The organism is Shewanella sp. GutCb, from assembly GCF_002836135.1.
In the GTDB taxonomy this organism is placed as follows: Bacteria; Pseudomonadota; Gammaproteobacteria; order Enterobacterales; family Shewanellaceae; genus Shewanella.
The window spans coordinates 173,015-230,685 of sequence record NZ_PJBL01000105.1 but is presented as its reverse complement, the minus strand read 5'-3'; the positions used below and the strand labels follow the sequence as shown (position 1 = coordinate 230,685).

Sequence of the window (57,671 nt, the reverse complement as noted above, 5' to 3'; positions counted from 1 at the left end):
TCTGCGTCCGGGTACTGATATTCCATTCATCTACGGTATGCTTTGGCACATTTTTGAAAATGGCTGGGAAGATAAGACGTTCATTCAAGAGCGTGTTTTCGAGATGGAATCAATTCGCGCAGAAGCGAAAAAATTCCCACCAAAAGAAGTGGCGAACATCACTGGTTGTCGAGAAGAAGATGTTTACCAAGCAGCTAAACTGATGGCGGATAACCGTCCAGGTACCGTTGTTTGGTGTATGGGTGGTACTCAGCATCACGTGGGTAATGCTAACACTCGTGCTTACTGTATCCTTCAACTTGCCCTTGGTAACATGGGTGTTAAAGGCGGCGGAACAAACATCTTCCGTGGACATGATAACGTACAGGGCGCGACTGACTTAGGTCTATTGTTCGATACGCTACCAGGTTACTACGGTCTAAAGACGGGCTCTTGGAAACATTGGAGCCACGTTTGGGACCTAGATTTTGATTGGGTTAAGAGTCGTTTTGACCAAAACTCATATCTTGGTCGCATTCCAATGAATACTCCTGGTATTCCTTGTTCTCGCTGGCATGACGGTGTGTTAGAAACGCCTGAAAAACTCGCACAAAAAGATCGCATTCGTATGGCATTCTTCTGGGGACAATCAGTTAACACTGAAACTCGTCAGCGCGATGTCCGTGATGCACTTGATAAGATGGATACGGTTGTTGTTGTTGATCCATTCCCAACAATGGCAGGTGTCATGCACCGTCGTAAGAATGGTGTTTATCTTCTTCCTGCAGCCACTCAGTTTGAAACTGAAGGTTCTGTGTCTAACTCTGGCCGTAGCCAGCAGTGGCGTGAGAAGGTTATCGAGCCATTATTCGAATCTAAGACTGACCTTGAGATTATGTACCGTCTATCTCAAAAGCTCGGTTTTGCTGATGAGTACACTAAGCGTATCGCTAAAGACGCAAATGATGTTCTTGTTATTGAAGACATTACTCGCGAAATTAACCGCGGTATGTGGACGATCGGCATGTCAGGCCAAAGCCCTGAGCGTTTGAAGCTGCATACTCAAAACTGGGGCACATTTAGCAACACAACTCTTGAAGCTCTTGGCGGTCCTGCTAAAGGCGATACTTATGGTCTACCTTGGCCATGTTGGGGTACACCAGAGCAGAAGCACCCTGGTACACAGATCCTTTATAACACAAGCAGACATGTTCTTGAGGGCGGTGGTAACTTCCGTGCTCGTTTTGGTGTTGAGTATAAAGGTAAGAACTTATTGGCTGAAGGTAGCTTCTCTAAAGGCGCGGAAATTCAAGACGGTTACCCAGAATTCACCGCTGACATGCTTAAGCAGCTTGGCTGGTGGGATGACCTAACAGCAGAAGAGAAAGTAGAAGCTGAAGGTAGAAACTGGAAGACTGACGTTTCTGGTGGTATCCAACGTGTAGCAATGAAGCACGGTTGCATCCCATACGGTAACGCTAAAGCTCGCTGTATTGTTTGGACATTCCCTGACGAAATACCAATTCACCGTGAGCCGCTTTATACGCCACGTCGTGATCTTGTGTCTAAGTATCCAACATATGATGACATGCAAGTTCATCGTCTACCGACGCTGTACAAGTCAATTCAAGAGAAAGACTCAGCAGCTAAGTACCCGCTAGGTCTGACTTCTGGTCGTCTAGTAGAGTATGAAGGTGGTGGTGAAGAGTCTCGTTGTAACCCTTGGCTTGCGGAGCTTCAACAAGAGATGTTTGTTGAAATTAACCCTGCTGATGCTGCTGATCGCGCAATTCGCGACGGAGACACTGTATGGCTTGAAGGTGCTGAAGGTGGCCGAATCAAGATTAAGGCTATGGTCACTCCACGCGTTAAGGTTGGTGTTACTTGGATGCCTTACCACTTCGCGGGTCATATGCACGGTGAAAGCCTTGCAGCTAACTACCCAGAGGGCACTGTACCTTATGTTCTTGGTGAGTCTTGTAACACAGCATTGACTTATGGTTATGACCCTGTGACTCAGATGCAGGAAACCAAGGCATCGTTGTGCCAGATCGTTAAAGCGTAATTGCAGAATTAGCTAGGAGAATTGCCAGAATGGCTACAATGAAATTTTTATGTGATACCAAGCGCTGCATCGAGTGTAACGGTTGTGTCACAGCATGTAAGAATGAAAACGACTCTGCTCTTGAGTGGGGAATTCAACGTCGTCGCGTAGTGACAATCAATGATGGTGTGAAGGGCGAAGCGTCAATTTCTGTCGCTTGTATGCACTGTAGTGATGCACCTTGTATGGCTGTTTGCCCTGCAAACTGTTTCTACAAGACTGAAGATGGCATCGTACTGCACGACAAAGATACTTGTATCGGTTGTGGTTACTGCTTGTACGCTTGCCCATTTGGTGCTCCTCAGTTCCCTCAAGGCGGCGCTTTTGGTGCTCGCGGTAAGATGGACAAGTGTACTTTCTGTGCTGGTGGTCCTGAAGAGAACCATTCTGACGCAGAACGTCAGAAATATGGTTCTAACCGTATCGCTGAAGGTAAGCTACCTATGTGTGCCGAACTGTGTGCAACTAAATCGCTACTAGCGGGGGATGCTGGAGTTATTTCTTCTATCTTCCGTGAACGTGTTGCATACCGTGGTTCTAAAAACGCAATTTGGGGTTGATCAACTTAGGTTGAACATCTTCCAACATACTACTTGTTGGCCTGTTTAGTTGGGCCAGCAAGCAGTAACAGAGGACGTATTATGAACAAATGGTTTAAACACATAGGTATCGCTATTGCACTGTTATTCAGTGTGACAGCTTTTGCTCATGACAGTGCAGATCATGCTGATGATGCTAAAGTGGATAATGGCCAAATTTGGTCACAGCTTAAAGCGGGTGCAGAAGGTCGTACAACATCGTTAAGTGAATTCCATGCTCAGCCAATCAACACGTATGATTTACGTGTACTTGAGCTGCGTAGTGACCTATTAGCGCCGGCGTTAATGGCCGCGCTATTTGGTATGATCATTATCTTTATCCTGTTTATCAAAGTGAATGGCATCTCCAAGCTGCACGGTGGTTTCTCGGGTAAGTTGGTCTATCGCTGGTCTAAGTTTGACGTGTCTATTCACTGGTTAGGTGCTATTCCGTGTCTGCTATTGATTTTGACGGGTCTAACACTATTGGCCGGACGATTCTTCTTCCAGCCTTATATCGGTGAAGGTCTATGGTCAAACCTTGTCTATGCTGCAAAGCAAGTGCACGACTTCATGGCGATCCCGTTCATGATTGGTTGGGCATTAATGACAGGGCTTTGGGCTAAAAACCAGCTACCAAAGATGTATGACGTAAAATGGATGATGGTTGTTGGTGGTTACATCAACTTCGGTCCATTTAAAGGCAAGCATCCAGATGCTGGTTTCGCTAACGCCGGTGAGAAGTTGTGGTTCTGGGCCTTTGCTTTATTTGGTCTGGTGATCTCTGCTTCAGGTATGTTGCTACTATTCCCGAACTTGTTCGAGCCTAGCCGCACATTGAGCTTGATTGCATTGGTACTTCACTCTATCAGCGCTATCATCATTACTGCTTTCTCAATCGTCCATATCTTTATGGCTACGGTTATGTCTGAAGGTGGTATGGAATGTATGGTTTCAGGTTACTGTGATGAAACTTGGGCAAGCCAGCACCACAATCTTTGGTTCGATGAGATCAAAGAGAATGGAACGCTTAAATACAAAGAGTAAATTCTTTAGTATCTAAGGCTTGAACGGCAAACACCTCAGTTGATTTATTCACTGAGGTGTTTTTGTTTTAAACGGACAAATGACGAGTTGGTCGATTTATGCGCCTTTGCTAAAACATGACTTACTTAACAAAATGCTCTACATTTCCTTGATAGGAAACGCTAAGTTATAACCAAATCACGTTTTACTGTGATTTAAAGTGTTAATTTTGCTCTCCGCTAGTTCAATTCGGTACATCTCTCTTTATTTTTGAACAGCCATCTTTGATAGGAATTTTTATGTCTTCAATTATTTTGCCCGATAGCGCTCAACCTTATAAAGCTAATATCACCACGCCAGATTGGATGATTAGTAGCATGGAAAAGGTGATGCAGTTCTATGTCGATCGCAATTTAAGGCTCGATACGGTTTCTGCCGAGATGATGCCAAACCCAATTGAAGGTAAGAAATACATGCTTTATGCGCATGTGCCTTTCTGTCATACCTTGTGCTCATATTGTACTTTCCATCGTTTTCTGTTCAATGAAGATAAGGCTCGTAGCTACTTTATCTCTTTGCGAAAAGAGATGGATATGGTCAAAAACCTCGGTTATGACTTCGAGTCTATGTATATCGGCGGTGGTACCACCACTGTTTTAGAAGATGAACTTGCCCGAACCATCGAGCATGCGAAAAAACTGTTCCCAAGTATTAAAGAAGTGTCATGTGAGTCAGATCCACAACACTTAGACCGTCCAGGCTTTAAGCAGCTTGAGGGCTTAGTTGATCGTATGTCTATCGGGGTGCAGAGTTTTAACGATGACATTTTAACCATGACTGATCGGATCGATAAGTTTGGTACTGGTCAGCAGACATTCGATAAAATCATGGCAGCTAAAGAGCTGTTTCCGATCATTAACGTCGATCTTATTTTTGGCTTTCGTGGTCAAACAGATGAAGTGATCCAAAATGACTTAGATATGGCGGCAAAGTTAGACCCACGTCAAATCACCACTTACCCGCTGATGATCACGCATCAAACACGTAAGAGTGTTAAAGGTAAGTTGGCCGCGCCTCAAGGTGACATGGTGCGCCAATATCGTCAGATTTTGAATAGCCTGAATGGCCAATACAATCAGCTTTCAGCTTGGGCATTTGGCAAAACAGATAATGAAGGTTTTGATGAATACGTTATCGACTACGACGAGTATTTAGGCGTAGGTTCAGGCTCATTCAGTTTCTTAGATGACACGCTCTACGTGAACACCTTCTCGTTGAAGAAGTATCAACAGCGAATTGGAAGTGGCCATATGGGTGTTGAGCAGCAAAAAAACTACGGTCGTAAAGAGGTGATGCAGTATCGATTCCTGCTAGGGATGTTCTCAGGGCGTTTATCACGTAAGTACTTCCGTGAGACATTTGGTGTCAACCTAGATACCGCCTTATTTAAAGAGATGACCTCGATGAAGGCTATTGGTGCTATCAAAAATGACCCGATGGATCGTGATAATTTGATTGTTACTGATAACGGTAAAATGATGGGGTTGTTGATGATGAAAGAGTTTTACTCTGGGATGGACAATGTCCGAGCTCAACTGCGTAAACCACTAAAAGAGAGTGATATGTAATCAGTTAATATTGGCTAAGCTAATATTATAAATTGATTTAATTAGGTCCACTAAACTCCTCCACAGCAAATGCGGTAACTACTTGAGAGTATTTACCGCTTTGTTTGTTTACCCTGAAAAATTTCTTATGTCTGCAGCGAAATTAGGTGCTCTAAACGAACGATATCTTCCCTAATTTGTACGATATACGTATCGGTATATCGCATTTTATCAAACTCATAAAGACACGCTTTATAACGTTTGAGACGAGTCTCGAGCGACTCCTGGAACTCCGTGAGTTCATCCATACTAATAATTGAGTCCATTCAACTATCCTATTCCGTTGGGATGTGGCCATGATATACGCAGTCAAGCCGTGACTGTGTAAGTGTTTTAAGTATAGTCAAAATGGGCGGAATAACAGAAAAGATTTATAATTCATTATTACGAGGTTTTTCTGAAGCTTAATGCTGACGGCAAATGCATATTTAGTTAAAAATGTCGTCAAGTCTCACACCTGCTTGAGAGATGTCTTACATGAAACGACTATAAAACGCCCAACATCACTCCAGAGCATTCTTGGGAATGTGAAAATTGAACCGTTTCTCAAGATAAAAGCTAATGACTTACGCATTGGGCTTGGCGCACGAATACAAATCTCTTACTATCAATGTATCGCACTCTATTTATCAGGTTGTCATGGCCAGTATTTTACTTGTCGCAAACTTAAACTGTGATCGTATCTTTAACCTCAATAAACCGCTGAAAACAGGAGGTCGATTTCATTATCAAGATGGCGGCCAGAGGCTTGGTGGCGGTGGTGCTAATACGGGGATCGGCTTAGTTTGGGCTGGACATCAAGTGACGTTAGTGACTGAAGTCGGGCGTGATGACGTCGGTGACTGGTTGTTAGCAGAAGCGAGTACTCAGGGGATTAATTGCAGCTTAGTGCAGCGTCGAGCGGGTCCTACTAACGAAATGCTATTGATGATGACGCCTGATGGTGAGCGAACCATCATTCGTCCCGAGCGACCGACATTTGAGTTACCCATTCCGCCTCAATGGGGGACGATTGACGCTTTTTATATTAATTCATCATCTGAAGGTGCTGCTAGCTGGGCGAAAACGGCGATTAAGCATTGTTGGGTGATAGCCCAATTGGCTAAAGATGAGCGAGCTCGACCTTGCCATATTTTATTAACCTCCTTAAGTGATATGCATGGGCGTTGCGGACAGCAGCCATGGGAGTTTGCCAAGTCGATAGCGGGCGAAAGTTTGCAATATTTTATTGTGACTGATGGTGAAAATGGCGCCACGCTCTACAGTGGATCCGAACCCGTTGATGTGGCGGCAGTGCCGAGTGTGGTGGTTGATACCACAGGCGCGGGAGATGCTTATGCTGCAGGCCTTATTAACGGTCTGGTTAACAAATTAACCATGGTTGAGTCGATGCAAGAGGCTTCGACCTGGTCTAGCTACGCAGTGGCCTGTGAGAGTTCAATCCCAGGGAAAGGCTTAAAAGAGTATTTAAGTGCAGGAGCTCAATCTAAATCGTCATCTTAATGTCACTATTATCAAGTAGCTTTAGCTATGGATTGACGTTTTCCTTAGTTTATTAACCTCTTTTTAAACTGCTTTTTGCCCTGTTCTCCTACAGGGCCATTTTTCTACAATAACCCCCCTCTTATCAATACTAATAATCAATGCGAGCCAAGCGATTTTCAGTTAATATTAACACTTAGTTAACAAGTTAGGCTTGTTTGAGTGGGTTCAATTTAATCGCGTGAAGTGAGCATCGTATATGGGTCATAAAGTGTGGAACGATAAAAAACGGTTTATCTGGACCCTAACGGTTTTGTTACTAGCAGCTTTTGTGGTCACCAGCGGTATCAGTTATCAAGTGGCACATGATTCATTAAGTCAGCAAATCGAAGAAAATACTTTACCGTTAACCAGTGATAATATTTATTCAGAAATACAACAGGATCTACTCAAACCTATCTTTATTTCATCGCTAATGGCGCAAGATACCTTTGTACGTGATTGGACTCTAGATCAAGAGAAATCGCCAGATAAGGTCGTACGCTATCTTAAAGAGATCCAAGAGAAGTACGGTACTGTCACTAGCTTTTTTGTTTCTGAAGCTAGCCGTAATTACTACCATTCGAGCGGTGTTTTAAAACAGATCGATGATCTTGATCCAAATGATGCTTGGTATTTCAGGGTGCGCTCGCTGCCTAAGTCAGAACATTATGAAGTGAATATCGATCAAGATACGGCTAACCGTAATCGAACCGTTATTTACGTTAATTATAAGGTGTTCGACTTTGACGGCAATTTCATTGGAGTTACTGGTGTCGGCTTGGCAGTCGAAAGTGTAAAAAAAATGGTTGAGCTCTATCAAACTCGATATAACCGCAGTGTCTATTTTACCGATAGGCAAGGCAACATCACTTTGCATAGCGAAGGTTTCTCTGGCGGCGATACTTTACAAACTACCCCAGGGCTAGAGATGCTTGCCACCCGCATTTTAACCAGTCCTAGCGCTGCTTTATCATATGAACGAGATGGTAGAACCATTTTTCTAAACAGCCGTTTAGTCGCAGATTTTAAGTGGTACTTATTGGTGGAACAAGATGAAAGCTTAGGCAAACAGAAGCTGCTTACCACCTTCTGGGCTAACTTAGGGTTGAGTATCTTTGTGACGTTGGCCATTTTGATAATAGCCAACATGACCTTGGGTAAATATCAACGAAAACTAGAGTTGATGGCGTCGACTGATAAGCTGACAGGTGCAGCCAATCGTCAAGCTTTTGAAGAGTACTTTGCTAAATCTCTGGCTCGTTCGGTGCTGGATAGCACTCCAATGTCGGTGTTGATTTTTGATATCGACTATTTCAAACGCATTAATGATCTCTATGGCCACAACATGGGCGATTTGGTGATTCAGACCGTCAGTAACATGGTTAAATCTCAACTTCGGGATGAAGACTTGCTGTGCCGCTGGGGCGGGGAAGAGTTCTTAATTCTACTGCCGAATATCGATTTGAGTCGTAGCCACGATATTGCTGAGCGAATTAGAGCTTCTATAGAAGCTCGCGTTATTCGAGTTAATGGCAATGAAATACGGGTAACAGTGAGCGCTGGCGTTGCAGAACATCGCGCTTCAGAAAAGCCTGAAGAGTTGATTAACCGTGTTGATGTTGCGCTGTACCAAGCAAAAGGACAGGGCAGAAATAAAGTGGTATTGTCCTATTAACCCGCTAGTAGAGCTTCTTATTTTGTGTGAGTTGACCTTGTCTGATGCCGAGGACGGTTATCTAGTTAATCAAGATCTAGCAGTCCTAGAATATACTGGTAACAAGACTTTATTTTGAACTCGTCTGGATAATATTCATTATTGTTGATGCAGCTAGGGTATCGCTATCACAATAACGAGTGATAGGATAAAGCATGATAATTAAGAGCATTTTTTGATGACAGCGCAAATACTCATTAAGCAAATTTCAGGTTTATATCGCGGCAATGACCAGACAAAATTTGGCGCCGTGCAAAGTGGCATTGATCAAAAACACGATTGTAAGCAGCTACTTGTTGCTGAAGGAACGGTTGAAGGCGATAGCCAAGCAGATCCCAAGCATCACGGCGGGCTCGACAGAGTATTGCACCATTTCCCTCGAGAGCATTACGGTCAATATCGCCGCTGGGATATGATCACCGGCTTTAAAGATGCTCCTGCGATGGGCGAGAATATTAGTACTGTCGGGCTGGATGAAACCCAAGTCAATATTGGCGATATTGTCCAAATAGGCGAGGTGCTGTTACAAGTGACACAGCCTAGGTCGCCATGTTTTAAACTCAATCTGCAGTTCGGTCACAATGATTTTGCGCTAGCAATGCAACAGAGCGGCCGTTGTGGCTGGTTTTATCGAGTACTGAAGAGCGGCACAATTGATGAGGCTGACACTATTACGCTTATTGAAAGGTGTTCTGATATTAGCATCGCAGAAGCGATGCATATCTATTTCTTGCCCGATTTTGATGCCGTGCAATATCAACGTTTAGCGAATTGTCCTGGACTTGCGGCATCTTGGGTTGGAAGTTTACAGCGTCGAATGGCGAATAATGCCATTGAAGATTGGCAAATGCGTTTATATGGCGTACAACAAGCATAGTTTGTTGATTATATTAATATTTCAAGGAGTGGAATTGTGACTCAAGATGAGAAAAACATGGGGATAGTGGTACATTTGGCTAGTTTTTCAGGCTATTTGATCCCGTTTGGCAGTATTTTAGGACCATTAATTGTCTGGTTGATGAAGCGAGATGAGCTGCCGTTTGTTGATAGTTGTGGGCGTAACTGTTTGAACTTTAAGATCAGCATGGCGATCTATGCCATGATCAGTGCCGTATTGATGTTGGTTGGTGTAGGGTTCATTCTACTCGGTATTATTGCGATCGTTGATATTGTTTTTACGATTATTGCAGCGATGAAAGCCAGTGAAGGCGAAAGTTATAAATACCCTATGTCGATCAAATTTATCAAACCACGTACATAAATTTAGCTGTTTGAGTTGCCTACCGAGTGACCTCGATAGGCAATGTTATTACTCAGGTTAAACCTTAAAGTTAGCCACTAATGAATCGAGTCGATGCGCAAGCTGGCTGAGTGATTGGCTGGCTTTAGCAGCATCTTCAGCAGTATCTGCAGTGCGCTGGGTAATGTCGTTAATATCACTCACGTTACGATTAATATCTTCAACGACTGTTGATTGCTCTTCAGTGGCGGCTGCAACTTGTATATTCATGTCACTGATTGAACCAATGCGCTCACTAATGCCGGTCAGTGATTGACTCGCTTCGTCCACAGCATTAACTCCCTCAATAGATCGAGAGCGGCTTTGTTCCATCGCTTCTACCGCGCGACTTGCTTCGGCTTGCAGTTTATCAATCATCACCTGTACTTCATTGGTTGAAGTGGCTGTACGTGATGCTAGATTACGCACTTCGTCGGCAACCACTGCAAACCCCCGACCCGCTTCACCTGCTCTGGCGGCTTCAATTGCAGCATTTAGCGCTAACAAGTTTGTTTGCTCAGACACCGCTCGAATCACATCGAGAATACTTTCGATAGATTGAGTGTGAGTTGCTAGTGACTCAATGACCTCACCGACTTGTTCGACATCATTGGACAGTTGGCTAATGGTTTCGCGTGCTCGAGTCACAACGACTTGACCGTTAGTTGAATCCGTATCTGCGGCTTTTGCTGTATCTGCAGCTTGCGCGGCATTACTGGCAATTTCATTAACCGTAGCGCCCATTTCATTAATCGCGGCAACGACCATAATGGTTTGGTCTTTTTGCAGCTGGCTATCTTCTAAAGTGCGCTGTGCCTGGTGAGATACATCGATGGCAGAGCAACCGAGTTGCTTACTGGTTTCTGCCACTTCAATCATCGAGGCTTGAATTTTGCTGATAAAGCTATTAAACCCCTTGGCTAGCTGGGCTAATTCGTCTTCTCCTTCAACCGGCAGTCGTTGACGCAGATCACCTTCACCTTCACCAATATCGCGCAGCATGTCAGCAACTCTGGCGATGGGGCGGCTAACAGAACTGGCGACTAAGCTTGATAACGCAATAAATAATGCTGCAATTACCGCGGTCCAGATAAGAATTTTATAGGCTGACTCTTCGAGCAGTGAAAAAATTTCGCTTTCAGGTACTTGCGCAATTAAGTACCAATCCATTGACGGAATATAGCTGCTAGCAATGAGCATGGCTTCGCCATCGATATCTGTTTTCAATAGGTTGAAATCAGTACGGCGCATTAGGCTTGAAGTGTCGGTGCCACTATATAGATTGTTTAAATCCGCGTTACCTATTTGTGCCGTGTCTGGGTGTAATTTTACTTGTCCCTTGCTGTCGACCAAATAGACAAATCCTGATTGTTCAATTTTAAATGAGCGTAATAACTGCACCATATCATCGAGAGATTTTCCTAAACCGACTAAGCCTCGACCATTGGGTTGTTGGTAGTTAATAAATAGCTTCACATCGCCATTGTCTTCAGTGAATACATTGAGCATGGACTCTTGGCCGCTGTTCTTGTAATCGAAGAACCAAGCATCTTGAGCCGGGTTTAGCTCTCGCAGAAAACCATCTTGAGTATAGTAAGCCGCGCTTTCTTTATCCGCAAAAGAGGCTTGGGCTAAATCATATTGGCGGGAGATCTCGTTTAACTGGCTCACCAGCAAAGGTTCACCGGCTGCGGGGCGATCCTCTTCTAGCCATTGGAGTAACATTTTATTGTTGGCGAGTTGCTGAGCGGCATTCATTAATGTCGAAATGTTGAGTTCGAGCTTATTGCGGATCTGCGCCAACATATTGGGCATCTCCGAGGTCAACATTCTTTGTTCTACCACTTGTTTAGCGCTTTGTTGGCTAAGCATGCCGACAAGGGCTGTGGAGAGTAATACTGTTAGGGTCACAGTAAGCAGAATTTTCTGTTTAATGGTGAGCATATTCAATTTCATAAAAATTCGATTGCCTAATACAGCCAATATTGATGGCCGAAAGTAGTGGATTGATAACAGACTCGGCACAGTGGACGCAAAACCTATTTTTAGGCTGAGCTTTGTGAAGAGGGATCTGTTTTGTAACGTGTAGGAATAAAGGCAGGTATCTGAATTTCAGTCTGAAATCTGTACTCTTATATTAGCGCGGAGGATTATGTCTATTTTTTGTTATTGGTGCAACTAAAAATGCACACCTTGTGGTGTGCATTTAGTTTTAATATTGTAATCTGCACTGATATCAATTCATTAAGAAGTTGCATTTTATGAATTGAATTTCAATGGCGTTTACATGTTTGGATAGTTAGGACCGCCACCGCCTTCAGGCGTTACCCAAGTGATATTTTGGCTTGGATCTTTGATATCGCAAGTCTTACAGTGAATACAGTTTTGGCTGTTAATCACAAACTTATTTTCGCCTGCCTCTTCAACAACTTCATATACCCCTGCTGGGCAATATCGCTGTGCGGGTTCATCAAATTTAACCAAGTTGAAATCGATTGGGATCCGCACATCCTTTAAACGAAGATGACACAGCTGATCTTCCTCATGGAAAGTATTCGACAAATAAACCGACGACAGCTTATCAAAGCTAAGTTTTCCGTCTGGCTTAGGGTAATCGATTTTGCTGTAGGCACTTGATTCCGCCATCTGGGCGTAATCAGGTTTTTCATCTCTAAGGGTGACCGGAAACTTACCGCCAAACCAATTTTGGTCAACAAAGTTAAATGCACCGCCAAGGTATGTCCCAAACTTATGCATTGCAGGGCCAAAATTACGTGAACAATAAAGTTCCTCTTTTAGCCAGCTCTCATCAAATCGGTCTTGGAGGCAATTGAGATCTTTGCCTCCATCAACTCCGGCTAGCATCGCTTGTGCCAGTGTTTCTGCAGCTAACATTCCGCTCTTCATTGCGGTATGTGTACCTTTGATTTTGGCAAAATTTAAGGTACCCGCATCACAGCCAATGATCATTCCACCAGGGAAGGTCAGTTTTGGTAAAGAGTTCAAGCCACCTTTGGTAATAGCACGAGCACCATAAGAGACACGTTCGCCGCCAGTGAGCGTTTTAGCAATGACTGGGTGAGTCTTATAACGTTGGAATTCATCAAATGGACTTAAATGTGGATTTTTATAGTTGAGATCAACAATCAAACCAACGGCAATTTGGTTGTTTTCGAGATGATACATAAAGCCACCACCCGACGCGCCTTCAGTTAAAGGCCAACCACCAGTATGCACCACTTTGCCGAGCTCATGTTGTTCGCTGGGAACGGTCCAGATCTCTTTAAAGCCAAGGCCATAATGTTGTGGGGTTTTACCATTATCAAGTTGGTATTTTTCAATAAGCTGTTTGCCTAAATGGCCACGGCAACCTTCTCCAAATACGGTGTATTTAGCGTGAAGTTCCATGCCAGGCTCATAGCTACCTTTTGGCTGACCATCTTCGCCAACACCCATGTCACCTACCTGGATCCCTTTAACGCTGCCATCAGCATTAAAAAGCAGTTCGCTTGCAGGGAAACCTGGGAATACCTCAACACCAAGCTCTTCAGCACGCTCGGCTAACCAGCGGCATAGATTGCCAACACTGATGATGTAATTGCCTTCATTGTGCATGGTCTTTGGAACCAAAGCATTCGGCATAAGGCGGGCGTCGGTTGCTGAACTCAGCATGTGGATCTCGTCGTGAGTTACCGCAGTGTGCAGCGGTGCGCCAGACTCTTTCCAGTCATTAAAAAGCTCACCCAATACTTTGGGTTCAAAAACGGCTCCAGAGAGAATGTGGGCTCCGACTTCAGAACCTTTCTCTACTACACAGACCGTGAGTTCTTGACCACTGTCTTTGGATATCTGCATTAAACGACAAGCTGCTGCTAATCCTGAGGGCCCGGCACCCACGATTACAACATCGAACTCCATTGATTCGCGTTCCATCAGTTCATCTTCCTTTATTTCCCCCGATGATTACAGTGGCAAAAAGCTCACGCACTATAAACGGGTGTTTTAATCTTTAACTTCACTTTACCTCAAAATAGGGCTACGGCACAGAGTTTAAACTGTTCTAGTGCAGCTATTTTAAGCACTTTTTTGGGTGATGGCGGTCACACATATTCCACAGGTGCTGCTTTTTAATGCTAATAGTGACGATGAAGCTATGGTTTGTCGCCAAAAAACGCCTATAATCAAGTTTGACGGTTCTCCGAGCTTCTAATCCTACGTCGAGACAGATACGGGTTTTTAGCCGTGGCAATAACGCCACCGGGGTGAGAAAAGAAATGATCTCACCTCCCCTTACTTGGAAAGGTGATCATGTCCCAACTACAAGACAATTTTGGTCGACGGTTTCATTATCTGCGTATGTCAGTGACTGACGTATGTAACTTTAAATGCACTTATTGCCTCCCTGATGGTTATCGTCCCGACGGTAAACCCAAGTTTCTCGATCTCAATGAGATAGAACATTTAGTTTCTGCCTTCTCTGAAGTCGGCACGCAAAAAGTTCGGATCACCGGTGGTGAGCCCTCCTTGCGTAAAGATTTCACCGATATTATTCGGATTGTTAAAGATAACGAAAAAATCAAAACTATCGCCACCACAACCAATGGTTATCGCTTAGCTAAGCATGCCCAAGAGTGGTATGACGCTGGGCTCAGACGCATTAATATCTCTGTCGACAGTCTCGACCCGAAAATGTTTTATCAAATTACCGGTGAGAATAAGTTTGATGAAGTGATGCGCGGTGTCGATGCAGCGCTAGAAGCGGGCTTTGAGCGGGTAAAAATCAACGCTGTATTGCTTAAGGGTCTCAATGATAAGGACTTGCCACGCTTTCTGCATTGGATTAAAAGTACGCCCATTGATTTGCGCTTTATTGAGCTAATGGAAACAGGTTTAGGCCACGACTACTTTAAAGCGCATCATTTAGCCGGCGCCGATATCAAAACGCAGCTGCAACAAGAGGGCTGGCAGTTTGATACTCCCTCGGCGGATGATGGTCCAGCACAAAACTTTAGCCATCAAGACTACCAAGGTCGTATCGGGCTTATCATGCCTTATGCTAAAAACTTTTGTGCCAGCTGTAATCGCTTACGTGTTTCAGCCAAAGGTAAGTTACACCTGTGTTTGTTCACTGAAAATGGGGTCGACTTACGTGATTTGCTGCAAACACAAGATCAACAAGCTGAGCTTATTGAGCGTTTACATGGACAGCTCGCACAGAAAAAAGAGACGCATTTTCTGCACGACGGCATCACCGGCGTGACGCAGCATCTCGCTTCTATTGGTGGCTAAATTTAGATCTGACGCAAATTTATTGCGTCAGATCCCCGCTATAATCGCCGCATTGACTGCTATTTAGTTAAATTAAAGAGACCGTTATGGGACATTGTACTCAGAGCCAATTTTTGCCACTCAATATTGCTGTATTAACCTTGTCAGACAGCCGTAATATCGACAACGACACCTCTGGTCAGTTTTTAGAAAGTGCACTGCTTGAAGCTGGGCATAACTTGGCCGATCGCCAGATAATTAAAGATGATAAATATCAGATCCGTGCCGTAGTCTCGCAGTGGATTGCCTCAGATAACGTCCAAGTGATTATCACCACTGGCGGCACCGGTTTTACTGAAAGAGACAACACACCTGATGCCGTCAAGCCACTTTTTGATCGCGATATCGAAGGTTTTGGTGAGCTATTTCGTCATATCACCTATACCGAGCTCGGCACTTCAACCGTGCAGTCTCGCGCACTCGGTGGCATTGCTAATAAAACCGTTATATTTTGTCTTCCTGGTTCAACCGGAGCATGTAAAACCGGTTGGAATAAAGTGCTGAAAGAGCAGTTGGACGCTACGCATCGCCCTTGTAATTTTGTGATGCACGTTAAGAAAATAACAAACTAACTTGTAGATAACGCCCTGTGTTAACGCAATATATTGCATTAACAGGCTATCTATAAGGTGTTTTGATAAATATGTTGATTAAGAAGGTTTAACCCTAATGACAAATGCTTTTACCCATATCAATGCAGACGGTAACGCACACATGGTTGATGTTACTGATAAGTCAGTCACTGAACGTGAAGCTAGAGCAGAAGCTTATATCGAGATGGCGAGCGAAACGCTCGACATGATCATGAAAGGCAGCCATCACAAAGGTGATGTATTTGCCACGGCGCGTATTGCTGGTATTCAAGCGGCAAAGAAAACATCTGATTTGATCCCACTGTGTCATCCTTTGATGCTGACGAAAGTTGAGGTTGAGCTTGAAGCGCAACCTGAGCATAACCGTGTTTGGATCCGCAGCTTGTGTAAGCTTTCGGGTAAAACGGGTGTTGAAATGGAAGCGTTAACCGCGGCATCAACTGCAGCACTGACGATTTACGATATGTGTAAAGCGGTACAAAAAGATATGGTGATTTCTCAAGTACGTTTACTTGAGAAGCGTGGCGGTAAATCTGGTCACTTTAAGGTATAGAAAGAGATGATAAACGTACTGTTTTTTGCGCAAGTAAGAGAGCTACTTGGCACCGCAAGCATCAAAGTTGAAGCGGCCGAAAATACCCAAACAGCTGAAGGCTTGCGAGCAACATTAGCCGCCACAGATGATAAATGGGCCAAGATTATGGCGTCAGACAAGCTATTGGTGGCGGTTAATCAAACCATTAGCCAGTGGGATAGCGCTATTGAAGATGGCGATGAAGTTGCCTTTTTCCCACCAGTGACTGGAGGCTAAGATGATCCGCGTACAAACTGCAGATTTTAGTGTTCCAGAAGAGTATCAGTTAATTAGCCAAGAAAATGGTGATGGCGCTGTGGTCACTTTTGTGGGTAAAGTACGTGACTTCAATGATGGCAGTGCCGTTACTGATCTTACACTTGAGCATTACCCCGGCATGACCGAAGCGGTATTGAATCAAATAGAAGCTGAGGCGCGTGAGCGTTGGGCACTCAACCACGTTACGATTATTCATCGTGTTGGTCGAATGGCTTTAGGTGAGCAGATTGTCTTTATTGGTGTTACCAGCGCACATCGAAAAGCAGCCTTTGCCGCGTGTGAGTTTTTAATCGATTTTTTAAAGACCAAAGCCCCATTTTGGAAACTTGAAGCGGGTGAAGAAGGCGCAAGCTGGGTTGAAGCGCGTGATTCCGATGAGCAAGCGGCGAATGTGTGGAATAAAAAGTAATCGTATTTTAAATTAGGTGTATTAGGGAGTTACTTGATGAAGCTTAGCGTGGTCTTGCTGTCGGTGCTAATGCCATTGTTGCTACTAAGCAAAGCGGCGGTTGCGACTGAGGATGTGCCGGCAATAGCGGCAGCATCGAGTATCAAGTTTGCCTTAGATGATGTGGCGAAGCAGTTTAATCAAGATACGGGTGGAAAAGTACGGATCACCTATGGTTCGTCGGGTAATTTTGTTGCCCAGATAAAGCATGGAGCACCGTTTGAAATTTTTCTTTCGGCTGACGAGCGCTACACCAATCAACTTGCGAGTGCCGGCCAAACTCAAGGCAAAGGGATCGTTTATGCGGTAGGCAAGCTTGCGCTTGCAGCCCCTAAAACCTCACCGTTGGTCTTAGATGAAAATCTCGATGGACTTAAGCAGCTCATGGACACTCAAGCACTTAAGCGTTTTGCTATTGCCAATCCCGACCATGCACCTTATGGCGAACGAGCCAAAGAAGCGTTGCAAAACTTAGGTTTATGGCAAAAGATTCAACCACAACTTATTTTTGGTGAGAACGTATCGCAAGCGGCACAGTTTGCGTTAAGTGGCTCAACTCAAGGTGGCTTAATCGCATTATCGCTGGCGTCAGCAGAGCGCTTTAAGAGCCGAGCAAATTATGTGGTTATCCCTCAATCTTTATATAGCCCACTGAAACAACGCATGGTATTGACCCTAAAAGCGGGCCAAACAGCGAACGAATTCTATCACTATATTCAAACCGACAAAGCGCAGCATATCTTTGCTGAGTATGGTTTTGGCAAAGCGGTTAACTAATGGATTGGGAAGCACTTTGGCTATCAATTAAACTCAGTACTGTCACCGTCGTAATATTGGTGCCAATGGCTATTTTAGCCGGACGTTTCTTGGCTTATCGTCAATTTCGCGGTAAGTCTTGGGTCGAGGCTTTGGTTATGGTGCCGTTAGTGTTACCACCGACAGTGATTGGTTATTATCTATTGGTCGGTTTGGGCAGTGAGTCCTGGCTAGGACAGATGCTAGAGCAGCTGCTCGGACATCAATTAGTGTTTCATTTTTCAGGGCTGGTAGTCGCTTCTATTTTTATCAATATCCCGTTTGCTATTCAGCCTATTCAACGTGCTTTTGAAGCCGTACCCGAAGATGTGCGTGATGCCGCTGCTTGCTGTGGTATGAGCCGCACTAAAGCGCTATTTAAAATTGAGTTACCTATGGTGTGGCCGGGCGTATTAACGGCAATGGTGCTGTGTTTTTCCCATGTATTAGGGGAATTCGGTGTCGTGTTAATGATGGGCGGTAATATTGCGGGTGAAACTAAAACCATTGCCATCTCTATTTATGACAGCGTACAGGCGTTTGATTTTGCCAGTGCGGGGAATATGTCATTGGTGCTATTACTATTTGCGATTACGGTATTGGCACTGACCACCAGTTTGTCACGACGAGTCGGAGGTAAGCATGTCTCAAGTCGTCGCTGATCTATTTTGTCGAATTAAACAAACCGAACATATCACTATTGATGCGGAATTTACCTGTAAAGCGGGTGAAGTGCTGGCGGTGGTTGGACCGTCGGGTGGCGGTAAGTCAACGCTGTTGCGGATGATAGCTGGCTTAAATAAACCGCAGTCTGGCGAGATCCGTTATGGACAAACCAGCTGGTATTGCGATAAAAAGTCGATACAGCTGAGTCCACAACAACGGCATTTAGGCTATGTGCCGCAGCACTTTGGTTTGTTTCCCAATTTAACCGCGTTAGAAAATGTGATCGCGGCATTAGACCATATTCCCAAATCTGAACGTGCGACGCGGGCTAAAGATTGGTTAGAGCGGGTTAATCTACATGGGTTACCCGACAGACTGCCAGCGCACCTTTCTGGCGGTCAGCGACAACGGGTGGCATTGGCGCGTGCATTAGCACGTGAGCCCTCAGTCTTGCTGCTTGATGAACCCTTTTCTGCTGTGGATAGAGAAACTCGTGAGCGCTTGTATTTAGAGCTTGCTCGCTTGAAAGAGCAGTTAGCGATCCCAGTGATTATGGTCACTCATGATCTTAATGAGGCATTGCTATTGGCTGATAACATGATTTTGATCAGCCAAGGAAAAATGTTACAGCAAGGCCATCCACGAGAAGTGCTGACTCGGCCGCGCGACGAAGCCGTAGCAAAGCAGATGGGATTGCGTAATATCTTTGACGCCTATGTTATTGCACAGGAGGAAGAGCGGCAGATCACTTGGCTTAAGTTTGGTGATCATCTTATCGCCAGCACTTACTTTGAGAGCCTAAATGTTGGCGCAAAAGTGCGCTGGGTGATCCCCAATCAAGGCGTTAGATTTAATTCGATTAAAAAAGGCCGTTTGTGCCGTAGCTTTAATAAGCTCGATATTACCATTGATTCGATGCTAGTGATGGGCGAAACGGTACGAATTCTGGCGAGTGTTGTGGGCGTAAAGCATAAAATTAACGCCGAAGTGCCATTACACTTAGCCCAAAAGCTGGAACTTGTAGAGGGCGGCGAAACGACGGTGGCGCTAAAATCTGAATTGATCCATATTTTGGAACCTAATACCGAATAAACGGTTTAGCAATAAACTCCAACGTATGATCAAAGTTTAATCTTTACGTCACCTTGGTGTTATGTGTTTTGTCATAGTATGACTCCTAATCTAAACGAGGTGTTTATCCGATGACAAAATTGTTAACCGGTTCAATTATTCTTTCTGCTGTATTAACCTTGCCTGCAGTGGCTGCTTATAATGGTCCTGGAGTGGCAAGTCATGCTACAACGGCTGCTGATGCAGCTAAAGCAAAAGACGATACACCCATTGAGTTGACGGGTTATCTAGTCAAAAGTTTAGGTGATGAAAAATACCTGTTTCGCGATCAAAGCGGCGAGGTAGAGGTCGAGATAGACAATGCATTGTGGCGTGAAATAGAAGTCACTAGCGACACCAAGGTCACATTGATTGGTGAAGTTGATGATGAATGGAACGGCATTGAAATAGAGATCGACAGTATGCGTCTGGTTTCTCAATAATTGTTTATTAGTATGATTTAGCGTTTTATTTTTTGGAGGAGCCATGGCTCGTTGGCTGGTGGGATTGTTATTAGTATCAGGTAGTGCATTGGCAGGCCAAGGTCTGTATCCGCTCATGTCGACGGGAGATTACCCATCGCCGATAGAAATGATACAAAAGCTAGAGCTACTGCACCCTGGGGTGATCTCTGAATTTGAAGCAGAGCTTGATAATGGAGAACTCATTTACGAGTTTAAGATGATCGATCCGCAAGCAAAAACAATTACTGAATATGAATACCGTGCAATTGATGGCAGCCTTAAAGTGCGTGATATTGGGCGTTTAAAAAATGATGATAAGGACGAACTTGCTGGCATAATGATGCTGCAGCAAAGTGGGTTAACATTTTCTGAAATGTTAACCCTTGTTTGTAAAGACAGCACGGGGCATTTGGTCAAGGCAGAGGTCGATAATGACCTTGGAATAAGCTATATAGAGTTAGAAATGTTAGATGCCGAAGGTAAACGAAAGTTAGCCTTCGATATGGAAAATAAGCAATTACTACCACTGCTCAAATGGGATTAAAGCATGAAAATACTCATGGTTGAAGACGATGCGACTACCATCGAATACGTTGTAAAAGGATTTATTGAGCAGGGGCACAATATTGAAACGGCCACCGACGGTCACCAAGGATTACTGCTAGCGACCAGCATGAAGTATGACTTGATCATTTTAGACCGCATGCTACCCCAACTTGACGGGCTTAAGCTATTAGCAGCATTGCGTGCGACGGGCAGCCAAACACCAGTACTTATTTTATCGGCATTGAGTCATGTGGATGAACGCGTTAAAGGTTTACGCGCTGGTGGCGATGATTATATGACTAAGCCATTTGCGTTTTCTGAGCTATTGGTGCGTGCCGAAAAGTTGATGCAACGCGGTGAGTCACAACCCATGGTGACCAGCTTAAATGTTGGCCCATTGGCGATTGAGCTGCTGACCCGAAAAGTCACATTGGACGGGCAAGAGATCTTGCTACAGCCTAAAGAGTTTCAGTTACTAAAATACCTTATGGAACATGAGAATCAAGTCATAAGTCGTACACTGTTATTTGAAGCAGTATGGGATTATCACTTTGATCCACGTACCAATGTTATCGATGTACATATTGCTAAGCTTAGACGTAAGTTTGAAGAGTTAGGCCATGGTGAGTTGATTGAAACCGTCCGAGGGGCTGGTTATCGCCTACGCCAAGGGCATTAAGCCATACCAAAGTAGTGCGTGGCGCATTACGATTATTTTCTCTGCATTGGTGACGGTGATTATTGGCACCTTGCTATTGGGGATGTATCGTCAGTTGATTAATGAACAAGAGTTTCAACTCGATCAACACCTCAATGCCGAGAAAACCCGCTATCAACAGATGGCACTCACGCTTGATAGGCACAGTTTTGCTACGCAAGTCCGCAGTGCCGACCCTAAAGTCGCCTTAATCGTATGGCGCAACTCCTTCGATCTTATTGGCTCATTAAGCATGATCCCCAAAGACATGCCTATGCTGCCCGAAAAACGTGAGTTTCCCGTTTTTAAGGGCGGAGCCGATAAATTGCACATTCTTACTGGTGGCATGGTGATGACACGTTATGGCCCGGTATTGGTTGCGACTCGAGTGGATCAGTTAGGGACGTTAATCGACAAATTCACCAATGCGGCGATTACCGCGTTAATGTTAACAGTTGTATTAACGTTAGCGCTTGGCTATCTGTTTTCCAAGGCTATTTTGCGGAGATTAGTGCAATATAATCGACTGAGTGAACAGGTGGAACAAGGGCAATATTCGACGCGATTACCTGTTAGTTGGCGGCAAGATGAGTTTGATATGCTGGCACAACAATTTAACCGAGTGTTAGATACTTTAGAAAAAAATCTCGCGGCGGTGCGCGGCGTGACGGACAATATTGCGCATGATCTGCGTACACCGCTATCTCATTTGCGTATCGGCTTAGAGCAGTTGCCAGAAAAGCCTGAAGAGGAATTAGCTGAGGGTTGCGCTATCATCACTGAAGAACTTGATCACTGTTTGGCGACATTCGACGCCATGCTGTCGCTCACTCGAATAGAAGAGGGCCAGCAAACATTAGAACTACAGTCACTGAGTTTGCAACATATCTGCCGAGATCTATTTGAGATGGCAGAGGTGATGGCCGAATATAATGGCCAGTCGCTTAAATTAATGGCCGGTGAAGAGTTTAGCGTTAGCGGTGATAAGTATTTACTTTTCCAGGCATTATTTAATTTGGTCGACAACGCGATTAAATACTCAGGTGAAGGTGCAACGATCATTATTTCGCAAAACCGCAATGTTATTTCAATTCAAGATAATGGCCCAGGGATCCCCGCAGGCTCACGCGATAAAGTCTTCGAGCGCTTAGTCCGCTTAGATCCAAGCAGACATCATAAAGGTACCGGTTTAGGTTTATCTATGGTTAAGGCGATTCTGTCGCGCCATAATGCTAAAATCGCCTTAATGGATAACCAACCGGGGCTTAAAGTGCAAATTACTTTTTGATACCCATACCTGTTGGTTGTTAAAACATTTTGTCTGTTTGGTAGGGTTTTCTCTTTATGTATCAAGTTATTGCTGACGAAGCCGATTTTATTATTATCAATAAATCGGCCAACGTCCATTTCCACAGTCAAGATGGTTCCGCTGGGGTTGTTGCTCAAGCTGAGCTAGATCTGGGTATAAAACTGTATTCGGTACATCGATTAGACACATTGACGTCGGGCTTGCTCATTTTAGCCAAGTCATCAGCTGCAGCAGCTGAATTTACCCGTCAATTCAGTGAACACAAAATTCAAAAGTACTATTTGGCACTGGCACAAGGCAAGCCCAAAAAGAAACAAGGTTGGGTCATTGGCGATATGGCCAAGTCACGCCGCAGCATGCACAAATTACTGCGCACCACGGTTAACCCTGCAATCACTCAATTCTTTTCACAATCGGTAGCTGACGGTTTACGCCTTTATTTACTTAAACCGTTAAGCGGTAAAACTCACCAGCTTAGAGTGGCATTAGCCAGTATTGGGGTGCCAATTTTAGGTGACGAACTCTATGGTGGTGCGGCATCAGATAGAGGCTATCTGCATGCCTACAGTTTGTACTTTAACTATAAAAATAAAGCCTACCAGTTCAGTATGCCTCCTCAATCCGGTGTTGCTTTTAATAGTGAAGCATTTTCTAAGCAGTTAGCACTGTGGTCGCAGCCCGAAAGTTTGAACTGGCCTAAAGCGAAGTAAATTTACTTGTCTTTCAACGCTAAGTTTGAAATATGCAGGACTTAAGGAATATCTAAGCTTACACATTCACAATCTAGTGGATTACGAGTAGGATAGTGCCCTGAAAAGTTAAGCCTTAATCGGCGTATAATTAACACTAAACATGAGTAGATAATTGTGCATAAACGAGCCATATACCCAGGAACATTTGATCCCGTGACTAATGGTCATGCTGATCTTATTGAGCGTGCTGCCAAATTATTTAAACATGTTGTTATTGGCATTGCTGCTAACCCCTCTAAAAAGCCGCGCTTTACGCTGAGTGAGCGAGTGGAACTATTAAAAATAGTGACAGCACATTTAGATAATGTGGAAGTGGTTGGTTTTTCAGGGCTGCTGGTGGATTTTGCCAAAGAGCAACGAGCTAGTGTGTTAGTTCGAGGCTTGCGAGCTGTTTCAGATTTTGAGTATGAATTCCAATTGGCGAATATGAATCGCCGTCTTAGCCCCGATCTAGAAAGTGTGTTTTTAACCCCAGCAGAGGAGAACTCGTTTATCTCTTCGACTCTGGTTAAAGAGGTTGCTCATCACGGTGGTGATGTGAGCCAGTTTGTCCATGCTGAAGTTGCTAATGCACTAATGAATAAAGAAAAAGGTTAAGACTCCGACCATGATAAAGCGTGTTTTATTGATCAATATTAGGCTGTTGGCACTATTTGCCGTTTGTTATTCTGCCATCATTAGCGCAGCCCCTTGGGTGGATACATCCGATATCTATTTACGAGCCGATATTCAAGCATTGGCCGATGCAGGTGTGATTACGGTCCCCGTCAATACCTATCCGTTAATGTGGTCGGGTATCGGTGATGATTTGGCTAACATTGAGCCATCAACACTTTCGCCTGCCTTAGTGGACGCATTCTCTCGGGTGAACTTCAACTACCGTAATGCCGTCGGCAATCGTGGCAATACCCGTATCAAGTTTGCTGCTGCCAGTGATGCCGCGAGATTCCAACATTTTGGCTCTGATTATAGAGAACAAGGTGAGGCGACTGCATCATACGAGTACTTGGGCGATAGATTTGCTTATAAAGTTTCCACGTCAGCTAACTACGATCCTGCCGATGATAAATCGCTACGTTTCGATGATTCCTATCTTGCGATGGTCATGGGTAACTGGATGGTGACACTTGGCGCGGTTGAGCAATGGTGGGGACCTGGATTTGACTCTTCACTGCACAAGTCCAATAACGCCAGACCAATGCCTTCACTGATGTTGAGTCGCAATAATGCTCAAGCATTTGAAACACCTTGGTTATCTTGGATTGGGCCGTGGAACTTTACTGCGGGTGTTAGCAGGATGGAAGAGGAGCGTGCAGTCCCCAACACGCTGATGTGGAACTTGCGTGGCTCAGTGCGTCCGTTTCGTCAGCTAGAGCTTGGTGTGTCTTGGACAACCCAGTTCTGTGGTGATGGGGAAGAGTGTTCTTTTGAAAGTGCCTTTAAATCCATTACCGGTCAAAAAGATTGCCGTAATGAGGGAGCCGGCGGCTGTACCAATTATGGTAACCAAATAGCAGGCTACGATATACGTTTTAGTGATACTTGGTATAACGTCCCGTTTGGCCTTTACTACGAAAGAACTTGCGAAGATTCAAAGGGCTCCATGCCTTGGGATATCGTCGATTGTGGCTCTATGTTTGGCGCAGACACGCGTTTCAACTTTGATGGTCAACAGTACAAGTTGTTTTTTGAATATACCGACACCATGGTTTTTTGTGGTGAAGATGAAAATGCATTTAACTGTTTTTACGAGCATTCAACTTACAAAAGTGGTTCACGTTATTATGGCCGTGCACTGGGTAGCACTTATGACAGTGACGCCAACGTGTATGTATTAGGTCTAATTGGCCAATTCGCCAATAGCAAAGGCTTTACCTCTTTACTGCGTTACGCCCAACTTAATAAAGATGGTGCTAATGCGAATATCGATTGGGCTCCTCAGCCTCCCAAAGAGGATTTGTTGATGCTAGAGCTTAGCTATCGCATGCCGATGTGGCAGGGCATGATGAGCGTAGGTGGAACGGTATCTCAATCGGAATTTGAGACGCAAGACAAAGAAACAGACGCGACGTTATTTGGTGCTTATGAATACCGTTTCTAGCGGTTTGACTGACGTCTGTTGTATTGCGATACCCCGTGAATATTAAACTGGCCGTGAGGTTGCTTGGACTGTTATTTATCGCCATTTTAATCGGCGTTGCAGTGCAACAAGGTTTTTTTCAGCGTTTAAGTGATAGTCAGTGGGTTACTGATTACGTCGAACAGCATGGTTCGACGGCCGTCTCTGAGCTGGTATTAATGGGAGCGCTGTTCTCCTGTATTGGCGGGCCTAGGCAAGTACTAGCATTTGCTTTTGGTTATGCGCTCGGTGGTATAAATGGTGCAATCTTTGCCACTATCTCGGCCTTAATGGGCTGCATTATTTTATTCTATTTTTCCCGCTTTGTTTTTCGTGAGCAGATTAAACGTCGCTTCGAGCAAAAATTAGCACGGCTTGAAGCGTTGATCATCCACAAAACTTGGCTTAAAGCGTTGATGTTCCGCTTGTTGCCACTCGGCAGTAATTACATTACCAACCTCTTAGCAGGCACCACTTGTGTTAGTCCATGGCAGTTTTTTGTCGGCAGTGGTATTGGCTTTCTGCCACAAATGTTCATTTTTAGTTTTGCAGGGGCTGGGGTTAGCCTTAGCGATGAACATCACTTGCAATTGAGCGTGGGTTTATTTGCCGTGGCGCTATTGATTGGCTTATACCTTTATCGCACCCGACTCGGTAAAGAGCTTAAACAGGCGGTTAAAGAGCAAGATTGAGTGCCGTGATTAGCGCTGCTGGCAAATACTGCAAAACACGGTCGCGCGTTGACCCAGCTTCACTTCACTGAGCAAGTGACCACAATGAGTACAGGTTTTGCCCCCTCGCCCATAGACATGTAGCTTTTGCGCAAAATATCCTGGTTTGCCATCGGCATTAGTAAAGTCTTTTAACGTGGTGCCACCTTGCTCAATGGCGCGGGCGAGAATTTGTTTTACTTCAGCGACCAGAATCGTTATCCGTTCGGCATCCACTTTACCCGCCTCGGCTTGTGGATGGATCCCCGCCGCAAATAACGCTTCATTGGCATAAATGTTACCCACACCCACTACAATATGATTGTCCATCAAACACAGCTTAATCGCTTTTTTCTTATTCTGTAACGCCGCGATTAAATAATTAGCATGAAAACCTGACTCAAGCGGCTCAGGCCCTAATTTCGATAACAACGGATGGGCCTCTTCTGGTAGTTCGCTCCATAACCAGCAACCAAAACGCCTTGGGTCGTTATAGCGCAGTACTTTACCGCTTGCGAGCACCAAATCGATATGGTCATGCTTTTCGACCGGACTGTTAGCGGACAGTATGCGTAAACTACCAGACATACCTAAGTGGACTATGGTGGTGCCAGCGTCGGTGTCGATCAGTAAGTACTTTGCCCGACGGCGAACATTACGGACAGTTTGACCAATAATCTGTTTAGCAATCTCAGGCACTGGCCAGCGAAGTGATGCATTTCTAATAATTAAGTCGGTGACTTCATTATCAACTAAATAGGGTGATACACCTTGTCGAGTGACTTCAACTTCAGGTAATTCTGGCATTTAGGCTCTCTTGTTTTACGCTGTGAGATCTCGATGATTGATTATACTCATCGTATTAATGAGCTTGCGCACGAATGATGGGGCTGAGTTGTTCTCGTAAGCTGGCAGGAATTTGATACCAGTTGCCGGCGGGAGACTTTAGTAAGCCTTGGCTGCTAAATAGCACCCAGACTTGGGCCGTATCGATATCGTCGATTTGGATCACTAACTCTATTGGCTCACCTACCGTTTCAGGATTATCAACGAGGGCGGATATATGCACCAGCTCCCATGCATTAGCCCATTCGAGGCAATTGAGTATCTCTTCGCTACATTGCCAACCTGATTGACGTTTCTGCAACCAATACTCACCCAGTTGTAATTGCGATAATGGTGCTGATTGATCGAACAGCGCTTGCGTTTGCAACGGTTTCACACGGCTATTATCATCGACCACAGTCAGTACTGAGATCATAAAAATAGAGGCTAGAATGATAATGGTATTCCATTTTCTTCTGGATAGGGCCATGGCGATGTAGTTCAATTGGTTATCTGATAATTTTAAGTGTATCTGCAAGTTGGTATAACCACAAATTTGGCTAACGGTGGCTGACTTCTTGATCATCAGGCTGCGCCTGACCTCTAAGTTAGACTTCGTCTAACAACTAACGTCGTGGCGCTTCGCCCACATGTCTAATGCATCAGGCTTCGCCTGACCAAAGTCGTGAGATTCCACCCCACCATTACAGCGAATCAAGCTCCGCTTGATAAAGGTCGTGGCGCTTCGCCCACACCAGAGCCAAAGGGGAAAGCGCTTGTCCCCTTTGGCGAATCCTCAGCGCCCCGGCGAAATTTAAAAAGCAAAATTTCCAACGGGGGAGATTGCTGTCTGTAAGTTTGATTTGTTGGACTTGAATCATGATGTTCACTGAAATTAGAAACGCATAATCTCAAGGGTTTTTTGATAACTTAAATGACGAGAGTTTGCGCTTTTATAACCCAGTGTAGATGCAGCTGAGGCCTTCGGTTTCAGGGATGAAACCGCAGAGCGGTCATGGACGGCGCAAAGCGTGCCTCAGTTGCGTCTGCACATACGCCGACCGCAGGTCATTGGAACCCCTTTTTCCTGAAGATAACTCGCTTCTACACTAGAGCGTTTTAGGCCAGCATTTTGTCCAGAAAGGATGTGCCTGCCCTTTCTTTTTCACGGTTTAAATATATTATTTACAATAATGAATTAGCGATGCTACCGTAGAGGCAAATAAGTATGCAACAAGAACGTTATTGGCTGCTGAGTAAACAATTAGAGATCAAGGAGTTAATCTGAGTGAGTCGTCCAAAAAGATGGGTAACTAAAAGTGGAAAAGGAAGTGGGATTTCTACCGTAACATTAAGCTCTTGGAAGTGGTTTCCTGATTACGTAAATAATGAATTACTTGATTATACGGGATTTATTTATCGCGGACATGGTGATTCTACTTGGCTTCTTGAGCCAACGCTTGATAGAGTTATTAAAAAACCAGAATCTGAATTACGTGAAAGCACTTAACTAATTTTAAATATGAAACTCGTGGACGGCGAGGCTCCAATCCTCCAAATATGACCGGGGATAATGACTGGTGGGCACTCGGTCAGCACCATGGACTATTAACTCCTCTTTTAGATTGGAGTGAATCACCATTTGTGGCATTTTATTTTGCCATAGCGAAAGCACTAGAATTAAAATCAAAAAATTGCTCTGTTTTTTGTTTATTTCAACACTCTGTAAAAGAAATAAATGACAAGATAAATAAAGATAACAATATAAAAACAATCAATGGCCATAAACCTACGATCAAGATATTTAAGCCATTGTCAGATGAAAATGATAGATTAGTTAGTCAAAGGGGACTTTTTACTAGAGGCCCGAATAATGTAGATATTGAAGATTGGTTTAAAACATACCAAGAAGATTCAAAATATATGGATGTTATAAAGTTTATCATCCCTTGTGAAAATTTAGGTGATGCAATGGCATATCTAAATAGAATGAATATCAATCCTTCAACTTTGTTTCCTGATTTATCAGGAGCATCGCAATATTGTAATTTTAGTATTGATATTAATAACTATAAATAAATGGTTAGTAAGGCTTTAACCTGACCAAATATAGTTGATTATTTTCAATGCGTAAGTGTTAAGCCACTAAAAGGGACATTGTTGAGCATATTGTTGCCAATTAATTTCTGTCTCTCTCATTATGGATTAAACCCAACCTTTACACTGTGACCAAATCAAAAATCATCCCAAACCAGCAACTACCAGAGAAGCAAAACCCGACGCTTTTGACGTCGGGTTTCGGTTTGATAACTCATCGAAACGGCCAAACACTAACGGCTAATTCAAACACCATCAGCGATATCACCGTTCAAGAACGGTTATCCGCCTGTGGCGTTCATAAACCGCAGGATCTGGGTTTCACCGTTAGGGTCGAAATGGTGTTCTTTCGGTTTATGCTGTATCCCGTCTAGAATAGCGACTTTTAGTTTTTCGATATCAGCAGGAAACTCTCGTAAAATAGCTTTTAAATCGACAGAATTCTCATTGCCTAGGCAGAGTAATAAACGGCCTTCAACCGTGACGCGGACTCGATTACATTCGTGGCAAAAATTATTGCTATGCGGTGAAATAAAACCAACGTGGATATCACTGCCCGGCATAGTGTAGTAACGAGCCGGGCCGCCAGTACGGCGGTTGGATAGCTGCAAGGGATAACGCTGCTGAATGAGCTGCTGAACCTCCTCACTGCTGCAATGGCGACTGCGCTTGCGCTCATCAATTACGCCTAACGGCATCTCTTCGATGAATGCGATGTCGAGTTCTCGCTCACGACAAAACTCAATCAGATCCAGTACTTCATCATCATTTTGGCCACGCAAAATAACCGCATTGACCTTTATCTTTTTAAAGCCAGCGGCGCGTGCAGCATCAATACCTGCAATGACTCGGTTGACCTTGCCGTTACGCGTCAGCTCAGTAAACAGATCTGGTTTTAGCGTATCTAGGCTAATATTGAGGCGGTTAAGCCCTGAGTCATGCATCTCTTGCGCGAAGCGGGTTAACCGAGAACCATTGGTGGTCATCGAAAGTTCTTCAAGACCAGGCAATTTCCCGAGTAGCTTTACCAATTTATCACAGTCGGTTCTTACCAAAGGCTCACCGCCAGTTAAGCGTATTTTCTTAACGCCTAGCTCGGTAAAGGCTTGTCCAATCCAGGCTAATTCTTCAAGACTTAGCACATGTTCTTTGCTTAAAAAGCAGGGATCTTCACTCATGCAATAGACACAGCGAAAATCACAGCGGTCAGTTACAGACAGCCGTAGGTATTCGACTGTCCGGCCAAAGTTGTCAACGATCAAACTCATACTACTTACCTATATGACCCTTAAAGAAGGTCGGAAAAAGGTTGGATATAAACTGTGTCACCTGGATTTAACTGGTCATCTTTTTCGCCTATCACGATGAGACAGTTTCCTTTTACCATAGAGCTAAGCATCCCTGAGCCTTGAGCACCTGTTGTGGTTACATGTAACTTACCATCAGCTGCCAGATGGTAGATCCCGCGCATAAATTCGGTACGACCGACTCGGCTGCGCAGTGGTTTTTCTGTGATTGCTGGCACCATGGTGGGTGTCCAGTTTTGCTCTCCCGCAAGTTTGCGGATAGCAGGTTGAACAAATTGTAGGAACGACACCATTACCGCAACGGGGTTACCTGGTAAGCCAAAAAATAAGCTGTTGTCGATTTGACCAAAGGCCAATGGGCGACCAGGACGCATATTAATACGCCAAAAGTTTATCTGACCAACTTCTTCCAATACGGTTTTGATGTAGTCAGCGTCACCCACAGATACGCCACCTGAACTGATCACGATATCAGCTTGCTTAGCGGCACTGGTTAAAGCCTCTGCTAGTGCGGCTTCACAATCTTGAATAATGCCCAGATCGATTACTTCACAACCGAGCTTCTTCGCCATCGACTTGATGGTGTAGCGGTTGGAGTCGAAGATGCAGTTTGGCTTTAACGGTTCGCCTGGTTGGCAAACTTCATCACCGGTAGAGAACACGGCAATGGTTGGACGTTTGAAAACGGGCTGTTCGCCAAAGCCTAATGAGGCGAGTAAACCTTGTTCGGCGGCATGCAGGCGAGTGTTAGCGGCTAGTGCGGCTTCGCCTTGCGCTATATCTTCGCCCGCTTGTCTTACGTGTTGGCCTAACGCCATAGCACCTTCAAACTCGACTTTCCCGTCTTGCTCGTTGGCGAGTTCACGTAGCTGAATGGTGTCGGCACCAGCAGGCACTGGAGCGCCTGTCATGATGCGTACGGCTTCACCCGCTTGAATAGTGCCAGCATAAGCGTGACCTGCCATGACTTCGCCCATCATGGTATAGGCTTGGTTCTCTTCGCCTAGCTTAAATGCGTAGCCGTCCATTGCTGAATTGGTGTGTTGTGGCACATTGACTGGTGAAATAGCATCGGTCGCTAAAATACGATTTTCGAGTTCGTCCAAATCCACTGATTCAGTGGTACTGATCGGCTTGACGTAAGAGAGAATTTTATCGATGCCTTGGCGTACTGACAGAGTGGTGCTGTTATCGAGTTCGCAACCACAGCTCGGTGCCATAGGCAGGTCGATTGGGCAGGGTTTCCACGCCGCAATGTAGTCACTGACATAATCAGCTATTTGCGCCACGTTATTAATATCTAAACGCTGCAGCTCACTTGGCAATTTGGTGTCATCGCAACACGCCACAGCAAGAATATTTTCATCATGGGTGTGAATAAACGGCTTACCATGCGCGGCACGGTGGAGTTCTATTTTAGGCAGTTCTAATTTTTTGAAGCCTTCAACCAATACGATATCAACACTGTCTGTTTCAATCTGCTTGAGCAGGTAAGGCAGTTCAGGATCTGAATCCCTGGCATCTTCGGTCATCAACGCCCAGCGTATATGAGAGGCGACTAACATCTGCTTGGCGCCGGCTTTACGCATCTCAAAGCTATCTTTACCCGGAATATCAACGTCAAAGTTGTGATGAGCATGCTTGATGACGGCAAGTCGAATTCCACGGCGATTAAGCTCAGGGATTAATTGCTTTAATAATGTGGTTTTACCGGTGCCACTATAGGCACAAAATCCGAGAACAGGGATAGGTAGCGGATTCGTAAAAGGTATGCTCATTTACACCTCTGGTTGTTCTTTTCGTTGGCGATGGCTTCGCTAAGCTGCTGTTTTTGTTCTGGCGTATTCACGTTAATAAAGGCATTTGGTTGGTCGCTAAAGTCTGTCACAACATAATTGTGTTTGGCGTACCAAAAATCTATCTTGCGTTCGCCAGCATCTAAGAATGCTTTCATTGACGTGCGTAAGCTGGGCTTTAATAACATGACGACGGGTTGCTCACGTTTACCGTCACTAGCCACTGCAAGCTCTGCATCTTCAGCGATTAACTGCGCTAGCATTCTGGCTACCAAATCTGTGGGTAGCAATGGGCAATCACAGGGGACAACCATCAAATAGTCTGCTTGTGTGTGACTCATCGCAGTGATCATACCTGCTAATGGGCCTAAGTAGCCTGTATCTTGATCACTTATCACCTGAAAGCCAAATTCAGAATACACCTTTTGATTACGGTTTGCGTTGATCAGGATCTCCTTAACTTGAGGTCGAATCCTATCAATTGTATGTTTGATCATCGGTTGGTTTTCTAATTCAACTAAGCCTTTATCATTGCCACCCATACGTCTGGCCATTCCGCCGGCGAGGATCACTGCATCGATCTTTGTCATCACATATTCCTGTTATTAGTTGCAGCTTACGTAACAATAGCAATCATACTCCGTCGCTCCATAACTTAATGCTGGCGCGGTAGCAATTTTAGCAAGGCTATTTGACCATACTGTTTAACATGTTGGGATTGATATGGACTGCTAAAGTCGGTGCTGCTGCATGCACCATGTCATTGGTGCTAATTTTGTTATTGTCGATTAGCCACGCATGATCGCAGATTTGCGTCAGCATACATGATTGATGGCTACTAATAATCATTCCTGTGCCTTGCTGTTTTAGATCTGAGACCATCTGCAACACAAGTCGTTGAGAATGCTTATCCATATTTGACGTTGGCTCATCGAGCATCAACAGCTTGGGTTCGACAATCCAGGCTCGCGCTATCGCAAGCCGCTGTCGTTCACCGCCAGATAAACTAGAGGCAGATTGCCTTAATAGATGGCTTAACTGGGCCATTTCAATTGCTTGTTCAGTGCGTGCACTCAGCTTTGCCTTATCTTCGCTTGAGAATGCTAAAGGATAAGTCAGGTTATAAAGCACACTCCCATCAAAAAGGTAGGGGTGCTGATGCAGATATAGCGCTTTACCAACAATAGCATTACTACGCCACCATGGCGCCAGTGAATAACCGACGGCCTGCACTTGGCCTTGACTGGGTTTAATCAGTCCTGCAAGTAATTTCATTAATGTGGTTTTCCCGCTGCCATTATCACCCTGTAGGTGGATCACTTGCTTCTGCGGAAAAATAAGCTCTTGAGCGCTAAACAGATGCTTATCATCGAAACGCATCTCAAGATCTTGTGCAATAATTTTTGCCATGCTAATTAATGACTCCTCGGCTCGGCCTTGCCTCTTAGGGTACCTAGGGCAAAGTTTAGCACTAGTGCTAATACTAACAGTACCAGCCCAAGCGCTATCGCTTGAGCAAAGTCGCCCTTGCTGGTTTCTAAGGCGATAGCGGTTGGAATATTTCGAGTGACGCCAGCAATATTACCACCGACCATCATCGAGCAGCCTACCTCGGTAAGGATGCGGCTAAATGCGGCGATTATAGTTAATAATAGTGGTACTTTAAGCTCTCTGCAGACGGTCCAAATGGCGCTGTACCAAGGCGCGCCTAATGTTCGAGAGGTTTCCCAAGCACGGCGGTCAACACTGGTGAAAGCGGCTTGGCTCATGGCGACAATTACGGGTGCGCAAATCATCATCTGCCCTAAAATCATGCCTTGTTGGGTGAAAAGCCATTTCAGATCGCCAAGCGGCCCCATTCTGGTTAACAAAAGATAGACCAATAATCCGATGACAACGGTGGGAATAGATTGCAGGGTTTGAATCAAGTTAGTGACGAGCCAGCGACCACGGAAGCGAGAAAAGGCCAATATGAAGCCGAGCACCATTGAAGGCAGCAAAGTAATTACTAATGCAGCCAATGATACTGAAAAAGATACCGATATAATGGACCAGACTTCTGGATCCAATGAAAACAGCAGGCTTAACGCCTGCTGTGTTAGGGCTAACCAGCCTTCATTCATTCGCTATATGTTGCCTTGAACAATTGCTCACCTTTAACTTTATAGTTATTGATCATCGTTTGCGCTTCAGCGCCGATCAGCCAGTCGCTTAATGCTTTAGCCCCTTTATGATTTAAGTCAGGGTACTTGTCTGCATTAATCAGCATGATTTGGTATGGATTCGCCAGAGCTTCACCACCATCAAAGTCTACTGCAAGGCCTATTTTACCCGAATATGCCACGAAAGTACCACGGTCAGATAAAGTATAACCTTGTAATTCGTTTGCCATTAATAGTGTTTTACCCATGCCTTGGCCTACAGAAGTATAGCCTGCAAATTCTGGCTTAACATTGGCTTTGCCCCAAAGAATAAGTTCTTTCATATTAGTGCCAGAGTTGTCACCACGTGAAATGAACGGTGTATCTGATTTAGCTATCTTGGCAAATGCCGCTTCTGCTGACTTGCTAGAACGGATGTTAGCGGGATCGTTTTTTGGGCCTAGGATAACAAAATCATTTTCCATTATCCCGCGTGGAAGTCTGCCATAACCTTCAGAAACGAACTTGGCTTCTGCAGCGGGGGCGTGTGTCATTACAACATCAACATCACCTTGGCGAGCAAGCTTAAGGGCTTTACCCGTTCCGGTTGCAATTACCTGTACTTTATAACCGCTTTCGGCTTCGAAAGTCGGTAAAAGGTTGTTTAACAAACCTGAGTTTTCAGTACTGGTTGTGGTTGCTAGCTTAATAACTTCATTGGCTTGAACTGGCATTCCAACAAATAATGCGGCAGTCACAGCAAGACCAATAACGCGTTTAAGGTTTAACATTTTTACTCCTTGGCAAATATATATGGGTCACTCTATACCTGAGTCACCGCTGGGAAGTGAAATCACTTGTCTGTTTAAGAGCAAGTTTAATGCCATTTTTAAATTTGATGATTTTGTATCACATCAGTCGTTTAAGTGTGAGCTTGCTCCCATGCTTATCCAAAATCATTCAGACAATATGTCCCAACATCACTAAACCGTGGTTCATAGTGACCTATTTTTACCACTTAGGTGTTAGACTTTATTCATTATGAGTCAAAATGTCCTGTTTAAGACAAGATGAACCAGAGAGTAAATGATATGAAGCCACTTCCTTCCGCTGTATCGGTACTAATTGTTGACGATGAGCCTGGTATGCGCAGTTTTTTGAAAAAGGCACTCGCCAAGAAATTTGCATTGGTAGAAACCGCTTCCAGTGTTGAGGATGCAGAACAACTGCGCTCGCGTTGTCATTTTGATCTGCTGATTGTCGATATTCGCTTGCCTGGCCGATCAGGTATTGAATGGCATGAAGCGCTCAATGATCAAGAGAGACGTTCTGACATCATCTTTATGACGGGTTATGCCGATATGGACGTAGCCATCAAAGCGCTTCGTGCTGGCGCGTCAGACTTTATTATGAAACCCTTCCATCTCGAGCAAATGATGAAAGCGGTTGACCGCTGTATTGAGCGACGCTTATTGAAGCGTGAAAATTTAATGCTGCGCCGTGAAGTCTCATTCAATCAATCGTCCACCATTATTGGCCAAAGCGATGCCATGACTGAGGTCAAAGATGTCATTGCGCGCGTCGCACCGACAAATGCCGTAGTGTTAATCGAAGGTGAGTCGGGAACCGGCAAAGAGCTGGTGGCTAGACAATTACACATATTAAGCGGACGCCAAGGGCCATTTGTCCCGGTCAATTGTGGTGCGATAGCGCCAGAGCTGCTTGAGAGTGAATTATTTGGTCATTCTGCAGGCGCATTTACGGGGGCAAAGGGGAACCGTGAAGGACTGTTTAGCTTTGCTTCGGGTGGCACTCTTTTCCTTGATGAAATCGGTGAGATGCCGTTAAAAATGCAAACTGCCTTACTGCGCGTATTAGAGCAGAAAACCATAAGACCCGTGGGCAGTGAGAAAGAGATCAATATTGATGTCCGAGTGCTTGCGGCGACTAATCGTAAGTTATCTGAAGAGGTCGAGGCGGGTAATTTTAGACGTGATCTCTACTATCGCTTAAATGTCCTCGATATAGTCATTCCGCCACTACGAGATAGACCGGAAGATATCGTTGAGCTGACACATCACTTTACCTGCCAATTGGCCGCGGAACTTGGGGTTAAAGAGGTGGTTTGGAGTCATGAAGATTTGCTTAAACTACAACAACACGAATGGCCTGGTAATATCCGCGAGCTGCGTAATATGATTGAACGCTGTATATTACTCGGCAAACCACCTGCCGAGTACTGGAAAGCTCAGCCTAAGGCTGAGATGGTTGTCGAATCAGGCTATCCGCTGCAATGGGCCTTGAAGGATGTTGAGCGTGACCACGTGACTCGAGTTGTGGATATACACGGTGGTAATAAATCAGCGGCAGCCAGAGATCTTGGCGTGTCGCGTAAAACGCTAGACCGCAAGTACAAAGAGTGGTTTGGCGGCGAAAAGAACATTGAAGAATAACGCGTTAGTCAGGAGAGTTTAGGTGTCATTTTTTTCCAATATATTCGGTGTTAGCTGGCAGCAGATGCAGGCAAAGGTGCGCTATCGCATTCTTATTCTGACCCTGCTACCGATTTTGTTAACACTGGTTAGCCTAGTGTTTATTACCATCTATTGGAATATAAGCTACACAGGAAAGCAGCTCTTTATGAAAGTAAAAGCTGATTTAACGGTGGCTAACAATACCCTTATTTCAGTGCAAACCATTCAAGAGAAGCAACTTGAACTGGTAATGGAATCCTGGGCATTTCAAAATGACTTCAGAAAGCTAAATTTCAATGGGAAATTGACTAGAGAAGAGCTGAGACAGCAACTCACTTTGGCTAAAGTTGATATCGATTTAGACTTCTTACGTTTGATCACTGTCGCTGAAGCGGCGGCAGACCCTGACATACGCCAAATGTTACCTCATATTGAGGGTCACGAACCATTTTCTGGGTTAATGGTGTTATCACCCAGTCGCCTTTCTCGTATTGATCCTGTTCTGGCGGAACAAGCCAAAGTGACGGTGATGAAAACGCAAAGAGCGATGGAGCCAGTCAAGACGGAAGAGAAGCGCGGTTTATTAAGTCGTTCATTGCTGCCTATCCCGGACGCATCAGGCAATGTGGCTTGGTACTTAGATGGTGGTATTTTATTAAATCGAGATAGTCGTATTGTCGACCATATTCGTGATCTCGTTTATGACAAGGGAACATTGCCCGATCGCTCCATCGGCACAGTGACCATCTTTCTCGATAATATTCGTATTAGCACCAACGTCCCGTTGCACTTTTTTCCCAAAGGAGATGAGGAACGTGGCAGAGCACTCGGCAGTTTAGTGTCATCAGAGGTACGTGAAAAAGTCTTAAATCAAGGCCTGTTATGGGTTGATCGCGCCTTTGTATTTAATGACTGGTTTATCTCGGCTTATGCCCCTTTAAAGGACGTGCAAGGTAAACGTATCGGTATGATCTATACCGGATTCTCTGAATCTCCCTTTATCCATAACTATTTACTCAATATTATCGAACTCGGTACTATTTTAATGTTGGTGTTATTGGTTTCTGGCTGGTTGGTTTATCGCGGAGCCTACAGTTTATTGCAACCCATTGAGCGCATCCATCATGTTGTAAAAGCGGTGCAATCTGGGCGTGACTTACGTATTGGTTCATTGGGCCTAGATAGCGGCAATGAGCTGTCGAATCTTGCTGAACAGTTCGACCGTATGCTGGATCTGTTACAACGTCGCAATACTCAGATCCAAGCCGCTGCAGAGCAACTGGAAGTCAAAGTTGAAGAGCGCACTCGCAGCCTGCAGGAAAAAACGGAAGAGCTGCAAGCGAACGTTGCCTTGCTTAATGAAACCCGTCAACAGCTGGTGATCAATGAAAAATTAACCGCGTTAGGTGAGTTGACTGCGGGCATCGCCCACGAAATTAATAACCCTACCGCCGTGATCCTCGGCAACATGGAGCTGTTAAAATACGAATTAGGTGATAAGGCTGAAGCCGTCGAAGAAGAGATCGAATTGGTGATCCAGCAAGTAGGGCGTATCAGTACTATTATTAGGAGTTTGTTGCAGTACAGCCGGCCGGGTGAGTTCAATGCCCCACTGGAAATGCATCAAATTACACCGATTATTGAAGAGATGTTAGTCCTAGTTCGTCACTCGATACAAACGCAAAAAGTAATTCTAAGACAGGAGCTTAATGCGAGTTATCCTGTTCAAGTTAACCGCCCACAATTATTGCAGGTATTGATTAATATTGTGGTCAACGCCGCCCATGCAATTGATGATAAGGGTCAGATATGGATCCGTACATACGACTGGGTACAACGTGGTGAGCTTGTTGGAGTTAAAATAGAGATTGAAGATGAGGGCAAAGGTATTCCCGAAGAGGAACTTAATCGCATTTTTGACCCTTTCTACACCACGCGTAAAGATGGTACTGGTCTAGGACTATCATTAAGCTACGGTATTATTAAGCGTATTGGTGGCACTATTGAAGTGAGTTCAACGGTAGGTAAAGGCAGTTTGTTCACTATTGGTTTGTATCATACCGCCGTAGAAGAACAGACAAATACCCCCTACGAAGGCTTACAATTACACGGCCATCGCCCCGAGTTCGAGGAATAATCCGCTCAGTGCCAGCATTTAAATAATGAAAAGTCGGGATAAAAATCCTGGCTAATAAAAAGTGTGTGAGCAATGTGGTGCAGTTTCGGCCCGGTCGGGCTGGAGGGCGAGTCATTATTCACATAGCAAGATTGAAATTTTAGACAAAAAGGCCGGGATAAAAATCCTGGCTAATAAAAAGTGTGTGAGCAATGGTGCAGGCAGTCGTTATTCACATAGCAAGATTGAAATTTTAGACAAAAAAAAGCCGGGATAAAAATCCCGGCCACAAAAGAGTGTGTGAGCAATGTCGTGCTTTGCAAACTCGGGCTTAAAGGAGATGAGATTCCTTACAGCTTGATGAGTTCTTGGAACGCATCTAAATAATAATCATTATCACTTGGGTCTGCAAGCTTTATTTCTACTCTGCGGTTAATTAATTGAGATAAGCTTACAGCAGTCTGTTTATATCCATATTTAACAATGCTTTAAATTACTTTGTAGTGGTAGATATATTAACGCATAAGAATTTAAGGCAAAAAAAAGCCGGGGAATAGTTCCCGGCCACTTAAGAGTGTGTGAGCAATGTCGTGCTAAAAACTAATAGAAAACTCGTTGCAGTATAAAGATGATGAGAACTTTATAGATTAACTTGAGTTTTGGAACGCACATTGATAGTAATGATTCTCATTTGTGTTTGCAAGTTTTATTATTAATTTTTATCTCCGAGTCGTTTTTGCAAGTGAGTTTTATTTTACTCAATACCGTTATCCGAGATCTTCTAGAAACATTCCGCCCAGTCAGCTGTAAAATACATCTGCAATTTATTCGTCAATTCTAAGTCGGTGACTTCGCCATCGAGCGAGCATATTTTCCACACTCATTCATTTAGCCTGTTCACCGATAATATCTCTCAAAAAATGAGGTGAAGGTGAATATAAAGGCTAAATTATAGTCAGGCTGCTGAGCCGAGAGTGGCGCTATAGCAAGGTTTTACGACCGGTCTCCTGCAAAATTTTCTCTTGCAGTACTTTTAATAGCAGACCGTAAACCGGTAAAAATAGACCCAGGCTAACGATGAGCTTGAAACCATAATCAACACTGGCAATCTCAGGCCAATTAGCAGCCATAAAACTATCTGTTGAGGCGTAAAAAGCCAGAGAGAAAAAGACGATCGTATCAACAAGGTTGCCTATGATGGTTGAGGCCGCTGGGGCAACCCACCAAGACTTCGTTTGTCTTAACTTGGCAAATACAAAGATATCCATAAGCTGACCTATAAAATAGGCTGCAAAGCTTGCAAAGGCGATACGAAATACAAAGCTGTTGAATTCTAGCAGGGCTGCTGCACCTTGAAAGCTGCCTTGATGAAACACCACACCCATTAAGTAAGAGATGACGAGTGCGGGGAGCATAGCTAGAAAAATAATCTTTCTGGCGGCCTGCTGACCAAAAATTCTGACGGTAAGATCGGTCGCAAGATAAACAAATGGAAAGCTAAAAGCGCCCCATGTGGTATGCAGTTCGAAGATCTGAAAGGGTAATTGCACCAAGTAATTACTGGTACAAATAATCACTATGTGAAAGCCTGCTAAAAGCAGTAACGCGCGGCGAACCTGCGTCGGAGATAACATCAACATCTTGTGGCCTTTTTTAATAAATCGGGCGGGGTGAGGGAACCCGCAATAGCGATAACCGCTATAATTTTACAATTTTTGGTTAGTAAAAATAGTGCGAACCCATAATATGGGGCGGCAAATTATAGAGCAGAATTTTTACAGAGCAAGCAGAAAAGTAATGTGGCGGCTAATTTCCTGCCACATTCGTTGTTCAGTCACTACTTTTGGTTTGGCTGTGGTGTTATAACTCGGTCAATATTGACAGAATAGTGGCTAACTTGTTTTCAAGCTCAGTCCACTCTTTATCCGGCTCAGATCCTGAAACAATACCTGCACCCGCAAATAGGTTAATACGCCCTGGTTCGATAAGTGCACTGCGAATGGCGACGGCAAACTCACTTTCATGCTTATTGAAGTAACCACACGCGCCAGCATACCAGCCTCTAGCATAGCCTTCTTGTTGGCGAATAAAGTTCATTGCCGGTTCTTTAGGGAGGCCACCAACAGCAGGGGTGGGGTGTAGCGCTTGGATCAGTTGAAAGTCATTAACTCCCGCTTTTAACTCAGCTCTAATTGAGCGGTGTAGATGCTGGATATGGCTTAGCTTAAATATGGTTGGAAACTCTTCTGCGCCAACGTAATGGCTTAGTGGACTGAGTACATCTACAATTTGCTGTCTAACCAACTGGTTCTCATGACTGTTCTTGGTATCGTCCAACAACTCCTGTGCCAGTGCCTTGTCCTGCTCTTGATTGATCCCTCTCACCGTTGTGCCAGCAAGCGCTTCGGTAAACAGCTCTCGTTGTCTGCGTCGATATAGACGTTCAGGTGTACAAGAAATAAAAGCACTTTCAGGGGTAAATTGAAAACCAAATTGAAAACTATTTGGATTTCTTCCCTGCCAGCAGGCAAGTAGCATCCAAGGGTCGACTGATTCATTAATCTCAAGTTGAGTTTGACGAGATAGCACGACTTTTGGAGTGTCTTTAATAAATTTTGGATGAGTAACCTGATTAACGAGCTCATTCCAGCGATAGCGATCAGGTTTATCGCTGCGACTCATTAACGCCACTTTATTGGGGGGTGTTAGCGGTTTTGGGTTATCAAGCGCTGCAATCGCTCGCAGTGCAATCGCAATCTCTTCTTCGAGGCTGCTATCGGTAAAACTAAGGTTAATCAGTAGCTTATATTCATTTCCGCTGCGGCGTAATTCAATGCGTGGCAAGATGAAACGTGCCTTGCCAAATTCTGGCCAGCTCTCATTTTTGCGATCAAAAGCAACGCCACCATAATAACGTATGTCTTGATTATTGGTGAGGGCGCGTTGCTTTTGGTATTCCGCTGACATTTCCAGGTCATCAACATCATCACCAAAAAAGAAATCTTTACAGCAGCCAATGGCGGCGACTTCCTCTTCGGTGTCACGCCCTTTCCAATAGACTCTAGGATAAGTCGATTGCGCTGCGAGCCAAGCAATAACAGGGATCGCCGAAATCGTCACCGACAGCTGAATAATGGGGTCGCTGTGTGGTTGAAGAATAAAAGATGAAAGCTTGTCTGTTAAAGACTTAATAGCATGAGACAGCAAAGGGGCGGCCAATAAATACTCCAAATAGCATTTCGTGTGGGTTGTTTAGAGGTGCTGACCTCTACTTATTAATTAACCCAGTTTCAAATTGGTAATAAGAATCTTTACACAAAGTAATATCCAGTGGGAAGAGTGTCAAGTCGGTTGCTCTACTGCTGTGAGCTATCACTGACTATTTAATCATCATGCTTTAGTTTTGCACTCCGCATTTATCTTGGGTGGTGTGTTAGAGATCCTAGTTTGTTCCTTTTATGGGATTCACTGCGCCTTTTTGTCTGCCCTATCATTATGTGTGGTCAAAATGTCACAGGTGGTATTAGTCTTCTCTTCTATTTGTTCAAATTAGTCGATCTAGGTTGTTATTCCCCTATCTGTTACTTGTGCACGCAGGCTCTCTTTCTGACAATGGCTGCCATTAATGTCGTTAGGATAATGAAAACCAATGAGAAACAAAAATAAAGCCCTAAAACTATCTTCTATTGCGCTGGCACTGAGCTTTAGCTACCAAGTGCAAGCAGATGAGATGGAACGGGACCCTATTCTGAATGTGACCGAAGTGATTGTGGTTCATGGAGAGAAAGCAGCGGTAACAGAATCGGCAACAACTCATTGGAGTCTTAATGAAGATGACATCAAGGCAACTGGCGCTCAGAGTTTAGATCAGTTGCTAAAAAATGTACCAGGGTTATATGTTCGCGTTGGCGGACAGGGCACTCCTCGTGTTGATGTGCGCGGCTTTAAAGCACGGCATGTTATCTACCTGATTAATGGTGTGCCAGCCAATGGCGCTGAAGATGGTCAGTTTGATCCTAGTTTAATTCCAGCAAGTCAGATTAGCTCTGTAGAGGTGTCTGTTGGGCCAACATCAGTACTTTATGGCCCTGGTGGCGCGGGCGGTGTGATTAATATCATTACCAAACAAGGTGGAGATGCTCCTCGTTTATCAGGACGCTTAGAAGCGGCCCAAGACAACACGTTCAACGGTGACATCAGCGCTGCAGGCAGCGGTGACAACTGGCAAGGACTAATCAACTACAGTCGACAGCAAACTGATGGTTGGTCTATGTCGAGTGATTATGACGATACCGAGTATCAGCAAGGTGATTTACGTGAGAATGCCGATAAAACCTTAGATAATCTTTATGCTCAAGCGAGCTATTTGCTCAATGATAATACCCAGTTCATGGCGAATATGAGTTTTCGTCAAGGTGAGTGGGGTAAGCCCAGTCGAGATGGTACCGGCACTGGCAGTGTAAAATTCGAAAGAGTTGATGACTACCAAGCTAAGACATTCCAACTAGGTCTAGCACATAAATTCAATTCAATGTTTACATTGCGTGGCTTTGCTTATCACAATCAGAGTGACGTATTAGAAACCCAATACAAAGATGATAGCTATCAAGCAGTCAAAGCTCAGCAAGATGGCCGATCTACAGTCCAAGGGGCTAATCTGCAGTTTATTTCGAATTTTGATGAAGCGGGTATTTTAACCACAGCATTCATTGCTGAGAAGCAGAGCTGGGAATCGAGTGCGATCAAGAGTAGCAAAACGGATAAAGCCACAAGGAGTGGCGGAAATGGTGGTGGCGGTGGCAATGGCGGCGGTAACGGCGGTGGAAATGGAGGCGGTGGTAACGGCGGAGGAAATGGAGGCGGGAGCGGTGGCGGTAGTGATAATTTCGATGATGAAGCTTGGCTATACACCACAGCGCTAGAGTATCAATACCAAGGTGATAATTACGGCGTCACATTGGGCGGTGCATTTCACGACCAAGACCGTGTCTCAGAAGTTGAAACAGATTTTTCAGGACAATTATCAGGCTATTGGCAGGCGCTAGAGCATACTCGTATCAATATGGGTATCGCCCGCAAAGTACGCTTCCCGTCTATGCGCAACCTGTATGCACAATCATCAGGTAATGCCGATCTCGAAGCCGAAGTGTCAAAGCACCTAGAGTTGGGGCTACTGCAAGATCTTGGGTACTCAACAGAGCTCAATATTGCAGGCTTTTACACCGATACTGAAGACTATATTGCCAAAGATTTAAGCAGTGTTTATCAAAACATGGGCGATTATAACTTTAAAGGGGTCGATCTGGAGCTAAAGAATAATAGCGTTGATGATCTCTCTATCACTTTTGCTTATAGCTTTTTAGATACAGAAGACAAATCGGCAGTTGCTTCGATGCAGACTCTGGAGTATCGACCGCGGCACAAGCTGCGTTTCCAAGCGCAATACCAATTGCCTTTTGCGATGCGGATAAATCTTAATGCCGAGCGGATCATGGACCAAATCTACTACTCACAACAAAAAGTGGCTGGTCAGAAAATCTTGGTTGAGCAGTCTCTAGGTGATTACACCTTGGTTGATATCAACCTTGTTCAGCCTTTGCTTGATGACAAACTGGAGCTTTACCTAAGAGCCACCAATCTACTCGACGAGAACTACTACCAAAGTGAATCTTTACCGCAGGCCGGTCGCCAAGTGTTTATCGGCATTAATTGGCAGATCTAGGTAACGGGAGCAAATAGATGAATTTAATCGAGCTGAAAGGGATCCATTTTGGCTATGACACTCACCAAGTGGCGATCTTGGATGATCTTCATTTGTCAGTAAATCACGGAGAATGCCATTGTATCAGTGGCGCAACGGGTTGCGGTAAGTCTAGCTTACTGCATCTCATTGCAGGTGAGTTATCGAGACCCTTTGAAGGAGAGATGATTCGACACCCAGCGCTAATGGTGGGGTTAGTGATGCAAGACCCTAATGTGCAGGTGTTACGCCAGAGTGTTGGTGCGGAAATCGCCTTTGCGCTTGAGAATCTCGGCACGCCATCGGTAAAAATGTTAGATAAAGTACAACAAGCACTCAGGCGCGTGGGGCTATATGTCAGTATCGACACGCCTGTCGATGTGTTGTCCCTGGGGCAAAAATACCGTTTGATGTTGGCCGCGCAGTTAGTATTTGAGCCAAACTTACTGTTACTTGACGAACCTTGGACCCAGTTAGATAACCATGGGGTGCAAGAGCTGTATTTTGTGCTTAAAAATCTATTGAGTGAGGGGGTAGCCATTGTGATGGTAGAACATCATGCCCAAGCTTTTGGCTCGCTAGTTTCCCATCTATGGCAGTTAGAACAGGGTAAATTGGTGGCGGGTTTATATTTACCGTCGGTGCCGCGCGAACACAAACTCAATGCGACAGCAGCAAAAGTGACGACAAGTGAGAACAGCGCAGAAGAAAGAGTGCGTATTTCACCGCATCGTTTTCAATTTACTGGCCGCGAAACCTTGTTCCGTTGCGCTAATACGTTAAGCCTTGCTGCGGGCGAAATCGTGGCATTGGTGGGGGATAACGGCAGCGGTAAAAGTAGCTTATTAAAAGCGCTTGCAGGGATCCAAGCGGATATCGGTCAACTGCCGTTCTCGGTACTTGGCAAGCGCCCTCAGCTGGGCATATACGGGCCTAACCTATCCTTGCTGTTACAAAGACCGAATCGACAGCTGTTTGAACAGACGGTGTTGACCGAAATGCAATTTAGTTTACGTCGATTCAAGCTTCCACTTACTCGTGCTGAACAGATGTTAGCGCAGCTCTCTTTAATGGGTTTAGCTGCGGCATCGCCCCATAAACTGAGCTACGGACAACAACATATCATTGCCCTAGCTTCGCTTGCATGTTTAACGCCTAAAGTGTTGCTGCTTGATGATCCTTTTGCAGGGCTTGATAACGTACATTGCGAGAAAGTGTGGCAACTGTTGCTGCAATTGCGACAACAGGGCTGTGCCATCTTATTGTCGAGTCATCGAGAAATGTCATTGGATGATGTGGATAGAGTCTGGCACATCGAGTCAGGTTTTTTGTTAGACAGGTCGGATTCGATGGAGCAGTCCTATGCGGGTTAACCCCCTAAGAAGGTTAGCGATGGGTAGGCGCCGTCGCTTTTTGGGGCGGCTGAACGAAACCCACTATTGTGCACTGGCATTACTGTTGAGCTTATTACTTTCGACCTCAGCATTTCTGCTGCCAAGCAGTGCACTGTGGATATTGGTGGCCCTTAATGGGGGCTTGGTCGTTCATGGACTGCTGCTTAAGAAAAAGATCAGCGGGTTACTGCGAATAGCGGCAGTGCAGTTGGTCACGACTATGGGACTTTACTACTTGTTTCATGGAGAGAGCCAGTTACTTGAAGGCGCTGTTGTAGTGCTGCGGGTGTTATTGGCAATGTTACCCGGCTGGTGGCTTTCAAGCACTCAACCTCCTGAGCGGCTTGGAGAAGTTTTAAGTTGGGGTTTACCACACCAATGGGCATTTGTCGTTGCAGCGTCACTCAGCTTATTGCCTTTTATGTCACGAGAGCTAAAAGAGATCTATCAGATCCAATGTATGCGTGGTGCAAGGATCACCCCTAAAGCGCTGCGTAATCCTAAGAACTGGCCGGAGTTTATTTATTGCGTGCTACTGCCGCTGCTGATCCAGTTATTAAAACTTTCCAAGCAGATGGCAATCTCGGCAAAGCTGCGCCATTTTGGCAACGCTGCTAAAGGCACCCATTGGCCATCAACAAGAGACTCAGAATGAAATCGCATTTCGAATTAGAAGACGCGCTGTTTATCGGATTTTGCGCCACCTTATTGGTGGTCTTAAAAAGCATGTTACGACTCAAGTTAGGGCTAAGTGGTCACTCGATGTTTTTGATGACCTTTTTTTACCTACTTTGTTATGGCGCTGTCGGCAGAGTCGGTTGTATCACCGCTTGCGGATTACTGGCTGGCATCGTTGCCATGATGCTCAGTATTGGCAAAGGCGGCCCACTCATTTTACTTAAGTTTGGCCTGCCCGCGGTGGCAATGGATCTTACATTATTGATGATTGCAGGCGTGTTTAAACTGCGCTGGCAATGCGTGATAGTGGCGTTAATCGGGTGTCTTGCTTGGGCAAGCAAAGGCTGGGTTGAGAATATGCTGGCAGGCATGACACACCAGATTGCGTTAACCAAGTTTGCACTTAATTTTCTACAAGGCGGGGTGTTCGCCATTGGCGCCGCACTCATCGTTCCCACGGTACTTCGGCGCTTGCAATCGCATGACTTATTGCAAGATCACCACAAACAATACAAGTAACAAACCGCCATTTAAACATGATTACAGCTTAGGAGCATAAATGAAAAGTTGGCTAATCTGCATCGATGATACAGACGATATAGCAACCAAAGGTACGGGAGAGATAGCGGAAGAGATCGCAAACCTGTTGGCACAAGCGCATTTGCAAACAAAGGCAAGCAGTGACAAATGCTGGGTGACTCGACATCAATTATTTGTGCATCCAGATATCCCCTACACATCACACAACAGTGCTATGTGCTTTCGCGTTGAAACCCACCTTAGTGTTGAAACAATTAAACAAATATGTGTAACCCATTTATTGAGTGAATCAGCCGCGGCGGCAGATCCGGGTCTGGCGATTTTGGATATGACCTCAATGTATGACATCAACGCTCTGATTGCTTTTGGTCAGTCAGCGAAAGTGGCGGTTAAAACTAAACAACAAGCGTATGAACTAGCAGCTGAGCTAGGCATCGATTTAACGGAACATGGTGGGACAGGTCAGGGCGTTATAGGGGCATTAGCGGGATTAGGCTTGCGCTTAAGTGGTCAAGATGGACGAGTAAAAGGGCAACTAGATCTTGGTAATTATGCTGCTGGAGTGGCGTCCGAGTTCAGTGTTGCAGATATTTTATCAATGAGTTCGCTGCAAGCGGTATTAAGTGACAATGGCGATATCTTAGCCATTGATGAGCGTGTATTACTGAATGGCAAGGTTAAAGCCGTTTATCGCCAGCATATGTTTGCCTTGCTCGTTAGCCAGCATGAGAATGGTTGGGTGAATGCATCTAAACAAACTCTTAAAGCATATTAGAGGCGAGTATGGATAAGTGGTTTACCTATATTGATGGCGTGTGGCGATTTAACTTTGATAGTGAAGCATATTTAGCCTCCCGTGAGGCTGCACAACAATGTAGTCTGTTTTTGGAAGACGATGAAGATGAGCAGATCGATGACCATTTACGTTCGTGCTACAACTGCCTTTATCGTCGCTGGCGTCCAAATGGGTTCGATTGTTATAAAAAAGATTATGCTGTTAAGGAGTGATATGTACTAATTTTAGTTTGGTATATAGCGTATCTGACTAATTAATAGCTATTTTTGACTTCCCCCCGTATTACCCGAGTGTTTTAGTTGGCTTTAACTGTGGTGCTTTGTTAGCACTCAGAATAGAATGTGCGCCTCTACCCAAAATAATAATTAGAAGCTGAATGTAACTTCAGCAACATTCAGCCAACAGTCAGTAGAGGAAGCGCTTTTACACTCGAGTGCTTTGAACATTTTGTCATCCGGGGACGAAGAGATAATGGGTGATTCAATTGAATCAAAAAATCTAATTAAAGTACCTGTCGCAAAATTAGGCGTAGGTATGTTTGTTGAGTCTATCGACAGCGCCAAAGGACACGTGAGTATTGCTAACGCAGGTCAAATCCGCAGCAAAGAAGCGATTACCAAATTGCTGCGCAGCGGCATTACCCATGTGTGGGTTAATGCTGAGCGTTCGTCAGTTGATTGTGGTTTGAATCGGCCAAATTTAAAGTCGACTTCCGTGGTCAAACCTGTGGCTAAAAGGGTCATAAAAGACCGAGTTACCAATCAAAAGAAAGCAAAAGAGTTAATGGTTGAGGCAAAAGATCTTATCCAAAAAGTGCTGTCTGAAACCTTTGAGGGCAAAGCGGTAGAGGTTGGGCCTTTTGAAGTGCTGGCCGATAATATGATTGAATCGGTATTGCTCGATGCCGATGCTTTAAAATGCGTATCAGCCCTTCGCTCAAAAGACGCTTACCTGTTAGAACATTCTATCAATGTGGCATTTTTGCTGGTAACGTTTGGTCGTTATCTGAAATTTGATACTGACATGCTACGTAAATTGGCGGTGGGTGGCATTTTGCATGATATCGGTAAAATCAAAGTCGATAGCGCTGTTCTCAACAAGCCTGGTAAGTTAACCGCCGAAGAGTTTGAGCACGTCAAATTACATCAAACGTTTGCGGTCGAGATCATGGATAACACTGCTGGCCTTTCGCAGGTGAGTAAAGACATCAGCTTGATGCACCACGAAAAACTCGATGGTAAGGGTTATCCGCGCGGGTTAAAGGGCGATGAGATCCCGATTCATGGCCGTATGAGCTGTATCGTCGATATCTTTGATGCGTTAACCGCAGCTCGCTGCTATAAAGAGGCGATGAGTCCGGCTGCTGCGTTTAAAATTCTACTGAGTTTAACGCCATTCCATTTAGATCAAGCTCTGGTATACGATTTTATTCGTTGTGTTGGTGTTTACCCTGTAGGCTCATTAGTGGAGTTATCTGATGGCCGAGTCGGTATTGTATGGGAAGCTAAAAACCGCGATGCACTGCACCCGATAGTGAAGTGTTTTTATTCGAATAAACATAAGCACTACACTGGGGTGACGATGGTTGATTTGCTTAAATCCGATCTCAATATTGAGAAAGGGATCTCGCCAAGTAGCTTAGAGATAGATCCAACGCCTTTCTATTAAACGATGACTCATTTTTAAAGAGCTAAAAAAGCGCCATTCATGGCGCTTTTTTGTGACCAGAGCTTTACTTAGCTTTCGGCTTTTTTGATCTACCTCTGCTATTTGTTATTTAAGCCACTCTTTACCTAACTATCATTGAATTAAGTCATAAGCCGGCATTCTAACCAAAAGAATGGATAGCAGTGGATGATGAACAGATGCTTAAACGTAGACAATTTCTAAAGATGAGTTCGGTGGTCGTTGCGTCGAGTTTATTCGCTTTTCCAGCGGCAGCAGGCACGACAACAAGGCTATTTCAAAAAAAACGTTATCGCGTATTAGCTTTAGTATTTGACGATTATGAAACACTAGACCTACATGGCCCCATCGAAATGCTTGGCCATATGCCAAATGTAGAGATAAAGCTGGTGGGGCCGACTGAGTTGGTTAGAAGTTATCAAGGGCCAAGGGTGGTGGCTGATGCTTTAATAGATAGCACTTATGAATGTGACTTGTTATTAATCCCTGGCGGACTAGGTACGCGAAAATTAGTTGACGACGAGCGTATGATCCAATGGCTCACGGCGCAGCTTGCCAACAGTAAAAAAGTATTTTCGGTTTGTACGGGTTCGGCATTGTTGGCAAAAACATCAAGTTTAGATGGCGTTAAGGCGACCACTAACAAAATGGCCTTTAAGTGGGTGACCTCATTGGGCGCTAAAGTGCATTGGCAGTCTCAGGCGCGTTGGGTCGATGACGGGAAGTTTTTAACCTCGTCAGGCGTCTCCGCAGGTACTGATGCCGCTCTGTATTGGGTAAAGCAATTACATGGTGAAGCAGAGGCTAGACGTATTGAAACGCTAACCGAGTACCATTGGGTTGATGACAGTAAGAATGATCCTTACGCCGTTACTTTATAAATAAATGATATAGCCTTAGCTGAAAAAGCTATTAAATAGTAATAAAGGATATTGGCAGGAATTGCGAACGTCCTCAATAATTGCGATTGGTTCAGAACGCAAATTGGGGGAGTTCGCATGAATAAAGGGTTAATCTTACTGTGTTGTCTGCTATTAATCAGTGCTTCACTCATGACGTCAGGGTTGACGCGGGCACTTATTGATCTCGGTGCTTTTAGTGGTCTACTTTGGATTGTATTTCGCAACCAAAATAGTATGCCAAACTAATATAATCGGCACTCGCTTCAATAGAGAATATATCCTAACGAACTCGTACCAATCGCCAGCCATAGCAGTGAACCCAGCACCAGTGGTTTCGGGCCTGTGGCTTTCATCTTCTTGATTGTAATCCCTGCACCAATTAAAAATAAGCACACCACCAATAAGCGTTTCGACGCCTCAAACGCGACCTCATAAAAAGCCTCTCCCTGGGGGATCCAATAAGCAATTGAGATGGTTAAACAGTAAAAACCAATAAAGTAGGGAATGGTAATTTTTTTCTTATCGCCACTAAAGAACATGGCACTCAGTAATGCGATAGGAACGATCCATAAAGCCCTAGCAAGCTTAATGGTTGTCGCCGTCGTGAGTGCTTCATTACCATAGGCGGATGCCGCCCCAACCACTGAAGATGTATCGTGTATCGCTATTGCACTCCATACGCCAAACTCATGTTGCGTCATCGATAATGCATGGCCAATGGCAGGAAATAAAAATAGCGCAACAGAGTTAAGAATAAACACGGTAGCCAGCGCAATCGCCGCCTGTTCGTTGCTTGCTTTAATGGCGGGTGCAACTGCGGCTATCGCACTACCACCACAAATTGCCGTGCCTGAGGCGATCAAATAGCCTGTCTTTCTATCAAATTTAAGCAGCCGAGTGAGTACAACACCTAAAACTAAGGTGAAAATAATCGACCCTACAATTAAGGGAAGGTTGTCTAAACTGACCGAAATGGCAGTGTCGAGCTGAATGCCAAAGCCGAGGCCGACAATTGAAAATGCTAATAGTTTTTTGGTCAATTTAGCGAGAATGAGTTGCTCAGGCGCCCAGCCAATGCTAGCAAGGGTAAAGCCTAGAATAAGTGCAACAGGAGAGGAGATCATCGGCAGCAAACAAAGTAAGCCAGCTAGGGTAAACAGGGTGAGTTGTGTTCGAGGCTGGTTCAAAATGGTCATTAAACAGAACTTACGTTAGGTGTCGGTTGCAATTTAGCCGCCGAGTATAACGCTTATTTTGATTTTGATAAATTAAATACTGCTTATTGTCAGTTTAGCAACGTTGAATGTAAGTGTGTTGGGGACATAAAAAATCCGAAGCTGTTGTCAACTTCGGATTGTTTTTTTACAGGCTCTGGTAACGGAATGGGTAGCCAGTAATTGCACTTTAATTCAATAGCTTAGCGCATGGTGACGAACTCTTCAGACCCTGTTGGATGAATCGCAACAACAGAATCAAAGTCTGCTTTAGTTGCGCCCATCTTCATTGCCACACCAAAGCCTTGAAGGATTTCATCCATACCAAAACCAATGCCATGGATACCCACTACCACTTCATCTTCGCCGGCACAAATCAACTTCATTTTGCAGGCTTCGCGGTGTGCCGTAATAGCGGTATACATTGAGGTAAAGCCAGAGGTATATACTTTAACGTTATCTTTACCAAATTTATCATCCGCTTCAGGCTCAGTAAGCCCCATAGTGCCAATGGGTGGATGACTGAATACCACTGTTGGAATAACACTGTAATCCATTTTGGCATTTGGCATGTTGCCAAATAGGCGCTCTGATAATAAACGGCCTGCTTTTACTGCGACAGGGGTAAGCTCTACGCCACCTTCCATTATGTCGCCAACGCAGTAAATACCTTTTGCTGTGGTATTTTGCTGTTCGTCAGTGACCACATAGCCTTTTTTATTAAGCTTAACATCGGTATTTTCAAGGCCGATGTTGCCAGTAGAAGGTGAGCGACCAATGGCCCAGATTAAACTGTCTACGGTAATGCTTTCGCCATTTTCAAGCTCTAGTGTCAGGCTGCTATCAGTATTTTTAACCACGGCTTTTGGAATGCTGTGGGTGTGTAATGTCGGTCCATTGATTTTCATCGCTTCAACTAGGGTGTCAGTCAAAATGGGATCGAAGTTACGAAGAGGAGCATGTTTGCGAACTAATAAGTGAGTTTCGCTGCCTAATGCATGTAATACGCCTGCGAGCTCAACGGCAATATAACCAGCGCCAACAACTGCAACACGCTTTGGTTGTTCACGCAGCGCAAAGAACCCGTCTGAGTCAATGCCGTATTCAGCACCTGGGATAGTTGGAATCGTTGGTGCACCGCCTGTAGCGATAAGGATATGATCGGCTGTGTAGTGCTCACCATCAACTTCAATAGTATTAGCATTAACGAACTTACCGTAACCATTTAGCAGTGTGACGTTATTACTCGCAAAACCACGTCCGTAAGCATCATGGATTCGACCAATATAAGCTTCACGGTTATCAACTAATGTGCTCCAGTTAAAGTTATTAACGGTTACGTCAAAACCATAATCTTTAGCGAATAAATGCATAGATTCAGCGATATGAGCACCATACCACATGACTTTTTTAGGTACACAGCCCACATTTACGCAAGTGCCGCCAACGTGTTTTGCTTCAATTACCAATACTTTTGCGCCGCGCATTGCTGCACGATTACCTGAAGCAATACCGCCGCTACCAGCGCCAAGACAGATATAATCAAAATGTTGAGCCATGTGTATCTCCAAAAAAGTTACTTACTGACAAAAGCAAAATAGGGCAGAGGCTTTTGTTCCTGTGTATACGACTATGACGCACTTCGAGTTAAAAAGACGATAGTGTGCCTAGTATTTATGGGGGTGCATCGATATTGCACCATTGTAGATTGAAAAATTTATTTGAACCAGATCAAATATTTTAAGCATCCGCTTTGAACTTAGTCATTGATATTGGGACGCGTCAGCACTATTTCAATGCGTTGTCGTCAGTTCAACATGATGTGACAAAGCCACTTTAGCAGCTTAAACCTGATGATAAGACCTAGTTTTGGAGCAGGATATTACAACAATATTTATCTCTGTTAGCGCCGATATTGGCAGCTATGATGATCACTTTGATTTGGCCCTTCTATGCCACACTTAAGGCATTCCCATTCATCTTGCCTAGCATTCAGTTCATGCTGGAGGTGCATGTTGCGATGATTGATACCAAGGCTTACGTTTTTCTCTAGTAAAGTCATGCGGCTATTCAGCCAGCGACAACCGGCGTCATTAGCCACCTTTTTACGGCTTGCCAATTGTTGCTTGCGGCTAACCTTCTTGAGTTTAGCTTTCGATTTTGGTTTTGATGGTTGACCCACGCGAGTTGTTTTTTTTTGCTTAACCGGCGTGTAGCTCAGTGCGGTTTTAGGCTGTGTGGGGATCAACAATGGCTGACCTTTATCGTCCAGTACCGTGCCTAAAGGCAGCGACGGTGAGTCATTTGCAAGACTGCAAGGGCTGATAAGGATTAGTGCACAGGCGATGTGTCGATAGGGGCTGAGTAACATTCCTTGTCCTCTGAGTTAGACACCATTTTCAATCCTTTGAAAGTGGTCATTTATGTTGGTTTTTATCGGGCCATTAGCAATAAACTATAGTTCAATTTTAAGTGTTCTGGCGTTAGAAGCTCCAGCTTAAATGAATACCTGCATAGGTTTCGTCTAAGCTAGCAGTAGTATTGTTATTTCGCGCTTCGAGTTTTATGTCTTCTTGAGCAATACTGTGACTAACATGGCCTGATAGCACCCACTGATTAGGCAGCTGATACTCTGCTTCAATGCCCAATTGGAAGTGATTAGCACCGTCATGCTCTTCGCTGACATATTGAAAATCGAAACCTTGGGTGATGTATGGAGAGACGCTGAAGTTTGGTGTCAGCTCCCAATTACTGTGTATGCTTACTTCGACGAAATAGCCTGCAGCTTCCGTAGAATATGTATAGCTCACCGAAGGCACTAACCAATCAACGGCGGCGTACTCCAGTATGCCAAAGAGTTCGTTATCATGGGCGCGTTCGTCACCGTAAAACTCTAAACGTTGGTAACCGACACTGCCGCCTAGGTTGTCGGTTAAGTTGAAAGCATACTCTACCCCCACGTTCCACTCGGTATAGTGCTGGCTATCACCACGTCCGACAGTCGCGTATAGGTTAAAATTGTTTCTTTGTACAGCAGCGGTTGCCCAATAGATACCGCCTTGGTCGAGATTATTTCGACCTTCTGAAATGTAGCTAGAGTCCCAACCAAGGTCAAAAAGCGCATGAACTTGTCCACTATCATCTAACGGCAGTTTTTCAATAATTTTAGTATTGTGTGAGTCATCGATATTAGACGCTGCATCGGCTAATACAACAGATGATCCGATTAATAGTGGGATCATGGCGATAAGTTGCAGTGCTTTTCTCATTACAAGACTCAGTATTTAGCAGGAAGTGAAAATCCCATACATCATAATTTTTACGCCGTAAATGTAAATGATAACAAGTTGTATTTGCGAAGTGGTTTGCAATACCAATACGGAGCGGGGTTTATACGGCTGGAATATGACCTTCATCAAGGAAATGAGCGTTTTTTACTGCTAGAAAACCCTCGAAGCATAAGTTTTATTGCCAATTCATTGAATATTGCCTTCTTAACCCCTATCTCTTAACTATCAACATAGAATGTTAAGGACTCACTCATGAGCAACCCCTTGCTAAATAGCACTAAGCTTCCGCCTTTTTCTAGTCTTAAACCTGAGCATATTCAGCCTGCTATTGAACAAGGTATCGCGAACTGTCGAGCGCAAATAGAACAAGTGTTAAAGAATGAGGGTAACTATTGTTGGGATAATTTAGTTGCTCCACTTGATGACGTTGATGATGAACTGGGAAAAATATGGTCACCTATTTCGCATATGAATTCGGTTGTCAGTAATGATGCATGGCGTGCGGCACATGATGCATGTCTGCCTTTGTTATCTGAGTACGGTACCTTTGTCGGCCAGCATCAGGGGCTCTATCAAGCCTATAAGTCACTTGCGGCATCAGCAGAGTTTGCTGATTATTCACAAGCGCAAAAGAAAATGATTGAAAACAGCCTACGTGATTTTGAACTATCAGGTATTGGCTTAAGTGATGGCGACAAGCTGCGTTATGGTGAATTGGTTAAGCGTATGTCGGAACTGACTAGTGGTTTCTCTAATCAATTATTAGACGCAACTCAAGCCTGGAGCAAGCTGATCACTGATGAAGCAGAGCTAAAGGGTTTACCTGAATCAGCTGTTGCGGCTGCGGCGGCGATGGCAGAAGCCAAAGAGTTAACCGGCTGGCTGTTTACCTTAGATTTCCCCTCTTACCTACCCGTGATGTCTTACAGCGAGAATCGTGCGCTGCGTGAAGAGTGTTATCGTGCGTTTGTCACGCGAGCATCTGATCAAGGGCCCAATGCTGGCGAATTTGATAATGGTCCGTTAATGGATGAAATTTTATCATTACGCCACGAGCTGGCTAACCTATTAGGTTTTGACAGCTTTGCCGACAAGTCATTGGCAACGAAAATGGCCGAAACACCGGCACAAGTATTAGCGTTTTTAACGGAGCTTGCTGCGCGCTCTAAAACACAAGGCGAAACCGAACTTAACGAGCTTAAAGATTTTGCTGCCAGCGAATACAGTGCTGTCGATCTTGCGGCATGGGATCTTGGTTTTTATGCTGAGAAATTGAAACAGCATCGCTACGAGATCTCCCAAGAGCTACTGCGTCCCTATTTTCCAGAAGATAAAGTCCTTTCAGGGCTGTTTTATACTGTATCGCGCCTATTTGGTCTTAAGGTCGAGGAGCAAAAAGAGTTTGATAGCTGGCATAAAGATGTCCGTTTCTTCCATATTCGCGACAGCAATGACGAACACCGTGGCAGTTTCTATTTAGATCTTTACGCCCGTGAAGGTAAGCGTGGTGGCGCATGGATGGATGATTGCCGTGCTCGTCGTGCCACTAGCGCAGGTTTGCAAGATCCGGTTGCTTACCTCACGTGTAACTTCAATGCACCTGTGGCAGGCAAGCCCGCGTTATTTACCCATGATGAAGTGACGACTCTGTTCCATGAATTCGGCCATGGCATTCATCATATGTTGACTAAGATTGATGTTGGCGGCGTTTCTGGGATCAGCGGCGTACCTTGGGACGCGGTTGAGCTACCGAGTCAGTTTATGGAGAACTGGTGCTATGAAGAGGAAGCTCTGGCTGAAATTTCAGGCCATTTCGAAACCGGTGAGCCGTTGCCAAAGGTGATGCTGGATAAAATGCTGGCGGCGAAAAACTTCCAGTCAGGCATGATGATGTTGCGTCAGCTTGAGTTTTCACTGTTTGATTTTAAGATGCACTTAGAGTTTGACCCTGCCAAAGGCGCAGAGATCCAAGCTAAGCTAAATGAGGTCCGTGAGTTAGTGGCAGTCGTTAAGGCACCTGAATTTAACCGCTTCCAACATGGTTTTGCGCATATCTTTGCGGGTGGCTACGCTGCAGGTTACTACAGCTATAAATGGGCTGAAGTGCTCTCTGCAGATGCATTCTCTCTATTTGAAGAAGAAGGGATCTTTAACGCCGAAACGGGCAAGCGTTTCTTAGAGAATATTCTCGAAATGGGCGGCAGTGAAGAACCTATGACATTGTTTAAACGTTTCCGCGGTCGAGAGCCTAAGACTGATGCTCTGCTAAGACATTGCGGTATTAACGGCTAATTGTTAAGTCAATTTTTATCATTTTAAGGCGCCTAGTGCGCCTTTTTTATTTGATCTACTTCACAGCTTGTTATCTGGTATGACCTCTGCTAGCCTTTCGGCTCTTATTTATCAAGGATGTA

General features: G+C 44.6%; 55 protein-coding genes and 1 riboswitch (1 of these 56 cut by a window edge). Of the genes, 38 read left to right on the top strand and 17 right to left on the bottom strand.

Annotated features, from left to right (window positions below):
* The 4 genes from CXF86_RS21145 to CXF86_RS21130 form a co-directional block, all read left to right on the top strand.
* Positions 1 to 2,044, top strand: partial view of a molybdopterin-dependent oxidoreductase gene (locus tag CXF86_RS21145; protein ID WP_101090109.1) — the 3' portion only. 812 nt of this gene lie to the left of the window's left edge; 2,044 of the gene's 2,856 nt are visible here — the last part of the coding sequence; the start codon falls outside the window, past its left edge; its stop codon occupies positions 2,042 to 2,044.
* Between the two features lie 29 nt (positions 2,045 to 2,073).
* On the top strand, positions 2,074 to 2,643 hold the full coding sequence (fdh3B, locus tag CXF86_RS21140) for a formate dehydrogenase FDH3 subunit beta (protein ID WP_101090108.1): 570 nt from the start codon (positions 2,074 to 2,076) through the stop codon (positions 2,641 to 2,643).
* Positions 2,644 to 2,724: 81 nt separating this feature from the next.
* Entirely contained in the window at positions 2,725 to 3,708 is a 984-nt protein-coding gene (locus CXF86_RS21135; RefSeq protein WP_102039956.1) for a formate dehydrogenase subunit gamma, read from the top strand.
* 278 nt (positions 3,709 to 3,986) lie between these two features.
* Positions 3,987 to 5,315 (top strand): coproporphyrinogen III oxidase family protein, encoded by a 1,329-nt coding sequence (locus CXF86_RS21130; protein WP_101090106.1) that lies wholly within the window; start codon positions 3,987 to 3,989, stop codon positions 5,313 to 5,315.
* 125 nt (positions 5,316 to 5,440) lie between these two features.
* On the opposite strand, the gene CXF86_RS21125 is transcribed toward CXF86_RS21130, so the two are convergent.
* Entirely contained in the window at positions 5,441 to 5,620 is a 180-nt protein-coding gene (locus CXF86_RS21125; protein ID WP_101090105.1) for a hypothetical protein, read from the bottom strand.
* Positions 5,621 to 5,993: 373 nt separating this feature from the next.
* On the opposite strand from CXF86_RS21125, the gene CXF86_RS21120 reads away from it, so the two are divergent.
* The 4 genes from CXF86_RS21120 (at position 5,994) to CXF86_RS21105 (ending at position 9,853) form a co-directional block, all read left to right on the top strand.
* Complete coding sequence (locus tag CXF86_RS21120) at positions 5,994 to 6,857, top strand: PfkB family carbohydrate kinase (RefSeq protein WP_101090167.1); 864 nt, start codon at positions 5,994 to 5,996, stop codon at positions 6,855 to 6,857.
* Positions 6,858 to 7,095: 238 nt separating this feature from the next.
* Entirely contained in the window at positions 7,096 to 8,553 is a 1,458-nt protein-coding gene (locus tag CXF86_RS21115) for a sensor domain-containing diguanylate cyclase (RefSeq protein ID WP_101090104.1), read from the top strand.
* A gap of 217 nt (positions 8,554 to 8,770) precedes the next feature.
* On the top strand, positions 8,771 to 9,469 hold the full coding sequence (locus CXF86_RS21110; RefSeq protein ID WP_101090103.1) for an MOSC domain-containing protein: 699 nt from the start codon (positions 8,771 to 8,773) through the stop codon (positions 9,467 to 9,469).
* A 57-nt stretch (positions 9,470 to 9,526) separates the two neighbouring features.
* The gene (locus CXF86_RS21105; protein ID WP_102039983.1) at positions 9,527 to 9,853 is read left to right on the top strand and encodes a DUF4870 domain-containing protein; all 327 of its coding nucleotides are present in this window, start codon (positions 9,527 to 9,529) and stop codon (positions 9,851 to 9,853) included.
* Between the two features lie 57 nt (positions 9,854 to 9,910).
* On the opposite strand, the gene CXF86_RS21100 is transcribed toward CXF86_RS21105, so the two are convergent.
* Positions 9,911 to 11,827: a methyl-accepting chemotaxis protein gene (locus tag CXF86_RS21100; protein WP_101090102.1), complete on the bottom strand. Its 1,917-nt coding sequence runs from the start codon at positions 11,825 to 11,827 to the stop codon at positions 9,911 to 9,913.
* Positions 11,828 to 12,154: 327 nt separating this feature from the next.
* Positions 12,155 to 13,804, bottom strand: a complete 1,650-nt coding sequence (locus CXF86_RS21095) for an electron transfer flavoprotein-ubiquinone oxidoreductase (RefSeq protein WP_101090101.1) — start codon at positions 13,802 to 13,804, stop codon at positions 12,155 to 12,157.
* A 251-nt stretch (positions 13,805 to 14,055) separates the two neighbouring features.
* A riboswitch (molybdenum cofactor riboswitch) is annotated at positions 14,056 to 14,192 on the top strand.
* Here CXF86_RS21095 and moaA (CXF86_RS21090) point away from each other — a divergent pair.
* The 16 genes from moaA (CXF86_RS21090) (at position 14,180) to CXF86_RS21015 (ending at position 26,243) form a co-directional block, all read left to right on the top strand.
* A complete protein-coding gene (moaA, locus tag CXF86_RS21090) occupies positions 14,180 to 15,160 on the top strand; it encodes a GTP 3',8-cyclase MoaA (protein WP_101090100.1) in 981 nt (326 codons plus the stop codon). It overlaps the preceding riboswitch by 13 nt.
* A gap of 86 nt (positions 15,161 to 15,246) precedes the next feature.
* The gene (moaB, locus tag CXF86_RS21085; protein ID WP_102039955.1) at positions 15,247 to 15,771 is read left to right on the top strand and encodes a molybdenum cofactor biosynthesis protein B; all 525 of its coding nucleotides are present in this window, start codon (positions 15,247 to 15,249) and stop codon (positions 15,769 to 15,771) included.
* Positions 15,772 to 15,913: 142 nt separating this feature from the next.
* Complete coding sequence (moaC, locus tag CXF86_RS21080) at positions 15,914 to 16,345, top strand: cyclic pyranopterin monophosphate synthase MoaC (RefSeq protein WP_374702345.1); 432 nt, start codon at positions 15,914 to 15,916, stop codon at positions 16,343 to 16,345.
* A 6-nt stretch (positions 16,346 to 16,351) separates the two neighbouring features.
* Positions 16,352 to 16,603, top strand: a complete 252-nt coding sequence (gene moaD / locus CXF86_RS21075; RefSeq protein ID WP_101090097.1) for a molybdopterin synthase sulfur carrier subunit — start codon at positions 16,352 to 16,354, stop codon at positions 16,601 to 16,603.
* A 1-nt stretch (position 16,604) separates the two neighbouring features.
* Entirely contained in the window at positions 16,605 to 17,054 is a 450-nt protein-coding gene (gene moaE, locus CXF86_RS21070; protein WP_101090096.1) for a molybdopterin synthase catalytic subunit MoaE, read from the top strand.
* Positions 17,055 to 17,090: 36 nt separating this feature from the next.
* Complete coding sequence (gene modA / locus CXF86_RS21065) at positions 17,091 to 17,870, top strand: molybdate ABC transporter substrate-binding protein (RefSeq protein ID WP_101090095.1); 780 nt, start codon at positions 17,091 to 17,093, stop codon at positions 17,868 to 17,870.
* Positions 17,870 to 18,550: a molybdate ABC transporter permease subunit gene (gene modB / locus CXF86_RS21060; RefSeq protein ID WP_101090094.1), complete on the top strand. Its 681-nt coding sequence runs from the start codon at positions 17,870 to 17,872 to the stop codon at positions 18,548 to 18,550. Before modA ends, modB begins: the two co-directional genes overlap by 1 nt.
* Positions 18,531 to 19,646: an ABC transporter ATP-binding protein gene (locus tag CXF86_RS21055; RefSeq protein WP_101090093.1), complete on the top strand. Its 1,116-nt coding sequence runs from the start codon at positions 18,531 to 18,533 to the stop codon at positions 19,644 to 19,646. Before modB ends, CXF86_RS21055 begins: the two co-directional genes overlap by 20 nt.
* A 110-nt stretch (positions 19,647 to 19,756) precedes the next feature.
* Positions 19,757 to 20,107, top strand: a complete 351-nt coding sequence (locus CXF86_RS21050; RefSeq protein WP_101090092.1) for a NirD/YgiW/YdeI family stress tolerance protein — start codon at positions 19,757 to 19,759, stop codon at positions 20,105 to 20,107.
* A 43-nt stretch (positions 20,108 to 20,150) separates the two neighbouring features.
* Entirely contained in the window at positions 20,151 to 20,672 is a 522-nt protein-coding gene (locus CXF86_RS21045) for a hypothetical protein (protein ID WP_101090091.1), read from the top strand.
* A gap of 3 nt (positions 20,673 to 20,675) precedes the next feature.
* Positions 20,676 to 21,353, top strand: a complete 678-nt coding sequence (locus CXF86_RS21040; RefSeq protein WP_101090090.1) for a response regulator transcription factor — start codon at positions 20,676 to 20,678, stop codon at positions 21,351 to 21,353.
* A 49-nt stretch (positions 21,354 to 21,402) separates the two neighbouring features.
* On the top strand, positions 21,403 to 22,659 hold the full coding sequence (locus CXF86_RS21035; RefSeq protein ID WP_180961134.1) for a sensor histidine kinase: 1,257 nt from the start codon (positions 21,403 to 21,405) through the stop codon (positions 22,657 to 22,659).
* A gap of 56 nt (positions 22,660 to 22,715) precedes the next feature.
* The gene (locus tag CXF86_RS21030; RefSeq protein ID WP_101090089.1) at positions 22,716 to 23,390 is read left to right on the top strand and encodes a TIGR01621 family pseudouridine synthase; all 675 of its coding nucleotides are present in this window, start codon (positions 22,716 to 22,718) and stop codon (positions 23,388 to 23,390) included.
* Between the two features lie 156 nt (positions 23,391 to 23,546).
* The gene (gene coaD, locus CXF86_RS21025) at positions 23,547 to 24,029 is read left to right on the top strand and encodes a pantetheine-phosphate adenylyltransferase (protein WP_101090088.1); all 483 of its coding nucleotides are present in this window, start codon (positions 23,547 to 23,549) and stop codon (positions 24,027 to 24,029) included.
* 10 nt (positions 24,030 to 24,039) lie between these two features.
* Positions 24,040 to 25,533 (top strand): capsule assembly Wzi family protein, encoded by a 1,494-nt coding sequence (locus CXF86_RS21020; RefSeq protein ID WP_102039953.1) that lies wholly within the window; start codon positions 24,040 to 24,042, stop codon positions 25,531 to 25,533.
* Positions 25,534 to 25,568: 35 nt separating this feature from the next.
* Positions 25,569 to 26,243 carry a TVP38/TMEM64 family protein gene (locus tag CXF86_RS21015; RefSeq protein ID WP_232775012.1) on the top strand — a complete coding sequence of 225 codons (675 nt, stop codon included), beginning with the start codon at positions 25,569 to 25,571 and terminating at the stop codon, positions 26,241 to 26,243.
* Positions 26,244 to 26,252: 9 nt separating this feature from the next.
* Here CXF86_RS21015 and mutM read toward each other — a convergent pair whose 3' ends face one another.
* Both mutM and CXF86_RS21005 read right to left on the bottom strand, forming a co-directional pair.
* Positions 26,253 to 27,068: a bifunctional DNA-formamidopyrimidine glycosylase/DNA-(apurinic or apyrimidinic site) lyase gene (gene mutM, locus CXF86_RS21010; RefSeq protein WP_101090086.1), complete on the bottom strand. Its 816-nt coding sequence runs from the start codon at positions 27,066 to 27,068 to the stop codon at positions 26,253 to 26,255.
* Positions 27,069 to 27,123: 55 nt separating this feature from the next.
* Positions 27,124 to 27,576: a hypothetical protein gene (locus CXF86_RS21005; RefSeq protein WP_101090085.1), complete on the bottom strand. Its 453-nt coding sequence runs from the start codon at positions 27,574 to 27,576 to the stop codon at positions 27,124 to 27,126.
* A 798-nt stretch (positions 27,577 to 28,374) separates the two neighbouring features.
* Between CXF86_RS21005 and CXF86_RS21000 the strand changes: the two genes are divergently transcribed.
* Together CXF86_RS21000 and CXF86_RS20995 are read left to right on the top strand one after the other, a co-directional pair.
* Entirely contained in the window at positions 28,375 to 28,596 is a 222-nt protein-coding gene (locus tag CXF86_RS21000) for a hypothetical protein (RefSeq protein WP_102039952.1), read from the top strand.
* A gap of 50 nt (positions 28,597 to 28,646) precedes the next feature.
* Positions 28,647 to 29,165: an FRG domain-containing protein gene (locus CXF86_RS20995; protein WP_102039951.1), complete on the top strand. Its 519-nt coding sequence runs from the start codon at positions 28,647 to 28,649 to the stop codon at positions 29,163 to 29,165.
* Between the two features lie 299 nt (positions 29,166 to 29,464).
* Here CXF86_RS20995 and moaA (CXF86_RS20990) read toward each other — a convergent pair whose 3' ends face one another.
* The 6 genes from moaA (CXF86_RS20990) to CXF86_RS20965 form a co-directional block, all read right to left on the bottom strand.
* Positions 29,465 to 30,451: a GTP 3',8-cyclase MoaA gene (moaA, locus tag CXF86_RS20990; protein WP_102039950.1), complete on the bottom strand. Its 987-nt coding sequence runs from the start codon at positions 30,449 to 30,451 to the stop codon at positions 29,465 to 29,467.
* A gap of 20 nt (positions 30,452 to 30,471) precedes the next feature.
* Positions 30,472 to 32,268, bottom strand: coding sequence for a bifunctional molybdopterin-guanine dinucleotide biosynthesis adaptor protein MobB/molybdopterin molybdotransferase MoeA (locus CXF86_RS20985; RefSeq protein WP_102039949.1), 1,797 nt, complete (start codon positions 32,266 to 32,268; stop codon positions 30,472 to 30,474).
* Positions 32,265 to 32,879, bottom strand: coding sequence for a molybdenum cofactor guanylyltransferase MobA (gene mobA / locus CXF86_RS20980; protein WP_102039948.1), 615 nt, complete (start codon positions 32,877 to 32,879; stop codon positions 32,265 to 32,267). The genes CXF86_RS20985 and mobA overlap by 4 nt, the downstream gene beginning before the upstream one ends.
* 94 nt (positions 32,880 to 32,973) lie before the next feature.
* Positions 32,974 to 33,702, bottom strand: coding sequence for an ABC transporter ATP-binding protein (locus CXF86_RS20975; protein ID WP_180961133.1), 729 nt, complete (start codon positions 33,700 to 33,702; stop codon positions 32,974 to 32,976).
* Positions 33,702 to 34,409 (bottom strand): ABC transporter permease, encoded by a 708-nt coding sequence (locus CXF86_RS20970; protein ID WP_101090079.1) that lies wholly within the window; start codon positions 34,407 to 34,409, stop codon positions 33,702 to 33,704. The genes CXF86_RS20975 and CXF86_RS20970 overlap by 1 nt, the downstream gene beginning before the upstream one ends.
* Complete coding sequence (locus CXF86_RS20965; protein WP_101090078.1) at positions 34,406 to 35,218, bottom strand: ABC transporter substrate-binding protein; 813 nt, start codon at positions 35,216 to 35,218, stop codon at positions 34,406 to 34,408. Before CXF86_RS20965 ends, CXF86_RS20970 begins: the two co-directional genes overlap by 4 nt.
* Positions 35,219 to 35,497: 279 nt before the next feature.
* Here CXF86_RS20965 and CXF86_RS20960 point away from each other — a divergent pair, with 279 nt between their 5' ends.
* Positions 35,498 to 36,880, top strand: a complete 1,383-nt coding sequence (locus tag CXF86_RS20960; protein WP_101090077.1) for a sigma-54-dependent transcriptional regulator — start codon at positions 35,498 to 35,500, stop codon at positions 36,878 to 36,880.
* A 22-nt stretch (positions 36,881 to 36,902) separates the two neighbouring features.
* Positions 36,903 to 39,038, top strand: a complete 2,136-nt coding sequence (locus tag CXF86_RS20955) for a sensor histidine kinase (protein WP_102039946.1) — start codon at positions 36,903 to 36,905, stop codon at positions 39,036 to 39,038.
* 959 nt (positions 39,039 to 39,997) lie between these two features.
* Here the strand turns inward: CXF86_RS20955 and CXF86_RS20950 are convergent.
* Positions 39,998 to 40,657 carry a 7-cyano-7-deazaguanine/7-aminomethyl-7-deazaguanine transporter gene (locus CXF86_RS20950; RefSeq protein ID WP_101090075.1) on the bottom strand — a complete coding sequence of 220 codons (660 nt, stop codon included), beginning with the start codon at positions 40,655 to 40,657 and terminating at the stop codon, positions 39,998 to 40,000.
* A gap of 220 nt (positions 40,658 to 40,877) precedes the next feature.
* Positions 40,878 to 42,236: an isochorismate synthase gene (locus tag CXF86_RS20945; protein WP_102039945.1), complete on the bottom strand. Its 1,359-nt coding sequence runs from the start codon at positions 42,234 to 42,236 to the stop codon at positions 40,878 to 40,880.
* A gap of 430 nt (positions 42,237 to 42,666) precedes the next feature.
* Here CXF86_RS20945 and CXF86_RS20940 point away from each other — a divergent pair, with 430 nt between their 5' ends.
* The 9 genes from CXF86_RS20940 to CXF86_RS22890 all read left to right on the top strand — a co-directional run bounded on the left by CXF86_RS20940 (position 42,667) and on the right by CXF86_RS22890 (position 50,999).
* Positions 42,667 to 44,739, top strand: coding sequence for a TonB-dependent receptor plug domain-containing protein (locus tag CXF86_RS20940; protein WP_102039944.1), 2,073 nt, complete (start codon positions 42,667 to 42,669; stop codon positions 44,737 to 44,739).
* A gap of 17 nt (positions 44,740 to 44,756) precedes the next feature.
* Positions 44,757 to 46,130 (top strand): ATP-binding cassette domain-containing protein, encoded by a 1,374-nt coding sequence (locus CXF86_RS20935; RefSeq protein ID WP_102039943.1) that lies wholly within the window; start codon positions 44,757 to 44,759, stop codon positions 46,128 to 46,130.
* Positions 46,120 to 46,806 carry an energy-coupling factor transporter transmembrane component T gene (locus CXF86_RS20930; protein WP_102039942.1) on the top strand — a complete coding sequence of 229 codons (687 nt, stop codon included), beginning with the start codon at positions 46,120 to 46,122 and terminating at the stop codon, positions 46,804 to 46,806. Before CXF86_RS20935 ends, CXF86_RS20930 begins: the two co-directional genes overlap by 11 nt.
* On the top strand, positions 46,803 to 47,348 hold the full coding sequence (locus tag CXF86_RS20925; protein WP_102039941.1) for a core component of ECF transporter: 546 nt from the start codon (positions 46,803 to 46,805) through the stop codon (positions 47,346 to 47,348). The genes CXF86_RS20930 and CXF86_RS20925 overlap by 4 nt, the downstream gene beginning before the upstream one ends.
* A gap of 40 nt (positions 47,349 to 47,388) precedes the next feature.
* Complete coding sequence (locus tag CXF86_RS20920; protein ID WP_101090069.1) at positions 47,389 to 48,144, top strand: DNA-binding protein; 756 nt, start codon at positions 47,389 to 47,391, stop codon at positions 48,142 to 48,144.
* Between the two features lie 8 nt (positions 48,145 to 48,152).
* The gene (locus tag CXF86_RS20915) at positions 48,153 to 48,377 is read left to right on the top strand and encodes a hypothetical protein (protein WP_101090068.1); all 225 of its coding nucleotides are present in this window, start codon (positions 48,153 to 48,155) and stop codon (positions 48,375 to 48,377) included.
* 259 nt (positions 48,378 to 48,636) lie between these two features.
* Positions 48,637 to 49,833: an HD-GYP domain-containing protein gene (locus CXF86_RS20910; RefSeq protein WP_102039940.1), complete on the top strand. Its 1,197-nt coding sequence runs from the start codon at positions 48,637 to 48,639 to the stop codon at positions 49,831 to 49,833.
* Between the two features lie 182 nt (positions 49,834 to 50,015).
* Positions 50,016 to 50,732 carry a DJ-1/PfpI family protein gene (locus CXF86_RS20905; protein ID WP_232775014.1) on the top strand — a complete coding sequence of 239 codons (717 nt, stop codon included), beginning with the start codon at positions 50,016 to 50,018 and terminating at the stop codon, positions 50,730 to 50,732.
* A 117-nt stretch (positions 50,733 to 50,849) separates the two neighbouring features.
* Positions 50,850 to 50,999, top strand: a complete 150-nt coding sequence (locus tag CXF86_RS22890) for a hypothetical protein (RefSeq protein WP_180961128.1) — start codon at positions 50,850 to 50,852, stop codon at positions 50,997 to 50,999.
* Positions 51,000 to 51,016: 17 nt separating this feature from the next.
* On the opposite strand, the gene CXF86_RS20900 is transcribed toward CXF86_RS22890, so the two are convergent.
* The 4 genes from CXF86_RS20900 to CXF86_RS20885 form a co-directional block, all read right to left on the bottom strand.
* Positions 51,017 to 51,949, bottom strand: a complete 933-nt coding sequence (locus CXF86_RS20900) for a YeiH family protein (protein WP_101090066.1) — start codon at positions 51,947 to 51,949, stop codon at positions 51,017 to 51,019.
* A 221-nt stretch (positions 51,950 to 52,170) separates the two neighbouring features.
* On the bottom strand, positions 52,171 to 53,526 hold the full coding sequence (gene gorA / locus CXF86_RS20895; protein ID WP_101090065.1) for a glutathione-disulfide reductase: 1,356 nt from the start codon (positions 53,524 to 53,526) through the stop codon (positions 52,171 to 52,173).
* A gap of 344 nt (positions 53,527 to 53,870) precedes the next feature.
* A complete protein-coding gene (locus CXF86_RS20890) occupies positions 53,871 to 54,338 on the bottom strand; it encodes a hypothetical protein (protein WP_102039939.1) in 468 nt (155 codons plus the stop codon).
* Between the two features lie 112 nt (positions 54,339 to 54,450).
* Positions 54,451 to 55,236, bottom strand: a complete 786-nt coding sequence (locus CXF86_RS20885) for a hypothetical protein (protein ID WP_101090063.1) — start codon at positions 55,234 to 55,236, stop codon at positions 54,451 to 54,453.
* Between the two features lie 273 nt (positions 55,237 to 55,509).
* Between CXF86_RS20885 and prlC the strand changes: the two genes are divergently transcribed.
* Positions 55,510 to 57,549: an oligopeptidase A gene (gene prlC, locus CXF86_RS20880; RefSeq protein WP_102039938.1), complete on the top strand. Its 2,040-nt coding sequence runs from the start codon at positions 55,510 to 55,512 to the stop codon at positions 57,547 to 57,549.
* Positions 57,550 to 57,671: the final 122 nt, after the last annotated feature.

Excerpts from the sequence above, each read along its gene's own strand:
- fdh3B (WP_101090108.1), top strand. The coding sequence starts at position 2,074 with ATGGCTACAATGAAATTTTTATGTGATACCAAGCGCTGCATCGAGTGT.
- CXF86_RS21135 (WP_102039956.1), top strand. The coding sequence starts at position 2,725 with ATGAACAAATGGTTTAAACACATAGGTATCGCTATTGCACTGTTATTC.
- CXF86_RS21130 (WP_101090106.1), top strand. The coding sequence starts at position 3,987 with ATGTCTTCAATTATTTTGCCCGATAGCGCTCAACCTTATAAAGCTAAT.
- CXF86_RS21125 (WP_101090105.1), bottom strand. The coding sequence starts at position 5,620 with ATGGACTCAATTATTAGTATGGATGAACTCACGGAGTTCCAGGAGTCG.
- CXF86_RS21120 (WP_101090167.1), top strand. The coding sequence starts at position 5,994 with ATGGCCAGTATTTTACTTGTCGCAAACTTAAACTGTGATCGTATCTTT.
- CXF86_RS21115 (WP_101090104.1), top strand. The coding sequence starts at position 7,096 with ATGGGTCATAAAGTGTGGAACGATAAAAAACGGTTTATCTGGACCCTA.
- CXF86_RS21110 (WP_101090103.1), top strand. The coding sequence starts at position 8,771 with ATGACAGCGCAAATACTCATTAAGCAAATTTCAGGTTTATATCGCGGC.
- CXF86_RS21105 (WP_102039983.1), top strand. The coding sequence starts at position 9,527 with ATGGGGATAGTGGTACATTTGGCTAGTTTTTCAGGCTATTTGATCCCG.
- CXF86_RS21100 (WP_101090102.1), bottom strand. The coding sequence starts at position 11,827 with ATGAAATTGAATATGCTCACCATTAAACAGAAAATTCTGCTTACTGTG.
- CXF86_RS21095 (WP_101090101.1), bottom strand. The coding sequence starts at position 13,804 with ATGGAACGCGAATCAATGGAGTTCGATGTTGTAATCGTGGGTGCCGGG.
- moaA (WP_101090100.1), top strand. The coding sequence starts at position 14,180 with ATGTCCCAACTACAAGACAATTTTGGTCGACGGTTTCATTATCTGCGT.
- moaB (WP_102039955.1), top strand. The coding sequence starts at position 15,247 with ATGGGACATTGTACTCAGAGCCAATTTTTGCCACTCAATATTGCTGTA.
- moaC (WP_374702345.1), top strand. The coding sequence starts at position 15,914 with ATGGTTGATGTTACTGATAAGTCAGTCACTGAACGTGAAGCTAGAGCA.
- moaD (WP_101090097.1), top strand. The coding sequence starts at position 16,352 with ATGATAAACGTACTGTTTTTTGCGCAAGTAAGAGAGCTACTTGGCACC.
- moaE (WP_101090096.1), top strand. The coding sequence starts at position 16,605 with ATGATCCGCGTACAAACTGCAGATTTTAGTGTTCCAGAAGAGTATCAG.
- modA (WP_101090095.1), top strand. The coding sequence starts at position 17,091 with ATGAAGCTTAGCGTGGTCTTGCTGTCGGTGCTAATGCCATTGTTGCTA.
- modB (WP_101090094.1), top strand. The coding sequence starts at position 17,870 with ATGGATTGGGAAGCACTTTGGCTATCAATTAAACTCAGTACTGTCACC.
- CXF86_RS21055 (WP_101090093.1), top strand. The coding sequence starts at position 18,531 with ATGTCTCAAGTCGTCGCTGATCTATTTTGTCGAATTAAACAAACCGAA.
- CXF86_RS21050 (WP_101090092.1), top strand. The coding sequence starts at position 19,757 with ATGACAAAATTGTTAACCGGTTCAATTATTCTTTCTGCTGTATTAACC.
- CXF86_RS21045 (WP_101090091.1), top strand. The coding sequence starts at position 20,151 with ATGGCTCGTTGGCTGGTGGGATTGTTATTAGTATCAGGTAGTGCATTG.
- CXF86_RS21040 (WP_101090090.1), top strand. The coding sequence starts at position 20,676 with ATGAAAATACTCATGGTTGAAGACGATGCGACTACCATCGAATACGTT.
- CXF86_RS21030 (WP_101090089.1), top strand. The coding sequence starts at position 22,716 with ATGTATCAAGTTATTGCTGACGAAGCCGATTTTATTATTATCAATAAA.
- CXF86_RS21020 (WP_102039953.1), top strand. The coding sequence starts at position 24,040 with ATGATAAAGCGTGTTTTATTGATCAATATTAGGCTGTTGGCACTATTT.
- mutM (WP_101090086.1), bottom strand. The coding sequence starts at position 27,068 with ATGCCAGAATTACCTGAAGTTGAAGTCACTCGACAAGGTGTATCACCC.
- CXF86_RS21005 (WP_101090085.1), bottom strand. The coding sequence starts at position 27,576 with ATGGCCCTATCCAGAAGAAAATGGAATACCATTATCATTCTAGCCTCT.
- CXF86_RS20995 (WP_102039951.1), top strand. The coding sequence starts at position 28,647 with ATGACCGGGGATAATGACTGGTGGGCACTCGGTCAGCACCATGGACTA.
- moaA (WP_102039950.1), bottom strand. The coding sequence starts at position 30,451 with ATGAGTTTGATCGTTGACAACTTTGGCCGGACAGTCGAATACCTACGG.
- CXF86_RS20985 (WP_102039949.1), bottom strand. The coding sequence starts at position 32,268 with ATGAGCATACCTTTTACGAATCCGCTACCTATCCCTGTTCTCGGATTT.
- CXF86_RS20970 (WP_101090079.1), bottom strand. The coding sequence starts at position 34,409 with ATGAATGAAGGCTGGTTAGCCCTAACACAGCAGGCGTTAAGCCTGCTG.
- CXF86_RS20965 (WP_101090078.1), bottom strand. The coding sequence starts at position 35,218 with ATGTTAAACCTTAAACGCGTTATTGGTCTTGCTGTGACTGCCGCATTA.
- CXF86_RS20960 (WP_101090077.1), top strand. The coding sequence starts at position 35,498 with ATGAACCAGAGAGTAAATGATATGAAGCCACTTCCTTCCGCTGTATCG.
- CXF86_RS20950 (WP_101090075.1), bottom strand. The coding sequence starts at position 40,657 with ATGTTGATGTTATCTCCGACGCAGGTTCGCCGCGCGTTACTGCTTTTA.
- CXF86_RS20940 (WP_102039944.1), top strand. The coding sequence starts at position 42,667 with ATGAGAAACAAAAATAAAGCCCTAAAACTATCTTCTATTGCGCTGGCA.
- CXF86_RS20935 (WP_102039943.1), top strand. The coding sequence starts at position 44,757 with ATGAATTTAATCGAGCTGAAAGGGATCCATTTTGGCTATGACACTCAC.
- CXF86_RS20930 (WP_102039942.1), top strand. The coding sequence starts at position 46,120 with ATGCGGGTTAACCCCCTAAGAAGGTTAGCGATGGGTAGGCGCCGTCGC.
- CXF86_RS20925 (WP_102039941.1), top strand. The coding sequence starts at position 46,803 with ATGAAATCGCATTTCGAATTAGAAGACGCGCTGTTTATCGGATTTTGC.
- CXF86_RS20920 (WP_101090069.1), top strand. The coding sequence starts at position 47,389 with ATGAAAAGTTGGCTAATCTGCATCGATGATACAGACGATATAGCAACC.
- CXF86_RS20915 (WP_101090068.1), top strand. The coding sequence starts at position 48,153 with ATGGATAAGTGGTTTACCTATATTGATGGCGTGTGGCGATTTAACTTT.
- CXF86_RS20910 (WP_102039940.1), top strand. The coding sequence starts at position 48,637 with ATGGGTGATTCAATTGAATCAAAAAATCTAATTAAAGTACCTGTCGCA.
- CXF86_RS22890 (WP_180961128.1), top strand. The coding sequence starts at position 50,850 with ATGAATAAAGGGTTAATCTTACTGTGTTGTCTGCTATTAATCAGTGCT.
- CXF86_RS20900 (WP_101090066.1), bottom strand. The coding sequence starts at position 51,949 with ATGACCATTTTGAACCAGCCTCGAACACAACTCACCCTGTTTACCCTA.
- gorA (WP_101090065.1), bottom strand. The coding sequence starts at position 53,526 with ATGGCTCAACATTTTGATTATATCTGTCTTGGCGCTGGTAGCGGCGGT.
- CXF86_RS20890 (WP_102039939.1), bottom strand. The coding sequence starts at position 54,338 with ATGTTACTCAGCCCCTATCGACACATCGCCTGTGCACTAATCCTTATC.
- CXF86_RS20885 (WP_101090063.1), bottom strand. The coding sequence starts at position 55,236 with ATGAGAAAAGCACTGCAACTTATCGCCATGATCCCACTATTAATCGGA.
- prlC (WP_102039938.1), top strand. The coding sequence starts at position 55,510 with ATGAGCAACCCCTTGCTAAATAGCACTAAGCTTCCGCCTTTTTCTAGT.